The organism is Enterobacter cloacae complex sp. SHL018 (assembly GCF_049237905.1).
Taxonomy (GTDB): domain Bacteria; phylum Pseudomonadota; class Gammaproteobacteria; order Enterobacterales; family Enterobacteriaceae; genus Enterobacter; species Enterobacter hormaechei_C.
In genome coordinates, this window is sequence record NZ_JBMKJE010000001.1 from 1,022,703 (window position 1) to 1,078,062 (window position 55,360).

The window sequence follows — 55,360 nt, forward strand, 5'->3', positions numbered from 1 at the left end:
CGAGTCGTTATACATCTCGCCCATCGTTGGCGCGCGGAAGGCCTGGGCGTAAGAGCCGAACAGCATCAGCCAGTCGGCTGGACTCACGGTTAACCCGGCGCGTGATGACCACTTATCCGCATCCACGTCGTCGTAACCGTCGCTGCTGCCGCGGTAGTTGTCGTAACGCGTCCCGCCGAGAAGCGTTACCGGCAGGTCGCGCAGAGTGATCTCATCCTGCAACCAGCCGGAGCTGAAGTCGATTTTCGCGTCCGGGAAGCCGGTGGTCGCGCCGCCAGGGTGTTGCTCCTGACGATAGTATTCCCCGCCGTAGGTCAGCAGGTGCGAGGCGAAAGAGTCGCTGAACAGGCGGGTGCGGTTTTCCACTTTGCCGCCTTTGGTAGTCTGCTTACGGAACTCGCCGCTGGCGTCGATGTTCTGGGCGTTGATCCGCGCTTCGGACCAGTAAATTTTCGCATCGGCGTTCAGCCAGTCGTTTCCGGCTGGCGCAATGCGGTAGCCAAGCTGGGCATCGCGCTGAATGGTGGAACGATCGGTCATCGGGTTACTGCTGCTGGCATCCGTGGTCTGCGGATTTTTCGGCTCCTGCGCGTCGTTGTTGTAGTAGCGCAGAGAGCCGCTCAGCGTTTGCGCCGGATCGATTTTCCAGCTGCCTTTCGCCAGCATATTGTTGATGGATTCGTCGTTTGGCGCCCTCGCGCCGTCACTCTGGCGAATGTCGCCGCGATCGCGGCTGGACCAGGAGACCAGACCGTCCAGGGTATCGGTGCGGCCATAGGCGCTGGCGCCCATCCCGATGCTGTGATCGCCCGTTGCACCGGTAGCAAATACGCGATAGCCGCTGTTTTTACCTGCATCCAGCAGATCGCTGGCGTCGACGGTGTCATACGAAATTACGCCGCCCAGCGCGCCGCTGCCGTACAGCAAGGCGGAAGGACCACGTACTACTTCAATACGTTTGATCAGCGCCGGATCGAGGAACGTGCTGTTCAGGTGTCCGGTATCAGTGCCCTGGCGCACGCCATCCACCAGTATCAGCACGCCACGGCGGTCATAGCCCCGGAGGTTAACGTCCTGACCGTTGGTGCGCCCGGTGCCGTCCAGCGTCAGACCGGGCACCTTGCGCAGCAGGTCGGCGGCGGAGCTGGCGGTCTGGTTTTCCGGCGCGGTGGCGTCAATCACGCTCACCATCATGGGGGCTTCAAAGGCGCTGCGGGCATTGCCGGTGGCGGTGACGGTGATCTCGTCTGCGGCGGCAAACGTAACGCCCGGCAGGGTGCTGACAATCGCCAGCGCCAGAAGAGACGGGCGTAAAGACGCGGATTGCAGGTGTGGCATAGCAACTCTCCATAAGAATTGAAAAGCGCTGGCTGCCTGGGGATCACCTGGGTGGCTGGCGAATGTGTTGTCTGGTTTATTTAGTCAGGATCAGTTTTCCGGCATTGGTCTGGCGCAGCAGGTAGTGCTGGCCGTCATGCTCGATAATGACCCGTCCCTCCTCACCCAACAGGCTTTTGCTGTCGATTCGGCGATCGGTGGGAGCAGGGGACGGTGCTGTTTGTGTTTTTGTTGGCGTTGCCGCGCTGTTATCGGTAGGTGACATAATGTTTATAAATAACAATCAATGTAACAATGATAATCATTATCAATAAACTGCAAATTCACGGCAAGCGTTTTTGTGAAAATTGTGTGACGGGATCAAATTTGGGGGAGAGGTGCGGTCTGATGCCCTCACCCCGACCCTCTCCCACGGGGAGAGGGAGAAGGGCACGTACCGTAGGCCGGGTAAGCGTAGCGTCACCCGGCAGGATTTTAAAAGCGTGTGTCCACGGCTGAAGCCAGCATCTCCAGCAGCAGCTCGCTGTCTTCCCAGCTCAGGCACGGGTCGGTGATTGACTGGCCGTAGACCATTTGCTGTCCGGCGACGATCTTCTGCGTGCCTTCTTTGATAAAACTCTCCGCCATAATTCCTGCAATGGCGGTCGAGCCGCTGCGGATCTGCTGGCAAACTTCCTCGCAGACGTCCAGCTGGCGGCGGTGCTGTTTCTGACAGTTGCCGTGGCTGAAATCCACCACCAGATGCTCCGGCAGGTCAAATTCCGCCAGCGTTTCGCAGGCGGCGGCAATATCTTCTGCATGGTAATTCGGTTTTTTACCGCCACGCATAATGATATGTCCGAACGGGTTGCCGCTGGTCTGGTAGATGGTCATCTGGCCGTTTTTATCCGGGGAGAGGAACATATGGCTGGCGCGTGACGCGCGGATGGCATCTACGGCAATTCGGGTATTGCCGTCCGTTCCGTTTTTGAAGCCCACCGGGCAGGAGAGCGCCGACGCCATTTCACGGTGGATCTGGCTTTCGGTGGTACGTGCGCCAATCGCGCCCCAGCTAATGAGGTCGGCAATAAACTGTCCGGTCACCATATCCAGAAATTCGGTGGCAGTTGGCACGCCCAGCTCGTTAACCTGTAACAGCAGCTTGCGCGCCAGCGTAATACCGTGATTCACCCGGTAGCTACCGTTCAGATCGGGATCGGAAATCAATCCTTTCCAGCCCACGACGGTACGGGGCTTTTCAAAGTAGGTACGCATCACGATCTCCAGGCGATCCTGATACGTGCTGCGCAGCGTCTGAAGGCGTTGTGCATAATCCATTGCCGCGTCGAGGTCGTGAATGGAGCAGGGGCCAATCACCACCAGAAGACGTTTGTCTTCACCATTGAGAATTTTTTCGATGCGGCGACGGGAGGCCGTCACATGGTCCGCCACCTCGGCGGAAACGGGATGCAGCCGGGCCAGTTCAGCCGGTGTGACCAGGCTATCAATGCGCGCGGTGCGCAGTTCGTCGGTTTTATTCATGGAATGTCTCAGAAATTTTTTGCTTCATCGGCAGACTACCGGGAAGTGATGGGCATCACCTTAAACCAATCCCTGCTGATTTCAAGTTCGGGGCACGTCGCCCCGAGGATGGCGTAATAATAACTGAAACCGGAATAATGTACTAGCATATTAGTACATGCGGCGATTCAGCCCCATGATATCGAGGATTTTGGTGGCAATTTCTTCTACTGAATAGTTGGTACTGTTCAGCCAGGGAATTTGATTTTTCCGGTACAGCGCTTCGACTTCGGAGACTTCCATTCGGCACTGGCGCATCGAGGCGTAGCGGCTGTTCTCGCGACGTTCTTCGCGGATCGCTGCCAGTCGTTCCGGGTTGATGGTCAGCCCAAACAGCTTATGCTGGAGCGGCTTGAGCGCGGCGGGCAGCACCAGGTTATCCATATCATCGGCAATAAAGGGGTAGTTGGCGGCGCGAATGCCAAACTGCATGGCCAGGTAAAGGCTGGTGGGGGTTTTACCGCAGCGCGACACGCCGAGCAAAATCACCTGCGCCTGGTCGAGATTGCGCAGGGAGATCCCGTCGTCGTGCGCCAGGGTGTAGTCAATGGCGGCAATACGCGCATCGTATTTGGTCAGGTTGCCGGGGTTCAGACCGTGGGTACGGTGGGCGATCGGCGTCGGGTCGAGCTTCAGCTCGCTTTGCAAGGGAGCAACCAGCGCCTGCACGATGTCCTGACAGAAGCCCTCGCTTTGCAAAATGATGTTGCGGATCTCAGGGATCACAATGGAATAGAACACCAGCGGACGAACGCCGGTCTGCTGGTAAATGGCGTCGATCTGGTCCTTGACCGCTTTGGCCCGGCTCTCATTTTCCACGAACGGCAACGTGATGCTGTTTATCGATACCGGAAACTGCGACATCACCGCGTGTCCCAGCACCTCGGCGGTTATCGCCGTCCCATCAGAAATATAAAAAACGTGGCGATCGACAGCATTATCCATTTTATCCACCCTGAATAGCGTACGTAATTGCCTGAAAGCATAAATTAAAAAAGTTAATTTCACAGCAAAGAACTTATCTGAATTTAAAATGAAATGGTGTTTTTGATTTTACTGAAAAGTGGACTTCATTTTTCGAATAGCGGCTTTATTTCTATGGTTTTTGCCGGAATCTATAGGAATCATCGGGTTAGCGAGTGCCGGGAAACTGTCCGAAAAGTTGAAAATTTAAATTGCTTACACGATTCACCGTTTTTTTAGCGGAAATAAATATGCCAGTATAAATACGTAGTCAGGTGTTTCTTACTCCGATCAAATATCACAAAAGGATTGTTTCGATGTCCAACAATGGCTCGTCACCGCTGGTGCTTTGGTATAACCAACTCGGCATGAATGATGTAGACAGAGTTGGGGGCAAAAATGCCTCCCTGGGTGAAATGATTACAAATCTGTCCGGTATGGGTGTCTCCGTACCTAACGGGTTTGCCACAACCGCCGATGCGTTTAACCTGTTTTTAGACCAGAGCGGTGTAAACCAGCGCATTTACGACCTGCTGGATAAAACGGATATTGATGATGTCACCGAGCTTGCCAAAGCCGGCGCGCAAATCCGCCAGTGGATTATCGACACACCTTTCCAGCCGGAACTGGAAAAAGCCATTCACGACGCGTACAACCAGCTCTCCGCTGACGACGCGCAGGCCTCCTTTGCCGTGCGTTCTTCCGCCACCGCGGAAGATATGCCAGATGCCTCTTTCGCCGGTCAGCAGGAAACGTTCCTGAACGTCCAGGGTTACGAGGCGGTACTGGTGGCGGTGAAGCACGTCTTCGCCTCCCTCTTCAACGACCGCGCCATCTCCTATCGCGTCCATCAGGGCTATGACCACCGCGGCGTCGCGCTCTCCGCAGGCGTACAGCGCATGGTGCGCTCCGACGTGGGCTCTTCCGGCGTGATGTTCTCTATCGACACTGAATCCGGCTTCGACCAGGTGGTGTTTATCACCTCCGCGTGGGGTCTGGGCGAGATGGTGGTGCAGGGGGCGGTAAACCCTGACGAATTCTACGTGCACAAGCCTACGCTGGCGGCTAACCGCCCGGCAGTGGTACGTCGCACCATGGGCTCGAAAAAAATCCGCATGATCTATGCTCCGACGCAAGAGCATGGCAAACAGGTCACCATTGAGGATGTGCCGCAGGAGCAGCGGGATCGCTTCTCACTGACCGACGCCGAAGTGGAAGAGCTGGCGAAGCAGGCGGTGCAGATTGAAAAACACTATGGCCGTCCAATGGACATCGAGTGGGCGAAAGACGGACACACCGGCAAGCTGTTTATCGTGCAGGCGCGTCCGGAAACCGTACGTTCACGTGGTCAGGTCATGGAGCGCTACACCCTGCACGCGCAGGGCAAAATTGTCGCGGAAGGCCGCGCAATTGGTCACCGCATCGGTGCCGGTCCGGTGAAAGTGATCCACGACATCAGCGAAATGAACCGCATTCAGCCGGGCGACGTGCTGGTAACCGACATGACCGACCCGGACTGGGAACCGATCATGAAAAAAGCGGCTGCCATCGTCACCAACCGCGGCGGCCGTACCTGTCACGCGGCTATTATCGCCCGTGAGCTGGGGATCCCGGCGGTAGTCGGCTGCGGTGATGCCACCGAGCGCATGAAGGACGACCAGAAGGTGACGGTCTCCTGCGCTGAAGGCGATACCGGGTACGTGTATGCCGATATCCTCGACTTCAGCGTGAAAAGCTCCAGCGTGGATACCATGCCGGATCTGCCGCTGAAGATCATGATGAACGTCGGTAACCCGGACCGCGCGTTTGACTTCGCCTGCCTGCCGAACGAAGGCGTGGGCCTGGCGCGTCTGGAATTTATTATTAACCGTATGATCGGGGTGCACCCGCGTGCGCTGCTGGAGTTCGACGACCAGGACGCAAAACTGCAAAACGAAATCCGCGAGATGATGAAGGGTTACGACTCGCCGAGAGAGTTCTATGTGGGTCGTCTGACGGAAGGGATCGCCACGCTCGGCGCGGCCTTCTACCCGAAACGCGTGATCGTGCGTCTGTCGGACTTTAAGTCCAACGAATACGCCAACCTGGTGGGCGGCGAACGCTACGAGCCGGAAGAAGAGAACCCGATGCTGGGCTTCCGCGGCGCCGGACGCTACGTGTCGGAAAGCTTCCGCGACTGCTTCGCGCTGGAGTGCGAGGCGGTAAAACGCGTGCGCAATGACATGGGGCTGACCAACGTGGAAATCATGATCCCGTTCGTGCGTACCGTGGACCAGGCGAAAGCGGTGGTGGACGAGCTGGCGCGTCAGGGGCTGAAGCGCGGCGAGAACGGGCTGAAGATCATCATGATGTGCGAAATCCCGTCCAATGCCCTGCTGGCCGAGCAGTTCCTGGAGCACTTCGACGGCTTCTCCATTGGCTCGAATGACATGACGCAGCTGGCGCTCGGCCTGGACCGCGACTCCGGCGTCGTCTCTGAGCTGTTCGATGAGCGTAACGAGGCGGTGAAAGCGCTGCTCTCCATGGCCATCCGCGCGGCGAAGAAACAGGGTAAATATGTCGGGATTTGCGGCCAGGGTCCTTCTGACCATGAAGACTTTGCGGCCTGGCTGATGGATGAGGGGATTGATAGCCTCTCCCTGAACCCGGACACCGTGGTGCAGACCTGGATGAGCCTGGCAGAGCTGAACAAGTAAAACCTGCACAACCTGAAAAAGGCGAGGATATCTGTCCTCGCCTTTTTTATTTTCCTGCGAATATGCTCACCATCACAAATAAAGCAAAAAACCAAATATCATAATTTATCTGTTAATTTAGACAATTGTTAGCGGGCAGGGCGTTGCTAATACTTGAGCCTTACCGCGTACATCCGTCGGGATGATGCGCGACTGGTTGAAATACGTTTTAACCTGATAAAAAGGCAAATAACAATGACAATCTCCTCTGTATTACGTACCAAAGATAAAATAGGTTATGGCCTCGGCGATATGGCCAGCGCGCTGGTCTGGCAAACGGCAACGTTATTTCTCGCTTATTTCTATACGGACGTATTCGGTTTGCCTGCGGCCATTATGGGCACCATGTTTTTAGTGGTGCGCGTGGTCGATGCGTTTGTCGACCCGTGCATTGGCGCGCTGGTGGACCGCACTCAGACCCGCCACGGTCGTTTTCGTCCCTGGCTGCTCTGGTTTGCCATTCCGTTTGGCGTGAGCTGCCTGATTACCTTCTACGTACCGGATGCCGGGGCGACGGCAAAAATTGTCTATGCCTGCGTAACCTATGCCATCCTGAGCCTGATCTATTCCGCGATTAACGTCCCTTACTGTGCCATGCCTGGCGCGCTGACGCTCGACCCGCGCGAACGCCACTCGCTGCAATCCTGGCGCTTTGGCCTGTCGTTTATCGGCGGGTTGATTGTAACCGTCATCGCGCTGCCGCTGGTCTCATTATTAGGCCAGGGGAATGTGCAAAAAGGCTATTTCTATGCCATGAGCCTGATGGGGCTGCTGGGTATTGTTTTATTCTTCTGCTGCTTCTTTATGACCCGGGAGCGTTACTCGCCGCGCAATGACACCTCCGGCTCGATGCTGAAGGATTTAAAACTGCTGGCCGCCAATAGCCAGTGGCGAATTGTTTTTCTGTTTAATATTTTACTGTTAACCGCCGTCGTGACGCGTGGCTCTGCGACCATGTATTACGTTAACTATGTTCTGTTACGTCCGGAACTGGTTTTTGCCTTTATTGTTTCCGGCATGGTGGCCTCCTTAAGCGGCGCATTATTATCTGAACGTCTGCTGGGGAAATTTGACCGGGTGCGTGCCTATCAGTGGACCATTATTTCTTTCGTTATTTTTGGCGCGCTGATTTTCTTCATTCCGCCTTCACAGGTGTGGCTGATATTCGGTCTGAATATTGTGTTTAGTTTTATTCAGAACCTGACCACGCCGCTGCAATGGACCATGTTCTCCGATGTGGTGGACTACGAAGAACACCGTAGCGGCCGCCGCCTTGACGGGCTGGTTTTTTCTACCGCCCTGTTTGCCATCAAGTTTGGGCTGGCGCTGGGCGGGGCGGTGGTCGGTTGGGTGCTTGGCATGGTGGATTACGCGCCGGGTCAGGCAAACCAGGCGCCTCACGTTCTCGCAACCATCAATGCCCTGTTCACCCTGATCCCCTGCGTGCTGTTCCTCTGCATGGTGGCGCTCCTTGCCATCTACAAACTTAACAGCCGACTGGTGGACAGCATCGCCCGCGAGCTGGCCAGCAAACGCGATAGTCGAAACGATACGGGGCAGCTCAGCCCGGCAACCCAATCCGCACTACAGGAGTAAACCATGACTGCGATCTACAAGGACGCGGGACGTTCCGTACACGAGCGTGTCGCTGATTTACTGGCGCGTATGACGCCGGAAGAGAAATTTGCCCAGATGCACGCGTACTGGCTGATCCTCGATGAACACGGCAACCACCGCGAGCGCAGCGATCTGAGCGATGAATTCGCCGGCGTGAGTGAACAGGCGTCCCTCAGCGAAAGGCTGAAGCTGGGCGTCGGGCAGATCACCCGCCCGCTCGGCACGCACATTGTTGATGCAAAAACCGGCGTGCGTGCCGCCAACCGCCTGCAACGCATGATGATGGAGGAGACCCGGCTCGGCATTCCGGCGCTGTTTCATGAAGAGTGTCTGGTAGGGCTGCTGTGCAAAGATGCAACGCTGTTCCCGTCGTCGCTGAACTACGGTTCTACCTGGGACCCGGCGCTGGTGCAGCGCGCGGCGGAGCAGATTGGCAAAGAGGCCCGATCCGTCGGGTGCCAGCAGGGGCTGGCCCCGGTGCTGGATGTCTCGCGCGATGTGCGCTGGGGACGGACGGAAGAGACCTTTGGAGAAGATCCGTGGCTGGTAGGGGTGATGGCGACGGCGTACGTGAAGGGGTTGCAGGGCTATAAGCGCGATCTGCTGGCGACCCTGAAACATTACGTCGGCCACTCCTTCAGCGAAGGGGCGCGCAATCATGCGCCGGTCCATCTCGGTTTCAGCGAGCTAAACGATACCTTCCTGCTGCCGTTTGAGATGGCGGTAAAGCTGGCCAACGCCGGTTCGGTGATGCCAGCCTATCACGACATTGATAATCAGCCAGGGCACAGCGACCATTTTCTGCTCACCACCGTGCTGCGTGAACAGTGGGGCTTCGACGGCATTATCGTGGCGGATTACGGCGGCGTCAGCCTGCTGCACCAGCACCACGGGATTTCTCACGATCCAGCACAATCGGCGGCTCTGGCGTTTAACGCCGGGCTGGACGTGGAATTGCCGAAGGATGACTGCGCGCGTCATCTGGCGGAAGCGGTAGAGCGTGGGCTTATCTCAATGGCGAAAGTGGATGAGATTGTGGCGCGCGTGCTCAGTGAAAAATTCCGTCTTGGGCTGTTTGAAAAACCGTACGCCGACGAAGACGGTATCGATTTGCAGAATGAGGCGACCCGGCAGGTGGCGCGCGAGGTGGCAACAAAATCGATCACGCTGCTGGAAAATAACGGCATTTTGCCCCTCGGCGGAAAACCCCGTGTAGCGGTAGTGGGGCCGACGGCGGACGATCCACTGGCGTTACTGAGCGGCTACAGCTTCCCGGTTCACCTGATTATCAGCGATATGGTTGAAGAGACTTCGCAGGTGACCACCCCGCGCGCGGCGCTGGAACAGTACCTTGGCGCATCACAGGTACGTTACGCCAAAGGGTGCCACATTATCGAAAAACGGATGGCGGGCGCACCGGTGTTCCCGGGCGAAAGCGGCGGTAAACCGATGCAGCAATCGCCGGTTTCACAACGCACGGATCTGATCCCCGACGCCGTGAGCGCGGCAAAAGAGAGTGACGTGGTGGTAGCCTGCGTGGGCGACCTCGCCGGACTATTCCAGAGCGGCACCGTGGGGGAAGGTTCGGATACCGATTCGCTGGATCTGCCGGGCGTGCAGCAACAGCTGCTGGAGGCGCTGGTGGCAACCGGTAAGCCGGTGATTGTCGTCATGACGGGTGGGCGTCCTTATAACCTTCAGGGGCTGGAAGAGAAGGTGGCCGCGCTGATGATGGCCTGGGCGCCGGGGCAGGAAGGGGGCTGGGCGATTGCCGATGTCTTAACCGGCCGCGCGGAGCCGCAGGGCAGGCTGGTAGTGAGCGTGCCGAAAAACGCCGGGGCGATGCCGTACTACTATAACCACAAGCTGAAAAGCGGCGGCACGCCGTTTGCGTTCCATTTCGGCGCACTTTACCCGTTCGGTTACGGTCTCGGCTGGACGCAGTTTCGCTGGGGCGCGGCCCGCCTGGCGGAAAGCCGCGTCCCGATCGACGGAGAGGTGGCGTTAAGCGTCGATATCACCAACACCGGCGAGCGCAGCGGCAGCGAAGTGGTACAGGTGTACGTACGCGATAAGGTCGCCACGCAGGTGCGTCCGCTTCAGGAGCTGAAAGCGTTCCAGCGCGTTACGCTTTCACCGGGAGAAACCGCCACGCTGACCTTTACCCTGCCGGTGGAGATGTTTAATTTCACCCGCCGGGACGGGAAGCGGATTGTCGAGCCAGGGGAATTTGAGCTACAGGTTGGCGCGTCCTCGGCGGATATACGCGAGGTGGTGAACGTGCTGGTAACCGGGGAGACGCGGGAGCTGGCGGGGGAATGGCGCATGCTCAGCCGCTGTGACATTACACGGGCGTAAAAAGGATAAAAAAAAGCCCATCGTGGGAGATGGGCAAAGACTACACACAGCAATTCGTTGTTTCACTCAGGGGATTTCCATGCTTATAAATCAAGGTGTTGATTTATAACCGTGTCTTAATAGTAGGCATGCCAGGATTTTGAGTCGATCGGATTCGTCTCAATAGTTAAAGGCAGGTAAAGATTTCTTGAAGAGAATGACGGTTTTAGGCAGAAAAAGGCGGGTCTGACCAGTGTGCAGAGAATAAATAGTTTAGCAACGTTTAAGTATTGCTGTGGAGAGTATAGCCGGGTAAGCGTTAGCGCCACCCGGCCTACGTTCTTACTGCGCGTTCTTATCTTCCAGTTCTTCAAGTTCGCTTAAGATGACGTCAGGGTCGGTTCCCGGCGGCGGCACTTCATGCACCCAGGCGGAGAAGAGACGCCAGGTTACCGCAAGCAGCACCGGACCGATGAACAGGCCAATCATGCCGAAGGCAATTAACCCCCCGATCACCCCGGACAGGATCAGAATCAGCGGCAGGTCAGCGCCCATGCGGATGAGGAGGGGACGGATCACGTTATCCATGGTGCCCACCACGCAACTCCAGACCAGTAGCACCGTGCCCCAGGTCGTGTCCCCCGTCCAGTAAAGCCAGATAATGCAGGGAACCAGCACCAGCAGCGGACCGAGCTGAGCCAGACAGGTCATCAGCATGACGACGGTGAAAATGGTGGCATAAGGTACGCCGGAAATTGCCAGCCCGATTCCGCCAAGTACAGCCTGCACCAGCGCTGTGACCACCACGCCGAGCGCTACCGCGCGGACGGCCTGGGCTGCCAGCAGCACGGCCGCATCGCCGCGTTTACCTGCCAGTCGGGTGGCGAAATGACGTACCCCCAGCGCAACCTGCTCGCCGCGCCAGTACAGCAGGGCGCTGAAGACCAGCATCAACGTACAGTGCATCATGAAGCGACCAATGTGCGCAGCCTGCCCCACAAACCAGGTGGTGGTTGTGCCGATGTACGGACGCACTTTGGCCATCAGGGCGCTACCGCCCATCTCCAGCAGGCTGTGCCAGCCGCTGTACAGTTTTGCGCCCACAACAGGAATACTGTTCAGCCACGCGAGATCCGGCAGCGTCATATCACCGCTGGTGACCGCGCGAATAACCGGGCCGCTACTGTCAACCAGGCTGTTAACCAGCAGTGCAATGGGAATAATAAACAGCAGGAACAACAGCAGCGTCATCACCAGCACGGCCAGGCCGCGGCGACCAAACAGCAGTTTCTGCAAACGTAAGAGTAAAGGCCAGGTTGCGACGACGACGGTCGCGGCCCAGGCAAATCCGAGCACGAAAGGACGAACAATCCACAGACACGCAATAATCATAATGGCTAAGAACAGCACCGACAGCAGTATCTGCGCGACATCCCTGGGCTGACGAAGATTGACCATAAACGAAACTTTCCTTAAATGAACACCAGCAAGGCTGATGGGAATATAAACCGCATCTCTCTAATCATTAGTGATTTCAGCGATTTTTGACAGGCGGATTTTGCCCGTAATTCTACGAAGCACATAAGAAAAAAATGTGATAAAACTTTCCAGACACAACGCAAACGATTTCACACTATTCTCATTAGGGTCGACAGCAATGATCCCACAGATTTCTCAGGCACCGGGCGTCGTTCAGCTGGTGCTTAATTTTTTGCAGGCACTGGAGCAACAGGGTTTTACAGGTGACACCGCCACCGATTATGCCGACAGGCTGACGATGGCGACCGATAACAGTATTTACCAGCTTCTTCCCGATGCCGTCGTTTTCCCGCGCTCTACCGCCGATGTTGCGCTCATCGCCCGTCTGGCGTCGCAGGAGCGTTTCAGCACCCTGGTCTTTACCCCACGCGGCGGCGGGACGGGTACCAACGGGCAGGCGCTGAACCAGGGCATCATCATTGATATGTCCCGCTATATGAACCGCATCATTGAGATCAACCCGGAAGAGGGGTGGGTGCGAGTGGAAGCGGGGGTGATCAAAGATCAGCTGAATCAGTTTTTGAAACCTTACGGCTATTTTTTTGCGCCAGAGCTTTCCACCAGTAACCGCGCGACCATTGGCGGGATGATCAACACCGATGCCTCGGGGCAGGGCTCGCTGGTCTACGGCAAAACCTCCGATCACGTTATGGGTGTGCGGGCGGTGCTGCTGGGGGGCGATATCCTCGATACCCAACCGATGCCGATCGAGCTGGCCGAAACTCTGGCAAAAGAGAGCACCACCAGCGGACGGATTTATCGTACCGTGCTGGAGCGCTGCCGCGAAAATCGCGAACTGATCCTCAACAAATTCCCGAAGCTCAACCGCTTCCTGACGGGCTACGATCTGCGCCATGTCTTTAATGACGATCTGAGCCAGTTCGATCTTACCCGCGTACTGACCGGGTCAGAAGGGACGCTGGCCTTCATCACCGAGGCGCGTCTGGATATCACCCGGTTGCCAAAGGTGCGCCGTCTGGTGAACGTCAAATACAACTCCTTTGACTCCGCGCTGCGTAATGCACCGTTTATGGTGGAGGCGCGGGCGCTGTCGGTGGAAACCGTCGATTCAAAAGTTCTGAACCTGGCCCGGGAAGATATCGTCTGGCATTCGGTGAGCGAACTGATTACTGACGTGCCGGATAAAGAGATGCTCGGCCTGAACATCGTCGAGTTCGCCGGGGATGACGCAGAGCTGATTGAGAGCCAGGTGAGCACGCTCTGCCAGCGTCTGGACGAGCTGATTGCCCAGGGGGAAGGCGGCGTCATTGGCTGGCAGCTGTGTAACGATCTCTCCGGCATCGAGCGAATCTACGCGATGCGTAAAAAAGCGGTGGGGCTGCTCGGCAACGCGAAAGGGGCGGCGAAGCCGATTCCGTTTGCGGAAGATACCTGCGTGCCGCCGGAACACCTTGCTGATTATATTGTGGAGTTTCGCGCGCTGCTCGACAGCCATGGTCTGAGCTATGGCATGTTCGGGCACGTGGACGCGGGTGTGCTGCACGTGCGCCCGGCGCTGGACATGTGCGACCCGCAGCAGGAGATCCTGATGAAGGAGATCTCCGACGAGGTCGTGGCCCTCACGGCCAAATACGGCGGCTTGTTATGGGGCGAGCACGGCAAAGGATTCCGCGCCGAGTACAGCCCGGCGTTTTTTGGCGAAAAACTTTACGCCGAGCTGCGTAAGGTGAAAGCCGCTTTTGATCCCGATAACCGCCTCAACCCGGGAAAAATCTGCCCGCCGGAGGGCATTGATGCGCCGATGTTGCAGGTGGACGCCGTCAAGCGCGGCACCTATGACCGACAAATTCCGATTGCGGTACGCGCTTCCTGGCGCGGCGCGATGGAGTGCAACGGCAACGGGCTGTGCTTCAACTTCGATGTGAAAAGCCCGATGTGTCCGTCGATGAAAATCACCAGCAACCGCATTCATTCCCCGAAAGGGCGTGCCACGCTGGTGCGCGAATGGCTGCGCCTGCTGGCCGACCGCGGCGTTGACCCGCTCAAGCTGGAACAGGAGCTGCCGGAAAAACGCGCCAGCCTGCGCGGGCTTATCGAACGCACCCGCAATAGCTGGCATGCGAACAAAGGCGAATACGATTTCTCGCATGAGGTGAAAGAGGCGATGTCCGGCTGCCTGGCGTGCAAGGCGTGTTCAACCCAGTGCCCGATTAAAATTGACGTACCGGAATTCCGTTCCCGCTTCCTCCAGCTGTACCACACGCGTTATCTGCGCCCGATGCGCGATCATCTGGTGGCGACGGTGGAGAGTTACGCGCCGCTGATGGCCCGTGCGCCAAAAACCTTTAACTTCTTTATCAACCAGCCGCTGGTGCGCAAACTGTCAGAAAACCATATCGGCATGGTGGACCTGCCGCTGCTGTCGGTGCCATCACTCCAGCGTCGGCTGGTGGGGCACCGCTCGGCGAACATGACCCTGGAACAACTGGAAGCATTAAGCCCTGAGCAGAAAGCGAAGGTGGTGCTGGTAGTGCAGGATCCGTTTACCAGCTATTACGATGCCCAGGTGGTGGCCGATTTTGTCCGACTGGCCGAGAAAATCGGCTACCAGCCGGTGGTGCTGCCGTTCTCGCCGAACGGCAAGGCGCAGCACATAAAAGGTTTCCTCACCCGCTTTGCGAAAACCGCGCAGAAAACTTCAGATTTTCTGAATCGCGTGGCGCAGCTCGGTATGCCGATGGTGGGCGTCGATCCGGCGCTGGTGCTCTGTTACCGGGATGAATATAAGCAGACGCTCGGCGATAAGCGCGGTGATTTTCAGGTCTTACTGGTGCACGAGTGGCTGCCTGCGGTGCTGACGCAAACGCCCACTCAGGAGGTGAGTGGAGAAGCCTGGTATCTGTTTGGGCATTGCACTGAAGTGACGGCGCTGCCGACGGCGCCTGCCCAGTGGGCTTCTATCTTTGCCCGGTTTGGCGCGAAGCTGGAAAGCGTTAACGTGGGCTGCTGCGGTATGGCCGGAACCTACGGCCATGAAGTCAAAAACCACGCTAATTCGCTCGGCATTTACGAGCTGTCATGGCATCAGGCGATGCAGCGCCTGCCACGCAACCGCTGTCTGGCGACGGGTTACTCCTGCCGCAGCCAGGTGAAACGGGTGGAAGGTAACGGCGTCCGCCATCCATTGCAGGCTTTACTGGAGATTATCGGATGATCTGGAAACGTGCGGTCACGCTGGAGGCCTTAAATGCCATGGGCGCGGAGAACATGGTCGGTTTGCTGGATATCCAGTTCACGCGCATTGGCGACAACGAACTGGAAGCGACGATGCCGGTAGACAGCCGTACTCATCAACCGTTTGGCCTGTTGCACGGCGGCGCGTCCGTCGTGCTGGCCGAAACGCTGGGGTCGGTGGCGGGCTACCTGTGTACGGAAGGAGAGCAGAAGGTGGTGGGTCTGGAGGTCAATGCCAACCACATCCGCTCCGTTCGCAGCGGGCGCGTGCGCGGCGTCTGCCGGGCGCTGCATGCCGGAAGCCGTCATCAGGTGTGGCAGATTGATATTCTGGACGAGCAGGATCGCCTGTGTTGTTCATCCAGGCTGACGACGGCCGTTGTGTAAAGTTTCCAGATGTCTTGCTTTTGGTCAAAAATTAGCCGCCTGATTGTGATATACTGGTCACGTTTTGAACATAAGCGAGGACATCATGGATACTGAAATAACCCCAACACAGCTGGCAATTGAATATTTACGTCGCGATAAAAGCAATCTGTCTCCCGCGCAGTACCTGAAAAAGCTGAAACAGCTTGAGCTGGAATTTACGGATTTGCTGGCGCTCTCTTCAAACGAACTGAAAGAAGAGATCTACTTTGCCTGGCGGTTGGGCGTTCACGTCCATTAAGCAGTGAAGAAAAGGCCGCAAGCGCGGCCTTTTTTGTGTCTGACATTCAGTATCTGGCAGGCAGTTTGTTAATTTTAATCAGCCGGCCTTCTTCCATTTCGATGAACCCACCCGTTTTCAGATCAGCCAGGATCCGCATTACGCCACTGCGGGAAAGATGGGTTTTATCCCTGATATACCTTTCCGCCGTCACGCTGCGTCGGTAGCTGTCATCTTCCTGCATCAGCAGCACGAGCTGCTGGCGAATCATCTCGTACGCGGTTGGCGCGCCTTTCGGCATGACGTTGTGATAGAGGCGGTTATAGACAAACATCAGATGATTAGAAAGCAGCCCCCACAGCGCCTTCTCTTTGATAATTTGAGCCACCCGATCGGTCGTGAGCACACCAATCAGGCAAGGCGTTACCGTTCGGAGGTAGTCATTAAAATAAATGTCCGTCAGGTTAGCGAGGCCAAACAGGGCGGGACTGCGCGCCGTTGAAAGCATCATGTCGTCGCTTCTTCTGTATATGGCGACCGTGCCATCAAGAATTAAATAACACATGCTCTGCCCGTCAACCTGGAGATCAAGTTGCTCGCCGGGATCGGTTTTATGCGTGGCGCAGTGCGGCTGTAAATGAGAAATCAGTTCCTGAGCATAGGGAGAGCCGCGATGCGATGGTTTGTCAGAAGACATAGCGTAAACCTGGAAAGAGACTGTACTCTCTATAGTGTCGCTCTTCTTTTCCACCTTCTCCAGAGATAAATACAGCCTCAGTACTTACGGGGTAAGTGATGGATCTCAACTAGTACGCCACGCTCCATGGTGATGTATTTCCCCGTCCGCAACTCCGCGAGGATCCGCATAATGCCGCTGCGTGAAAGATAGGTGCGGCTTTTGATATAGGCTGCGGCGGTAATGTTTTGTCTTATGGCTTCCGGCTCCTGCATTAACTCAACCAGTTGAAAGCGGATAATGTCATAAGCCGACATTTGCGATATCTGGGCGCAATGTTCGTAGACGCGCGATGCGGTGTAGATCAGCAGGTTTGAGAAGTGCTCCCATAAATTCTGTTGTGCGACAACATGATTGAAACACGCCAGCGAAACGCTGGCCACCTCTGAAGTTTCCAGCGCTCTGACGTACAGGTGTTCAGACGATAACTGGCTGCTCACGCCGAGTATAAATGGCGCGGATTCAGAATTTAAGACGATACCGTCCCCGCGACGGTGTAACGCCACGCTGCCATGCAACAGTAAAAAGCATTGACGGGTATCGCCGGAGCAATAATGGATAATTTCTCCTCTGGCAATAATGCTTCTCTCCGCATGCGGCAAAACATTATCGATTATTTTTTCAATGTGCTTAAAAGGCTTAGCGCCGAGCACTGTTGACTTATCAATATCTGACTCAGGCGCGAAACGGGTATTCATGTGAAACCTCACTGACTGATGCGATCATTTTTTGATCGGCATAAAGAATTATCTTAAAAACCAGCAGATCAGGGAATGTTTGCGGCGAGTCTAATTATAGACTCGCTTTTTTTTGAGTCTTAATTAATTGAAATTGAAACCTTTTTTATTCAGGTCTAAAAGTAGACTTTGGCCATTATTCTTAAGGTGTTTCCGAGTGAATATGTTTTGTAATTGTTAAAAGAGGGTCTACAGCTAGACCTCAAAATTGATTGTATGCGGAAAAAGAGTTGTATAAATTTTGACTCGTCGGAAGGTCTTTTGTTTCTGCAACTGAATGTCGGTAATAAATAAAGTAATACGGGATATAAAATTATGAATACAAAATTGATGATGGCAATGTTAGCGGCAGGTTCTGTACTCACCATGACCAATGCATTCGCAGCGGCCGGTACCGTTAATTTTAACGGGAATATTCTGGATTCTGCCTGCGACGTTGATGTGGCATCCCAGAATCAGGTGGTGGTATTAGGCGATTATTATAAAACGGAATTCCCGACAACCGGGGCGAGAACGGCTGCGACGCAATTCAATATTATTTTGAAAAACTGTCCGGTAACGGTCACCAATGCAAAAGTCCGTTTTGACGGCACGCCGGATTTAACCAACGCCAGCCTGCTGGCGATTGATACGTCCGTGGCGGGGGCGGCCACCGGGGTGGCGATTAACCTGATGACGGCAGATAAAGCCGATCTGCCGCTGCACGGCAGCAACAGCTATATTTACCCGCTCAGCAGTACGGCTGATAATACACTGAACTTCTACGCGCAGTATATCTCCACCGCGGCATCCGTGACCGCGGGCCCGGCTAACTCGGTCGCAAACTTCTCAGTGGTATACAACTAAGTCATTGCAGTAATCAGCAGGGGGCCGCCCGGCCCCTTGTTTTATGAGGTATTAAAATGCGTTTTATCACGACAATGGGCCTGGCTATGGCGCTGTTACCGCTGACGTTAACATCCGTCAGTGCAGGAGTAATTATTGGCGGCACCCGTATTATTTTTGATGGGACTAAAAAAGAGGCGTCAATAGGTATTACTAATCCTGATAATGTTCCTTATTTAATCCAGTCGTGGATAGATGTTCAGGATGAACAATCGGGTAAAGCGCCTTTTATTATTACGCCACCACTGTATCGGCTGGACGGCGGGCAAAAGAACCTTGAGCGTATTGTCATGACCGGCTCACTGCCTCAGGGGCGGGAGAGTTTATTCTGGCTGAACATTAAAGCTATTCCTTCAGCCTCAAAGCAGATGAACTCGCTGCAAATTGCCGTCAAAACGCGCATCAAATTAATTTATCGACCAGAGACTCTTCGTGCGTCTACCCCCGAGGAGCAAGCCAATAAATTAACCTGGCGTCGTGCGGGAAATACCCTTCAGGTTAATAACCCTACGCCGTACGTTATCAATTTCAATGAAATTACGTTGGGTAATAAGAAGCTTGACGATGTCACGTACGTGATGCCTTCAGGCACAGCCCGTTTTCCGTTACCGAACGGAACCAGTGGCAATACGCTGACGTTTAAAGTCATTAACGATTATGGCAGCCCTGGCGAATTACACCGGGCCAGTTTGTGATCCTTACGCGTTAATCAGGTGTTCGTCATGACAACGGCATTGAATGCAATGCAGCCTGCGCGCCTGGCAATATTTATTGCCCTCGCGCTTGCTGGTGTCTCTCCCACACTGTATGCCAGTGAGACGTTTAATACGGAACTGGTAGAGCTGGATAATCCCGGAATGGGAAAAGCGGATTTATCTGCCTTTGAATCCGGCTCGCAGGCGCCCGGGACATACCACGTTGATATTATTCTTGACGATCGGCTGCTGGAAACGCGGGATATTCGTTTTATGGCAGTGAAGGATGCTAACGGCAGTGAAACGTTGCAGCCTTGCCTGAGTATCGGGCAGTTAAAAGCGTGGGGCGTGAAAACGGCGCTTTTCCCACAGCTTGCCGCCGGGGAAGGTGAATGCGCCGATCTCAGGGCGATCCCACAGGCCAGCGCGGATTTCCAGTTTGGCGCCCAGCGTCTGGCGATTAGCATTCCACAGGCGGCTATAGACCTGCCAGCGAGAGGTTACGTTCCGCCGGATATGTGGGATGAAGGCATTACCGCGGCCATGCTCAACTACAGCCTGAGCGGGGCAAACAGCCGGGCAAGAAGCGGGGCAGGCACCCGCAGCGACAGCCAGTATGCAAACCTGCGGCCGGGGATCAACGTCGGTCCCTGGCGGTTACGCAACTACACCACCTGGTCCCGCGATGCGTCCGGCCAGGATAAGTGGGACAACGTCTATACCTTGATGCAGCGCGCGATTATTCCCCTGCAAGCCCAGCTTACGCTCGGAGACAGTTCCGCGCCTGCCGATGTCTTTGACAGCATGCCGTTTCGCGGCGTCCAGCTGGCGTCCGACGACGATATGCTGCCGGATTCCCTGAAAGGCTATGCGCCGGTGGTGCGCGGTATTGCGCGGACTAACGCGCAGGTCGTGGTGCGTCAGAATGGCTATCAAATCTACCAAAGCTATGTGGCACCGGGCGCGTTTGAGATCGCGGATATGTATCCCACCGGCGGCGCGGGAGACCTTGATGTCACGATCGTCGAAGCTGATGGTAGTGAGCAACATTTCACCCTGCCGTACGCTTCGCTGCCGGTCCTGCAACGGGAGGGGCGCCTGAAATATGCCCTTACCGCCGGGCAGTATCGCTCGTATAACCGTAGCGTGGAGAAAACCCCCTTCGGGCAATTGACCGGAATTTACGGCCTCCCTCATGGTATTACGCTATATGGCGGCGTCCAGGGGGCAGATAAGTACCAGTCGGCGGCTCTGGGGGTGGGCAAGAATATGGGCGATCTCGGGGCTGTATCCGCAGACGTCACTCAGGGCTGGTCAACGCCGGAGCATGCCGCGAAAACAAACGGTCAGTCGTGGCGGGCCCGATACAGCAAGAATTTTATCAATACCGGGACCAACTTTTCGATTGCCGGGTATCGCTACTCGACCCGCGGCTATTACGGGATGCAGGACGTCCTCGATTCGTACGGCGACAGCAGCGCGCTTCAGGACAGGCGACGTAACCGTGCCGAGCTGACGATGAGCCAGACGCTGGGGGACAACCTGGGCGCGCTTACCCTCAGTGCGGCGCGGGAAGATTACTGGAATGACGGTAAGTCGATGGCTTCGTGGAGCGTCGGCTATAGCAACTACTGGCACAACATCAGCTATGGCCTGACATGGACTTACAGCAAAAATGTCCGCTCAGCGTCAGAAACCCGCGACAGCCAAAAAAACGCTGACCATGACCAGTTTCTGGCGTTCAACGTCAGCATTCCGCTGGATAAATTTTTGCCGCAGACATGGGCTAACTATGGCATGAACGCCAGCGGGAATAACGGGACGACGCATAACGTCGGCCTGAACGGGGTAGCGCTCGAGAACCGTGCCCTGAACTGGAACGTACAGCAGGGATACGGAACAGAGGGTGTGGGCTATACCGGCAATGTTAACGCGGACTACAAAGGCACCTATGGCGAAGTCACGGCAGGTTATGGTTATGACAAAAACAGTGAACGCCTGAATTACGGGCTGCAAGGCGGCATTCTCGCCCATGCTGATGGCATCACGCTTTCCCAGCCGCTGGGGGAGACCAGCGTCTTAATCAAAGCCCCTGGCGCCCACGACGTGGATATCCGCAATCAGCCCGGTGTACGGACAGATTTTCGCGGATATACGGTCGTGAGCAACCTTTCTGTCTACCGGAAAAACGATCTCACCCTCGACCCGGAAACGATGCCGGACGATGTCGAGCTGGAGATCAACACTCGCACGGTGACGCCGACGCGGGGAGCGGTGGTGAGAGCCGATTATCTGCCGAAGTCAGGTCGCCGGGTGCTGATGACCCTGACCGACAACGATCGCGCCGTTCCGTTTGGGGCGGTGGTCACCCTTGTGGGTGATGACAGCGGCAGTTTTATTGTCGGCGATCGCGGTCAGGTCTATTTAACCGGGATGCGCGAGCAGGGAACGTTAGTCGCCACATGGGGAAGTCAAGCCAGCCAGCAATGCCGCGCTGATTTCACGCTGCCGAATCACTCAACGTACGGTGGGATCGCTGATATGCGCGCCACCTGCCGTCAGGAACGCTAACATGAAATGTCTTAACGCGATGCTGCTGCTCTGTTTGCTCGCGGCGGGAAGTATCGCTCGGGCCGGTACCTGCACCACTATCACCCCGCAGCTTTCCACCCTGTCCGTGGGGACGATCAACGTGCAGCGCGATGCGCCTGTCGGCACGGTGGTATTTTCCGGCGCAGCGTCAGCCACTGGCTCCTATCTTACCGGGTGTACGAATCCGCTGATGCTGGGATTCAGCATGCGCTACAACAGCGCCACGTTGAGCAGTTACGGCAACCATGTTTACAACACGAACGTCAGCGGGATAGGGATACGCTTTTCCTCCAACGGCTATTTTGAAAACCCGAGCAATACGTTCTCGTACAATGCGCAGACCTCCTATGTGGACTGGTACGGCGGGAGGATTGAGCTGGTGGTGACGGGCCCGGTCTCATCGGGGGTATTAACCCCCGGGACGATCGGTGTCGTGACGCTTCAGGGAAGCGATGGCCTCTACCGTGACGGTCTGACCACGCAGCTCACCTCCGGCACCATCAATGCTCTGGCGTGCACGGTGAATACGGCCCAGCTGACGTTTCCGATAGGGGATATTCCCGCCTCGGCGTTCGGCTCCACGGTGGGCACCACGCCAGCGGGAGCACAGAACACGCAAAACCTGGGCCTGACCTGCGCCGCCGGAACCAATATTACGGTCTCGCTCAGTGGAATACAGAACCCGGACAGCGCCAATACCAGCGTGATGGCCTTAACCGGGCAGGGAAATGCCGGCACTGCGAAAGGGGTGGGGGTGCAGCTTATCTATAACGGTGCACCGCTGGTGATGAACAGCCGACTATTCTTGCGGCAGTCTGCCGGGGGGCAAGAGACGTTGCCATTAACGGCCCGGTATTACCAGACGTTAACCCGCGTGGAGTCAGGTTCAGCGAATGCCTCCGCCACCCTTAATTTGACCTACCAGTAGCAGGTAAGAAGATGAAAATAAGATGCAGGACACTGCTTTTACTTGCCTTACTCAGCGGGAAGGTATGCTCCGCTGATAGCGTCAACATCGGTGTGACGGGAAATATCGTTGCGTCGCCGTGCATATTTAATGGCGGCAGTAACAGCCTTGATGTCAACCTGGGCAATATTCAGGCAACCAATATGGCGACGCCGGGCTCAACATCGGATCCGGTGCCTTTCAGTCTGCTGTTTACCCAGTGCCCAACCGGAACGCAGAGTGTGACCGTCGCTTTCACCGGCAGCCCCGATCCCGAGGCGGGTGCGGACTATTTTATGAACAGCGGTTCGGCCACGCATGTGGCGATAGCCATGCGCGATGCCCAAACCGGCGCGCTTAAAGGAACAGGCACCAGTATGACCCAGACCATTGCCGCGGACAGAACCGCGACAATGGCTATGCTGGCCTCGGTAAAATCTATGCCGGGAGGCGCCACGCCGGGGAGCATCATTGCGGTTGTGGTGATGACGATGCAGTACAACTAAATGCCGGTGATAAGCCTTTTTTAAAGACGTTGGTGTGAACTATGTTAAATATTCTGATTCAGGAAACGGATCTGTTTTTTCAGGCTGGGCTACAGAGCTTTTTCGACGATTTTTTTAAGCATAACTTTCATCGCTCCATCACATTTCACCTGGCGCTGACCAATGAAAACGTCAGCCAGGCTGATATTATTGTTCTTTCATTATGTCAGGGGGAAACGCTGACCTGTTTTCCGGAGTTACTGGCCCGGCAAAAAGGAATTGTGATAGGTCTCGTCGACGATGAGCTGCGCTTTTCGGCGCTGCCTTCCTGCTTTCAGGACATCATTTTTCTCCCGCGCCGGGCGTCGCTTGATCGTATTAGCGGCGTTCTGTTTATCGCTTGGTTCAGGACGCAATTACCAGGTTACACGTTGAATAAAAAGACCTGTTTCGACTGCCAGCATAAAGGGTTATCCCGGCAACAGATTCGTATTATGGTCAATTTTTACCGGGGGCTGTCGGTGGTGCAGACCGCGAACGCGTTGAAGATGAGCGAAAAAACGGTCTTTACCCATAAATATATGATGATGCAGAAATTTAATCTGCGAAGCGATTACGAGCTGATCGTACTGTTGAGAAGGCTGATGGAGAAAAAGAGCCGTCCGAACCTGCTTCGCGATTACCTGGAAAATAATTATGCACAACAGATAACGTAAAACAGCAGCGGATAGCGGGCCGGGCAGCGATAGCCGCCACCCGGCAATGCATTTAAACGTTAACCGCAGCGATCAAACGCGTCTTCATGGTCTGGTACGCGGAAGCCGCAAAATCCTCCGCCCAGCGCTGGTCCTCGATCGCCTCCAGCTGCACGGCGCAATATTTCGTTTCCGGCGTTCTGGAGATCGGGTCGAGATTATCCTGCGTCAGCTCATTACAGGCGCCAATCCACCACTGGTAGGTCATATAGATTGCTCCCGCATTGATGCGCTCGCTGATGCTGGCGCGGGTGATCACTTTACCCCGGCGTGAACGCACCCAGACCAGCTGGCCTTCGGCAATCCCCCGTTCATCCGCATCCGCCGGGTTCATTTGCACCCGGCCCGGCTCGTCGGCCAGGCTTTGCAGCGCTGCGCAGTTCCCGGTCATTGAGCGACAGGAGTAGTGACCCACTTCGCGCACCGTGCACAGTACCAGCGGGTAATCCGCATCCGGTGTCTCCGCCGGGGCGCGCCAGGGGGCGGCAAATAGCTGTCCTTTGCCAGTAGGGGTGTCGAACTGATTATCCTTGTACAGGTAGGGGGTGCCGGGATGATCGAGGGATGGGCAAGGCCACTGCACATGGCCCATCTCGCCCATTTTTTCGTAGGTCACGCCGTAGAAGAGGGGGCACAGCTCGCGCATTTCGTCCCAGATCTGCTGGTTATCCTCGTAATGCATGGGATAGCCCATCTCCGTGGCCAGCAGGCTGATAATCTCCCAGTCGCGCTTCACGTTGCCGCTGGCCTCAACGGCTTTGCCGAAACGCTGGAAGCCGCGATCGGCACAGGTGAACACGCCGGCGTGCTCTCCCCATGAGGTGGCAGGGAGCAGCACGTCAGCCACCTCTGCCGTTTTGGTCATAAAGATGTCCTGAACCACCACAAAATCGAGCGCCTCAAAGCCGCGGCGGACTAGACCCAGATCGGCTTCTGTCTGAAGCGGATCTTCCCCCATGATGTAATACGCTTTGATCTTTCCTTCCAGCGCGAGATGCGGCACTTCGGTGATACGCGTCCCGACGCGATCGTCCATCCGGTTGACATTGATTTTCCACGCATCGGCAAATTTCAGTCTGACCGCCGGGTCAGTGACGTCCTGGTAGCCGGGGAACATATTGGGCAGAACGCCCATATCGCAGGCACCCTGAACGTTATTTTGCCCGCGAACCGGACCCACGCCGACGGCAGGGCGGCCCAGGTTGCCGGTCAGCAGCGCCAGGCTGGAGAGACCTTTCACCACATCGACCGCCTGACCAAACTGCGTGACGCCCATTCCCCACATCACCGTTGCTGAAGGCGCCGCTGCGAACATGCGCATTGCCTGACGAACATCCCGCGCGCGGATCCCCGTCAGATGTTCAACCTGCTCGGGGGCGTAATCTTTTACCGTCAGCCGGTACGCCTCAAGCCCTTCTGTAAAGCGGGCAACGTAGTTTTTGTCGTACAGTTCCTCTTCCAGCAGGACATAGCCAAAGGCATTGACCAGCGCCATGTTACTGCCATTTTTTAGCTGAAGATGAAGATCGGCAATGCGTGCCGTTTCAATATGACGCGGATCGCAGACGATGATTTTAGCGCCATTTTCACGTGCTTTAAGCACGCGTCGGGCGACGATGGGGTGAGAGTCGGCGCAGTTATAGCCGAATACCAGCAGGCATTTTGAGTTTTCAATATCGTTAATGGAATTGCTCATGGCGCCGTTGCCGAGGGTCTCCTGTAAACCGGCAACGGACGGACCGTGACAGACGCGGGCGCAGCAGTCGACGTTGTTAGTATTCAGCACCGCTCGGGCAAATTTTTGCATCACATAGTTGGTCTCATTGCCCGTTCCCCGTGAGGAACCCGTAGTCATAATGGACCGAGGGCCATACTGTTCTTTGATGCTTTTAAGCCTGTGAGCGGTATAGCGAATGGCCTCTTCCCAGGTAACAGGGGTAAAGGCCTCGCCTTTGCTGTAGCGGATCATGGGCTGCGTCAGACGGGGGGTAAGCAGCCGTGTGTCGTTAAGAAAGTCCCAGCCGTAGAACCCTTTCAGGCAAAGCGTGCCCTGATTGGTTACGCCATCAGCGGCTTCGGCACGGATAATCCGGTTATTTTTAACGACGAGGTTTAGTTTGCAGCCTGCACCGCAGTAGGGGCAGACGCTGGCGATTTTTTTCATCAATAACAGACCTGTTAAGAAATGAAGCAATGTTTACTGGAAAGCCCCGTCCCTTAGCGGACTAAGCAGGATCCATGCCACATTCAGCGTTCTTGATTAACAGGGCGTTAGAGGAGAGAGGGTGTGTCATCGTCAGTCTGTTCGTCAGAATTGACGATGACACGCTATCCGTAGGGATGGGGGAGGCGTTAAAGATCGTCCATGGTGTAACCGACGACAATTTCCAGCGTCTTGCGGATCACATCCGCCTTAACGACATCATCGGTGGATTCCAGCGTCTGGATTAGCCAGAGAATGATCGCTTTGTTGGTCAAATGACCTTCGGAAGCGAGAACACAACGAACCGCAGTCGAAAAAATGGCAGACTCTTCAGCAAAGCGATCGCCTGCGTGACGGAAATACTCCGACAACGCGCTATCTAAAAAGGCGGAGTGGTATTCGGGTTGAAGCTGAATATTTTGTCTCATTTGTTCTCACCGTAGCTGTAAAGTTGTAGTCAATGTATCTTTTTAGGATCGGACGGTTTTCCATTTCCAAATAACGGCACTACATTGTCTCGGTTATTTTTGAGAGATCCCTCTCTCTGTATTCGTCCTTGTGCGGTTCTGCGACCTTTAAAAGCGACCGTGCCAGAGCTGATTTCAGCTATCACTCGCGCTAATGTCTCCCGCCGCTGGGGATCCGTTTCATATGCTTGCATGTTACGCAGACGCTGAACCAATCCCTCGGTCGTCACGGGACCGCGCTCCTTCAAAAGTGAAAGAGCGGCTTCTCCAATAAGCTTGTCGATTAGTCTGTCCGCATCACTGCTGTTCATGACATTAACGTTCGAAGAGCAGGCCAAGAAGCATGTGATAATGATGTTCCTCTTCCGGGCCACTGGCCTTTTCAAGGCGACTCAACAGTTTTGTGCAGAGCGATTTGCGATTCAGATTTCGCCCGTCGCTAAGGATTTCAACAACAACCTGACCCAATGTTTCCTGTTGGGTTGGAAGCGCGGCTTTTTCGAAATACTGCGCAATCGCTGTTGCCGAGTCTGCGAGGTGTCCGTTCTGCTGCATGTTTCGCTCCTGTAAATTTTCGTAATCAGTAACGTTACATTTAAGGTATACATAATTTTCAAATCTGTACATTTAAAATGTACAATTTTTTAAATATTTTATAATATATTTTATAAAATCATTATTTATCATATGCTTATTCTTATACGATTTACTGCGGTATTCACAAGATATATTGTACAATTCGAAGCGGCGTCGCAGAGTTGTACAAGCCCGTAAATGACGCAAAAAAGCCGTGTAAATCGTTGAGATGTAAATTATTTGTTGGGCAATTAATGTGCTATAACAGAGTTTTCCCCACGTGTTTTCGTGGTCACCCCCTCAATCTTCAGGATTAGCATGCTCACAACCATCATTTACCGCAGTCACATCTGCGAGGACGTTCCAGTGAAAGCGCTGGAAGACATGGTCGCTGCTGCAAATTGTAGAAATCGCCAGTTCGATGTGACGGGGATTTTGCTGTTTAACGGCACACACTTTTTTCAGTTACTTGAAGGGCCCGCTGATAACGTTAAGGAGATCTATGAGCTCATCTGCCGTGACCCACGGCATCACAACGTGGTCGAATTGTTAAGCGATCACGGGCCTTCAAGACGTTTTGGCAACGTGGGTATGGAGCTCTTTGACCTTCGTCAGTACGATACCGACGAAGTGCTGCAACAGGTACTCGATAAAGGCACAACCCGCTATCAGCTGACCTATAACGATCGCGCCCTGCAATTTTTCCGCACCTTCGTTGAGGCCACTGAAAAAGCCAACTACTTTGAGCTGCCTCCGGCTGACGCCTGGGAGTTTGTCACCGAAAACACGCCGTTATCCTCCCAGCCGACTGTAGTGGCAAAGGGCGCGGACTGTAGTTTCGCATTTCAACCTATCGTCGATCCGTTTATGCAGCAGGTAGTTTCCTGGGAAGCCCTGATCCGCACGCCGTCCGGTGAGTCCCCGGAAAGCTATTTTGCCAACCTGTCGCGTGAGGCGCTGTACGAATCGGATCTGAAGAGTAAACAGGTGGCTTTGTCGATGGCCAGCGCGCTGGGCCTACAGACTCAAACGTTGTCCATTAATCTGCTGCCGATGACGCTGGTCAATGTTCCTGGCGCCGTCGATTTTTTACTGACGGCAATTGAGGCGAACGGTTTTGTGCCGGAGCAAATTGTGGTCGAGTTCACCGAGAGCGAGGCGATCTCGCGCTTCGAAGAGTTCACCAGCGCGGTCAGACAGCTTAAAAGCGCCGGGATCAGCGTGGCCATCGATCACTTTGGCGCGGGATTCGCCGGTCTGCAACTGCTGGCCCAGTTTCAGCCGGACAGAATCAAGATCAACCGTGATTTGATTGCCAACGTGCACAAGAGCGGCCCGCGTCAGGCGATCATTCAGTCAATTATTAAATGCTGCGCGTCCCTGGAAATTCTGTTCTGTGCGGTAGGCGTAGAGTTGGCTGAAGAGTGGATGTGGCTGGAATCAGCCGGGATTTCTCAGTTCCAGGGGCACCTTTTCGCCAGCCCGCGCCTGGGGGGCATACCGGCGATTGCCTGGCCCGAGAAAAAGTACGATTTATAAAAACCTGTACGTAACTCTTAAAAGTGACCTGTACGTACGGCTAAATTTATACAACAATACATTAACGAGTGAGTGGTTCGTTGAGCCATTCACTTGTCTCAGAACGAGGAGTTAGTTATACAAATGATTTGTACAATCTGATAAGGTTGGTTTGGTTAGGTATGGAAGTATTGTGCGTGAGGGAGTTAATGGCCTATTACAGTATCGGCGAAGTGGCCGAACGATGCGGTATCAACCCCGTTACGCTGCGTGCCTGGCAGCGCCGTTATGGATTGTTGAAGCCGCAGCGAAGCGAAGGGGGTCATCGTCAGTTTGACGATGAAGATATCCTGCGTATCGAAGAGATCAAACGCCTGATGAAAACGGGTGTTTCGGTCGGTAAAGTAAAAGCGCTTCTTGAAAATACAGAAGTAATGACTCAGGGGAACTGGGCATCTTTTCAGGAAGAGATGTTAACCGTTCTGCGCTATGCCAATCCGGCAAAACTGCGCGCCAAAATCGGCGAGTTCCGCCGTGACCATGCGATGGATGTTCTGATAGATAACATCATCACCCCTGTGCGGCAGCGAATGAACCAGGACCAGAATACGGTGCGCCACATGGCGAGCCTGCTGGACGGTGTCCTGATTGAGTTTGCCGTTGCAAGCCTGGGTGAGTCGCGAAAAAAAGCAGGTAAGGATGCGCTGCTGATTGGGTGGGAGTGCGACGACCGTACGCATTTGTGGCTGGAAGCGGCCCGTCTTGCCTACAAAGGCTGGCATATCGACGTGCTGGCTGAGCCGATTGATTCTCCACGTCCTGAACTCTTCCCCGGGCAAAAAATCTTCGTCTGGACCGGTAAAGCGCCTACGCCTCGTCAACAGGAGCAGCTCGACCACTGGCGTGAACAGGGTTTCGCCGTTTCGTTCCATCACTGATGTTAAGGGGTCCGTCAGGGCCTTTTTGTCTTTTCGAGTCAGCTTTCTTATTGGAAGATAGCTATCTCAAAAATAGGTATTTCCAATACAATTTTTCTCATTGCCCGCCAACTTACCGCCTATCTTATGAAATGCATTATTTATCAATACATTGAACAAATCTAACCATCCCATCCGCATCCCGTCACAGGGTCTATGCTTAATGAAAGTAGCCAAAAAGGGCGGTTTAGCCCAAAGCCCCTGCTCGCAGGGGGTTGAAGTGATAATCGTTATCACTAACATGGTGTTATGCCCTGGTGGCTTATCAGATGAGGTGGACCTATGGAACTGCATTCAGAAACCTTCAATCCGGCCGATTTTGCCTGGCGTGGCTTAACGCTGACGCCCGCGGCGGCGGCGCATATTCATGAGCTGGTGGCAAAAAATCCCGACATCCTCGGCGTACGCTTAGGCGTTAAGCAGACTGGCTGCGCGGGATTTGGCTACGTGCTGGATACCGTAACCGAACCTGAAAAGGACGATCTGGTCTTTGAAACCGACGGTGCAAAGTTATACGTCGCGCTACAGGCGATGCCGTTTATCGATGGAACCGAAGTCGACTACGTTCGGGAAGGTTTAAACCAGTTATTCAAATTTCATAACCCGAAAGCCCAGAACGAATGCGGCTGCGGCGAAAGCTTTGGGGTATAGGCGGTACTATGTCTCGTAATACTGAAGCAACGAGTGATGTAAACACCTGGAGCGGCGGACACCTCAACTATAAAGAGGGTTTCTTTACGCAGCTGCAAACCGATGAGCTGGCGAAAGGCATCAACGAAGAGGTCGTGCGCGCCATTTCGGCGAAACGTAACGAGCCGGAGTGGATGCTGGAGTTTCGCCTGAGCGCATTCCGCGCGTGGCTGGAGATGGAAGAACCCCACTGGCTGAAAGCGCATTACGATAAGCTGAACTATCAGGATTATAGCTACTACTCCGCGCCCTCCTGCGGCAGCTGTGATGATACCTGTGCCTCGCAACCCGGCGCGGTTCAGCAAACCGGCGCGGAGAACAGCTTCCTGAGTAAAGAGGTGGAAGAGGCGTTTAATCAGCTCGGCGTGCCCGTGCGCGAAGGCAAAGAGGTGGCGGTAGACGCCATTTTTGACTCCGTCTCGGTGGCAACCACCTACCGTGAAAAACTGGCGGAGCAGGGGATCATTTTCTGTTCCTTTGGTGAAGCCATTCACGATCACCCCGAGCTGGTGAAAAAGTATATTGGTACCGTGGTGCCGAGTAACGATAACTTCTTCGCGGCACTGAATGCGGCGGTGGCGTCAGACGGTACTTTTATCTACGTGCCGAAAGGCGTGCGCTGCCCGATGGAGCTCTCGACCTATTTCCGCATCAACGCGGAAAAAACCGGCCAGTTTGAACGCACCATCCTGGTGGCCGATGAAGGCAGCTACGTAAGCTACATCGAAGGGTGCTCCGCTCCTGTGCGCGACAGCTACCAGCTGCACGCGGCGGTGGTAGAGGTGATCATCCATAAAGATGCGGAAGTGAAGTACTCTACGGTACAGAACTGGTTCCCGGGCGACGGCAACACCGGTGGTATTCTGAACTTCGTCACCAAACGCGCGCTGTGCGAAGGCGAAAACAGCAAAATGTCCTGGACTCAGTCAGAAACCGGCTCCGCCATTACCTGGAAATACCCGAGCTGTATTCTGCGCGGCGACAACTCCATCGGTGAGTTTTACTCCGTGGCGCTGACCAGCGGTCATCAGCAGGCCGATACCGGCACCAAGATGATCCACATCGGTAAAAACACCAAATCGACCATCATCTCCAAAGGGATCTCTGCCGGTCACAGCCAGAACAGCTATCGCGGGCTGGTGAAAATCATGCCGACGGCAACCAACGCGCGTAACTTCACCCAGTGTGACTCCATGCTGATTGGCGCGGACTGCGGGGCGCATACCTTCCCGTATGTCGAATGCCGCAATAACAGCGCCCAGCTTGAGCATGAGGCAACTACGTCACGTATTGGTGAAGATCAGCTTTTCTACTGCCTGCAACGCGGGATCAGTGAAGAAGATGCGATTTCAATGATCGTTAACGGCTTCTGTAAGGACGTGTTCTCTGAACTGCCGCTGGAATTTGCCGTTGAAGCCCAGAAACTCCTCGCCATTAGTCTTGAACACAGCGTCGGTTAAGGAAAGCACATGTTAAGCATTAAAGATTTACAGGTTAGCGTGGAAGAGAAAGAGATCCTGCGTGGCCTCAATTTTGACGTCAAACCGGGTGAAGTTCACGCCATCATGGGGCCAAACGGCTCCGGGAAAAGTACGCTTTCAGCGACGCTGGCAGGACGCGAAGATTATGAAGTTACCAGCGGCTCCGTTGAGTTTAACGGCAAAGATCTGCTGGAGATGTCGCCGGAAGAGCGTGCCGGCGAGGGCATCTTTATGGCCTTCCAGTATCCGGTGGAAATTCCGGGCGTCAGCAACCAGTTCTTCCTGCAAACCGCGCTGAACGCGGTGCGCAAGTATCGCGGCCTTGAGGCGCTGGATCGCTTTGACTTCCAGGATCTGATGGAAGAGAAGATCAAGCTGCTGAAAATGCCGGAAGATCTGTTGACCCGCTCGGTAAACGTGGGTTTCTCCGGCGGTGAGAAGAAACGTAACGATATTCTGCAAATGGCGGTTCTGGAACCGGCGCTGTGCATTCTCGATGAGACCGATTCAGGGCTGGATATCGATGCCCTGAAGATCGTTGCCGACGGGGTGAACTCCCTGCGTGACGGCAACCGCTCATTTATCATCGTGACTCACTATCAGCGAATTCTGGATTACATCAAACCGGACTATGTCCACGTGCTTTACCAGGGACGCATTGTGAAATCCGGTGACTTTACGCTGGTTAAACAACTGGAGGAGCAGGGTTATGGCTGGCTTACCGAACAGCAGTAATGCACTTCAGCAGTGGCACCGGCTGTTTGAAGCGCAGGGTCGAGCGCGCTCTGAACAGGCTCAGCACCATCTCCAGCAGATGCTGCGTCTCGGTTTACCGACGCGTAAACATGAGAACTGGAAATATACCCCGCTGGATGGCCTGCTGAACGGCGAGTTTGTCACCCGTCTGGCGCAGGTCAGCCCCGATCAGCGCGACATGCTGGCGCTGAGCGTGGATGCCGTGCGTCTGGTATTTGTCGACGGTCTGTTCCGTGCGGAGCTGAGCGACAGCGTGCAGGAGAGCGGGTTCGATATCGTCATTAACGATGAACGTCAGTCGCTGAACGCGCCCGTTCAGCCTGAAGTCTTCCTGCACCTGACAGAGAGCCTGTCGCAATCTGTCACCCATATTCGCGTTAAGCGTAATCAGCGTCCGGCTAAGCCGCTGCTGCTGATGCATATCACCCAGGGCGTTGAGGGTGATGAGATTAACACCGCCCACTATCGCCACCATCTTGAGCTGGCAGAAGGGGCAGAGGCGACGGTGATCGAGCATTACGTCAGCCTTAACGACACCCGTCATTTTACCGGTTCGCGTCTGACGATGAACGTGGCGGCCAATGCTCAGCTGCACCACATCAAGCTGGCGTTTGAGAATCCGCTCAGTCACCACTTCGCCCACAACGATATTCTGCTGGGCCAGGATGCCGCGGCGTACAGCCACAGCTTCCTGCTTGGCGGCGCGGTGCTGCGCCACAATACCAGCACCCAGCTGAACGGTGAAAACACTACGCTACGTATTAACAGCCTGGCGATGCCAGTGAAGTCAGAAGTGTGCGACACGCGCACCTGGCTTGAGCATAACAAAGGCTACTGCAACAGCCGTCAGCTGCACAAAACCATCGTCAGCGACAAAGGACGTGCGGTGTTTAACGGCCTGATAAACGTGGCGCAGCACGCCATCAAAACTGACGGGCAGATGACCAACAACAACCTCTTGCTGGGACGTCTGGCAGAGGTGGACACCAAACCACAGCTGGAAATTTATGCGGACGACGTGAAATGCAGCCACGGGGCGACGGTCGGGCGTATTGACGATGAGCAGATGTTCTACCTGCGCTCGCGCGGGATAGACCAGCAGGCCGCGCAAAAGATGATTATTTACGCCTTTGCGGCTGAGCTGACGGAAGCGCTGCCCGATGGCGGACTTAAACAGCAGGTGCTGGCCCGTATCGGTCAGCGGCTGCCTGGAGGCGAAGCATGACATTTCCCGTAGAGAAAGTCCGGGCAGATTTTCCGGTACTGACCCGTGAAGTGAACGGTCTGCCGCTGGCCTATCTCGACAGTGCGGCCAGCGCGCAAAAACCAAATCAGGTGGTGGATGCGGAAGCCGAGTTTTACCGCCATGGTTATGCGGCGGTACATCGCGGGATCCACACCCTGAGCGCCGAAGCGACCCAGCGCATGGAAAACGTGCGCACGCAGGTTGCTGCCTTCCTCAACGCGCGTTCGCCGGACGAGCTGGTATTCGTGCGCGGCACCACCGAAGGGATCAACCTGGTGGCTAACAGCTGGGGCAATGCGCAGGTGCACGCGGGGGATAACATCATCATCACCCAGATGGAGCACCACGCCAACATCGTGCCCTGGCAGATGCTCTGTGAGCGTGTGGGGGCGCAACTGCGGGTGATCCCCCTGAATGAAGACGGCACGCTCCAGCTGGAAAAGCTGGACGCCCTGCTGGACGACAGAACGCGGCTGGTGGCGGTGACCCACGTTTCAAACGTGCTGGGGACGGAAAATCCGGTGGCGCTGATCGTCGACAAAGCCCATCAGGCCGGTGCGAAAGTGTTGATTGATGGCGCCCAGGCGGTGATGCACCATGCGGTTGACGTTCAGGCCCTGGACTGCGATTTCTACGTCTTCTCCGGGCACAAGCTGTATGGCCCGACGGGCATCGGCGTGTTGTATGTGAAAGAGGACATTCTCCAGGCCATGCCGCCGTGGGAAGGGGGCGGGTCAATGATCGCCACCGTCAGCCTGACGGACGGCACAACCTACGCCCGTGCGCCCTGGCGCTTCGAGGCGGGTACGCCCAACACGGGCGGGATCATCGGGCTGGGCGCGGCCATTAGCTACGTCACTGAAACGGGGCTGGCGGCGATTCAGGAGTACGAACAGCAGCTGATGCATTATGCCTTGCAGGAGCTGGCCAGCGTCCCGGAACTGACCTTATATGGCCCTGCTGACCGTCTGGGTGTGATAGCCTTCAACCTCGGCAAGCATCACGCCTATGATGTGGGCAGTTTCCTTGATAATTACGGCGTCGCCGTGCGTACCGGGCATCACTGCGCGATGCCGCTGATGGCGTATTATCAGGTACCGGCTATGTGCCGCGCATCGCTGGTGATGTACAACACAACGGAAGAGGTCGACAGACTGGTGGCGGGACTAAAACGTATTCACCAGCTGCTTGGCTAACGGAGAGGCGAGAGATGGCAGATTTGCCGGACAGAGATAAATTGCTGCGCAACTTTGGGCGTTGCGCAAACTGGGAAGAGAAATACCTTTATATCATCGAGCTGGGTCAGCGCCTGCCGCCGCTCAGCGAAGAGGCGCATAACCCGGACAACATCATTCAGGGCTGCCAGAGCCAGGTCTGGATCCTGATGCAGCAGACGGACGAAGGCGTAATCGAATTACAGGGTGACAGCGATGCCGCCATTGTGAAGGGGCTTATTGCCGTCGTATTTATTCTTTATCATCAGATGTCGGCACAGGATATTGTCGCCTTTGATGTTCGCCCGTGGTTTGAAAAAATGGCCTTAACCCAGCACCTCACCCCGTCCCGATCCCAGGGGCTGGAAGCGATGATCCGCGCCATACGCGCCAAAGCCGCAATCCTTAGCTAAACTGACAGAACAGCATTCATTCTGTTTCGCGAGGTGGTTTCCACCTCGCTGGTTTTTCAGCTTTCTGACGTTTGGTCAGTGAATAAGGAATCTCAGCATGAAGCGCGCATCTCTAATAACTCTATTACTCCTTGGTTCGCTCAGTGCTGTTAATTCAGCCTGGGCGGTTGATTATCCTTTACCGCCCGCAGGCAGCCGCCTGATTGGGCAAAACCAGACATACACCATTCAGGAAGGTGACAATAAACTTCAGTCTATCGCTCGTCGCTTTAATACCGCCGCACAGCTGATCCTTGAAACCAATAATACCATTGCTCCGGTGAACCCTGCGCCAGGAACGGTCATTACCATCCCTTCCCAGATGCTACTGCCGGACACCGAGCGCGAGGGCATTGTGGTGAATCTGGCGGAGCTGCGCCTTTACTTCTATCCGCCAGGCGAAAATATCGTGCAGGTCTATCCGCTGGGTATTGGTCAGCTTGGGCTGGAAACACCGGTCAGCACCACCCGTGTGAGTCAGAAAATCCCTAACCCTACCTGGACCCCCACAGCGGGCATCAGAGCGCGCTCACTGGCCCAGGGCATTAAACTGCCGCCTGTGGTACCCGCAGGGCCAAATAACCCGCTGGGGCGCTTTGCGCTGCGTCTGGGCATCGGGAATGGGGAATATCTTATTCACGGCACCAGCGCGCCGGACAGCGTAGGGCTGCGGGTCAGCTCGGGCTGTATGCGAATGAACGCGCCGGATATCAAAGCGTTGTTTGAGCAAGTGCGCGTCGGCACGCGGGTGCAGATCATCAATGAGCCGGTGAAGTTCTCCGTCGAGCCGGACGGCAAACGTTATATCGAGGTGCACAGGCCGCTGGCGCAGGCTGAGGGCGAAAACCCACAGACGGTGCCGTTCACGCACTCGGCGGCGTTTACCGCCTTTGCAGCGGAGTCAGGTAGCGATAAAACGCAAATCGACAAGGCCCTGGCGCGCAGAGCGGGGATCCCGGTTGCCGTGTCAGCAGGCAATGGTTCGTCAGCCAGCAATTCTGTCCTGTCGGTGCAGAACAGTCGTGTCTCAGCGGCGGTGGCGGAAGGCGAGGGAGAGAAAGCGCTTCAGTAGAGGTTTGACGAAGGTAAAAAAAATGGCGCACAATGTGCGCCATTTTATTAACAGGTACTATTACTTACGGTATTTAGTAGCCTGGTTGTCCAGACGCTGGTTAGCGCGAGCTGCGTCGTCTTTAGCAGCCTGAACGTCGGAACGCATTGCGTTCACGTCGTTGCTCAGCTGGTCAACTTTAGCGTTCAGAGTCTGAACGTCAGAAGACAGCTGATCGATTTTAGCGTTGCTGGAGCAACCTGCCAGCAGAGTAGAACCCAGGATTACCGCGCCCAGTACCAGTTTAGTACGATTCATTATTAATACCCTCTAGATTGAGTTAATCTCCATGTAGCGTTACAAGTATTACACAAAGTTTTTTGGGTTGAGAATATTTTTTTGATGGGATTACGCCTATTTTTGATCGTTCGCTCAAAGAAGCAACGAAATCGGCAATTTTGACGAAAAAGCTATGTTAAAAAAGGCATTTTTCATCGGATTCATCTTAGATAAATCGCGATTAAATAGAAAAACCCGATTTGCTTTTTGAATAGTTCTGGTTAAAGGCGGGAATAAAAAAAGCGCCCCGAAGGACGCTTTTTAACAAAACAATAATTTGTTCGTGAAATATTACAGCACGTGGACAGATGCAGTGTTGGTGGTGCCGCTTGGAACCAGCGCGCCAGAAACCATAACCACCACGTCGCCTTTCTGGGCCAGGCCACAATCAACCAGTTCCAGAGCCACTTCTTTACCCAGACGATAGAAATCATCGGTAGAGGCAATCTCTTTCACCAGGTGTGGGATCACGCCTTTGCTCAGCACCAGCTGACGCGCGGTAGTTTCGTTGGTGGTCAGCGCCAGAATGGTCGCATCCGGGAAGTATTTACGCACGGCACGCGCAGATTTACCGCCCTGGGTCGCCACGACAATCAGTGGGGCTTCCAGTTTCTCAGCGGTTTCTACCGCACCACGGCACACGGCTTCGGTGATGCGCAGTTTACGGCTGTCGTTGTTGTAATCCAGACGGCTTTTCATCACGCGGTCGGTACGCTCACAGATGGTCGCCATGATGCCGACCGCTTCCAGAGGGTATTTCCCTTTTGCAGATTCGCCAGACAGCATAACGGCATCGGTACCGTCGAGGATGGCGTTTGCTACGTCGCCTGCTTCAGCGCGGGTAGGGCGTGGGTTTTTGATCATGGAGTCCAGCATCTGCGTTGCGGTGATAACCACTTTACGCGCGCGAACACATTTCTCGATCATCATCTTCTGCGCGAAGATCACTTCTTCAACCGGGATTTCAACGCCCAGGTCGCCACGCGCTACCATGATACCGTCAGACGCTTCGAGGATTTCGTCGAAGTTGTTCAGGCCTTCCTGGTTTTCGATCTTGGAGATGATCTGAATGTTCTCGCCGCCGTGCGCTTTCAGGTGCTCACGGATCTCAACCACGTCAGAACGTTTACGGATAAAGGAGGCAGCAACGAAGTCCACGCCTTGTTCGCAGCCGAAGATCAGGTCTTGTTTGTCTTTTTCAGCCAGCGCTGGCAGAGCAATGGACACACCCGGCAGGTTAACACCTTTGTTTTCGCCCAGATCGCCGTTGTTCAGCACTTTACAGATAACCTTGTTACCTTCGATCGCGGTCACTTCCATGCCGATCAGGCCGTCATCCACCAGCACGGTGTTGCCAACGGACAGATCGCTGGTGAAGCCTTCGTAGGTCACGGCAACGATTTCGTTATTACCTACAACGGATTTGTCGGTGGTGAAGGTGAAGGTCTGGCCCGCTTTCAGGGAAACGTCGTTACCGCCTTCCAGTTTGATGGTGCGGATTTCAGGACCTTTGGTGTCGAGCAGGATTGCCGCTTTTTTCCCGGTCTTGCTCATCACGTTGCGCAAGTTCTGGATACGCTGACCGTGTTCAGCATAGTCGCCGTGGGAGAAGTTCAGACGCATCACGTTCATGCCGGCATCCAGCATTTTGCTCAGCATCTCTTCGGATTCGGTTTTCGGGCCGATAGTACAAACAATTTTCGTCTTTTTCATGACAGTCTTAGTCTTTAAGTTGGGAAGGATATGGAAATCTCGCTCCGGGGGCGCACCGCCGCGGAGTCAAACCTGTGTTGCGAAAGAGTATATGACACGCACTAAGAATAGGTGACATCAAATGAGCGTGCAGAAGAAAGTGTGCCTGAGTGCCAGCCCAACGAAGGAGAGGAGAAGTTGTACGTTGTTTTTTATATTCCAAGCGCTGAAACCATTCACCAGGGATTTGGCGCGCATTATACGCTGATTTACAGTAAAAAGGAAAATGGAAACAGCGTTTCAAAACAATCTGTGCAGATTCACATAATTTTGTTATCAAGGCGTTAAGGTCTAATGTCATCTTATGACGGCAGGCGCAACGCCCGCCGTTTTTTGCTCACTTTTCCAGCGCCTGCTGAAGGTCGGCGATCAGATCCTTCGCATCCTCAATCCCCACCGACAGGCGGATAAGCTGCGGCACAATGCCGTTTGCAAGACGCTGCGCCAGTGGTATGGAGGCGTGGGTCATGCTGTAGGGCTGGCTCACCAGACTCTCCACACCGCCCAGACTTTCCGCCAGGGTAAAGAGCGTAAGATGACGGATCACCTCTGCCGCGCGTTGCACATCGCCTTTAATCACAACGGAGATCATGCCGCCCGGCAGCGCCATTTGTCTGCGTGCCAGCGCATACTGGGGATGTGACGCCAGCCCGGGATAGAACACGCGGTCTACCTGCGGATGCTGCTCCAGCCATTGCGCAATTGCCAGTGCGTTGGCGCTGTGCTTCTCAACGCGCAGTGAGAGGGTGCGAATCCCCCGCAGCGTCAGGAAACTGCTGAACGGATCCAGAACGCCGCCAACCGCGTTTTGCAGATAGCCCAGACGCTCCGCGAGATCCTTATTTGCCCCGACAACAGCCAGCCCGGCAACCACGTCTGAATGACCGTTGAGATATTTAGTGGCGGAGTGGACCACTATATCGAACCCCGCCTCCAGCGGCCGGTGAATGACCGGGGAGGCGAAGGTATTATCCGCCACGCTGATCGCATTATGGCGCCGGGCAATGTCCGCGATGGCCTCCAGGTCGGCCAGTTTCAGCAGCGGGTTCGTTGGCGTTTCCACCCAGATCATGCGCGTGTCCGGGCGAATGGCGGCCTCAAGCCCGGCTACATCGTCCGGCTTAACCCAGCTCACCTGTAACCCGGTGCTGCGCTTGCGCACGTTTTCGATCAGGCGATACGTACCGCCATACACGTCGTCAATGGCGACGATATGGCTGTCTTTATCCAGCAGTTCGAGCACGGTGGAAATGGCTGCCAGCCCTGACGCGAAAGCGTACCCGCGCGTGCCGACTTCCAGTTTGGCGATGGCGGTCTCCAGCGCGTGGCGGGTTGGATTGCCGCTCCGGGAGTATTCGTAGCCGGTATGTTCACCCGGTGCCGGTTGCGCAAACGTCGACGTGGCGTAAATTGGCGGCATCACGGCGCCGTGCGGGTCGTGATACTCACCGCTGTGAACGCTGAGGGTGGCCAGGTTTTTCATCTTTTGCTCCTTTTATTTCGTCAGGCGGTTACGCCAGGCGGTGAGTACGTCACTGCGTGTGATCAGACCCAGAAAGCGATCTGCGTCATAAATAATCGCCACCAGGCCACGGTCAAAGATGGCGTACAGGGCGCTCTCCGGGGCCTGCTTATCCAGATATTCGACCTGACGCGTCATGGCCGCCGTCACGGGGAGAGAGAAGCGATCGGCATCTCCCCCGATGTGTCTCAGCAGGTCCCACTCGTCGATGATGCCGACGACCTTGTCGTTATCGAGCACCGGCAGCTGGGAGATGTCGTACAGGCGCATGCGGGCCAGTACGGTGGAAAGCGTGTCGTCCGGGGCGGCGGTCACCGTCGCGCCTTCATCGTGGCGCAGGGCAATATAGTCCGAGAGATCGCCTGCCTGCGGACGCGAAATCAGCCCCTGCTGGCGCATCCAGTCGTCGTTGAACATCTTCGATAGGTATTTATTGCCGCTGTCGCAGGCGAAGGTGACCACACGTTTTGGCGTAGTCTGCGCCTGGCAATATTTCAGCGCCGCCGCCAGCAGCGTGCCGGTGGAGGAGCCTGCCAGGATCCCTTCCGTTTTTAGCAGATCGCGGGCGGTGGTGAACGCCTCGCGATCGGTAATGCGCCAGGCGCGGTTAACCCCTTCGATGTGCGCCAGCGGAGGGATAAAGTCTTCGCCAATCCCCTCAACCAGCCACGATCCGGCATCGTGATGGCGTCCGGTTTCAACCTGGTCCGCCAGCACCGACCCGGCCGGATCGGCAAGCACAAATTCCGTCTGCGGCGAATGTTCTGCAAACCACGCCTGTAAGCCACCTAGCGTACCGCCGGACCCCACGCCGACGACGATGGCATCGATCTGGCCGTCAAGCTGTTCAAACAGTTCCGGTGCGGTAGTGGTGCGGTGCGCTAGCGGATTGGCCGCGTTATTGAACTGATCAATATAAAACGCGCCTGGCAGTTCGTTCGCCAGCCGCCGGGCATAATCCTGATAGTAGGCCGGATGCCCTTTATTCACATCTGAACGGGTCAGCACGACCTGCGCCCCTAACGCGCGCAGGTGGAAAATCTTCTCGCGGCTCATTTTGTCCGGCACCACCAGGATCAGCGAGTAGCCCTTCTGCGCCGCAATCAACGCCAGGCCCAGGCCGGTGTTCCCCGCCGTGGCTTCAATAATAGTGCCGCCGGGCCGTAGCTGGCCCGTACGCTCGGCTTCATTAATCATCGACAACGCGACGCGGTCTTTAATCGAGCCGCCGGGATTCTGGTTTTCCAGCTTCAGAAACAGCGAGCAGGGGCCGGTGTCCAGCTTGTGCAGCTGGATGAGCGGCGTACGGCCAATCAGTTCGGTGACGGAGTGGTAAAGCGTCATGGTCATGTCCTGTGAAGAGGTGATGACCGGATGATAGAACCATGAAATTTTCTCAATAAAGAACCTTTCACTGAGTTTTAGAACGGAAAGGAATAATCCTTGTGTTTTCAGATGGAAAGACAGCAAGACGTAAAGTTGTCCGGATGTGAGGATGGCTATATCCGCATAAAGTGCTGCAAAATTAGCCGATTTCGTCGGGTGAGTAAGACCTGATATGCAAATGGCAGATAATTATTGCTGATATTCATCTAAATGCTTTTCACCCGCCAGTTCGCTGCTTATTCCTGAGCATTATAAGAAATTCTTTTTTGGTCATTTAAAAGCTGATAACGGCTGTTTACTATCTTTTGGACATCCATACTGCTAAACCGCTATATGCGAAACGGATAACGAATAAGAATGATTGTACTCAGCAATATTTCGAAGGTTTTTGACAACGGGAAACAGGCGCTGACAGCCGTAGATAACGTCAACCTGACGATAGAGCAGGGACAGATTTACGGGATCATCGGTTACAGCGGGGCCGGGAAAAGTACGCTGATCCGTCTGCTGAACGGTCTGGAAAAGCCCAGCGCCGGCAGCGTCACCATTAACGGTCAGGATATCTCCGCCGCGAAGGGAGAAGCGCTGCGTCAGGCACGCCTGAAAATCAGCATGGTGTTCCAGCACTTTAACCTGCTCTGGTCGCGCACGGTGAAGGAAAATATCGCCTTTTCAATGCAAATTGCCGGTGTGCCAAAAGCGCAAATTCAGGCTCGCGTTGCCGAGCTGGTGGAGCTGGTCGGCCTGAAGGGGCGCGAGAATGCCTACCCATCCCAGCTGAGCGGCGGGCAAAAACAACGTGTGGGCATTGCCCGCGCGCTGGCCAATCATCCGGACGTACTGCTGTGTGACGAAGCCACCTCGGCGCTGGATCCGCAGACCACCGATCAGATCCTCGATCTGCTCCTGGACATTAACCGTCGCTTTAACCTGACCATCGTACTCATTACGCATGAGATGCACGTGGTGCGCAAAATCTGCGACCGCGTGGCGGTGATGGAAAACGGCAAGGTGGTGGAAGAGGGGGACGTGCTGAGCGTGTTTACGCATCCGCAGCAGCCGATCACCCGGCAGTTTGTCCGCCAGGTGAGCCAGTACGCGGAGGAAGAGACCTTCAATACCGAACTGGCAAACGATCTGGAAGGCACGGTGATCAGGCTGACCTTCACCGGGCACAGCACGCACAGGCCGATCGTCGGTGAACTGACCCTGCGCTACGGCCTGCCGTTTAACATCCTGCACGGCAAAATGACGCAAACCGCCCACGGTGTTTTCGGGCAGCTCTGGGTGCACGTGGTGGCATCGGACGAACAACTGAACAATATCCTCGCCGACCTGAAGCAAAGCGATATTGAAGGCGAGGTAATCAAGCATGGCTGAAGAACTCTTTCCGCACCTGAAGTGGGCTCAGCTTTGGGCTGCAACCCAGGAGACGCTTTACATGACCGCGCTTTCCGGCGTGGCGACGTTTGTCCTGGGGATCGCGCTCGGTCTGGCGCTGTTTTTAACCGCCCGCGGCGGGTTATTCCACAACCGCACGGTCTACAGCGTGATGTCGATTGTGGTGAACGTGTTCCGCTCGATTCCGTTCATCATTCTTATCGTTCTGCTGATCCCGTTCACCAAGACCGTTGTGGGGACCATTCTTGGCGCTAACGCTGCGCTGCCCGCCCTGATTGTGGGCGCGGCACCGTTCTACGCCCGTCTGGTCGAGATTGCCTTGCGAGAAGTAGACAAAGGAGTCATTGAGGCCACGCGTTCGATGGGCGCGCGGCTGAGCACGTTAGTGTTTCGGGTTTTATTGCCGGAATCTTCACCCGCACTGGTTTCAGGTATGACGGTGACGCTGATTGCGCTGGTGAGCTACAGCGCAATGGCAGGGGTGATAGGTGCCGGCGGTTTGGGAAATCTGGCTTATCTGGAAGGATTCCAGCGCAACCATGGTGACGTCACGCTGGTGGCAACGGTGACCATTCTGATCATCGTGTTCATTATCCAGTTCTGCGGCGATGCCATTACTTCACTGTTAGATAAACGCTAATAAATACACACAGGAACCACATCATGAAAAAGACACTGACACTGATCGCCGCCGCAACCCTGAGTGCCCTGAGCTTTGCCTCCTGGGCGGACACGCTCACCGTGGGGGCGTCCAACACCCCGCACGCGGAAATTCTGGAGCAGGCTAAGCCGATTCTGGCGAAGCAGGGGATCGATCTGGAGATTAAACCATTCCAGGACTACATTCTGCCAAACACGGCGCTGGCGGGGCATGACATTGACGCCAACTATTTCCAGCACATCCCTTACCTGAACAGCGTCCTGAAAGATCACGCGGGCGATAAGGATTATGATTTTGTCAGTGCGGGCGCAATCCACATTGAGCCGATCGGTATCTATTCGAAAAAATACAAATCGCTGAAGGATCTGCCCGAAGGCGGCAAAATCATCATGCGTGATGCGGTGTCCGAGGAAGGGCGTATTCTCTCCATCTTCGAAAAAGAGGGCGTGATCAAGCTGAAGCCAGGCATCGATAAAGTGACCGCGCGCATCAGCGATATCGTGGAGAACCCGAAAAAGCTGCAATTCACCCCTAACGTCGAAGCGTCTCTGCTGCCGCAGATGTACAACAACGACGAAGGTGCTGCGGTGGTGATCAACGCCAACTACGCAATTGATGCCGGTCTGGATCCGGTGCACGATCCCATTGCGGTAGAAAGCGGTGAGAATAACCCGTACGCCAACATCATTACCGTTCATCGCGGTGACGAGAAGAAGAAGGATATCGTCGCGCTGGTGAACGTGCTGCACTCCAAAGAGATTCAGGACTGGATCCGCACCAAATACAAAGGCGCAGTGATCCCGGTAAACAACTAATCTGCTGATTTTCCAGACGAAGCCCGGCGAACAACACGCCGGGCTTCTTTTTTGTATCCAGCCGACGAATGATTTAAGCTGACGGTTTAGGGCAACGGAGTGATGGCAATGGGCAATGTGACCAAAGACGAAGCGCTGTACCAGGAGATGTGTCGGGTGGTAGGCAAGGTCGTTCTCGAAATGCGTGATTTAGGGCAGGAGCCGAAACATATTGTCATTGCGGGCGTTCTGCGTACCGCGCTGGCGAACCAGCGCGTTAAGCGCAGTGAGTTGACCACCAAAGCGATGGAAACGGTGGTTAAAGCGCTGGCCGGTTAACGCGCCAGCGCTTCGCGAGCAGCTCAAGCGAGCAGCAGAGCAGGTAATAGATCACACCCGTAAAGATAAAAATGGCCGCCGGGTAAATTTGCACCCGGTTGTTAATCTGTCCCGCCACCGTGGTCAGTTCAGGAACGTTCACGATAAATGCCAGCGACGTATCCTTCAGCAGGCTGATAAAAATCCCCACCAGCGACGGCAGAATATTTCTCAGCGCCTGCGGCAGCAGCACGCGCCACAGCGTTTGCTGCGTACTGAACCCTTGAGAAAGCGCGGCCTCATTCTGGCCCAACGGCAGGGCTCTCAGTCCGGCTAACACCGAATGCATCACCGCAGCCGCGGTAAACCAGGCCAGCGCCAGCGTGACGGTCGTCGCGCCCGGGAGATCCCTGCCGGTTATCAGTGGCAGCAGATACCACATCCAGAATATCACGAAGATCAGGGGGATCCCGCGAATCAACTCTGCCCACGCAAACAGCGCACTGCGCACCACGCCGGGATAGCGCCAGGCGACGCAAGCCAGCACAATCCCGCCGGGCAGGGCAAGCGCGGCGGCGCCTGCGGCCATCAGCAGTGAGAGCAGTACGCCGCCGGGTTCTCCCGCAGCCGCACGTCCCCAAAGCAGATAATCCAGGTTTTCGACAATAACGTTAAATCCGGGGATCATGATATTTCCTCCCTGAATGGGGGCCGAGGCGCACCAGCACGCTTCCCGTCACCATCCCGGTAAGCAAGTAGAGCACCGTACCGACGGTGAAGGCTTCCAGTGCATGGGCGTTGTAACTTTCTATCTGGCGGACCTGGTAGGTCAGTTCGGCGAAGCCAATCCCGCTCGCGAGCGAGGAGAGCTTCATCAGGTTAAGGTACTGGCCGACGACGGGCTGCCACGCGTTAGCGAGCCCCTGTGGCAGAAGAATGTAGCGAAACAGACGCCATGAGGAAAATCCCTGAGCGAGCGCCGCCTCCCGTTGCCCGGCAGGTACGGAACGCAGCCCCGATTCCACTTCTTCAATTAAAAACGCCGAGGTAAAGACGCCTAACCCCCAGGCGGAGCATAAAAACTCGGGCGTAAACCACCAGACGTCACCGGGTAAAATGGACCAGCTGTGGTCTGCGTTCACCGCGTCACGCAGCCCCTGCGGCAACCCGTTCCAGGCGGCGAAATACCAGAACAGCAGCTGTACCAGCAGCGGCGTATTGCGAAACAGCGATACCCAGCAGCTGACGATCAATGTCCCGAAACGTCCCCCGGAAAGCCGCAAAAGCATAAAGAACAAGGCGAGCAGGCTGGCCAGCATAATCCCCGCCAGCGTCACCCACAGAGTGGTGAGAAATCCGGAAAGGATCCAGTGCAGGGGCTGTCCGGCCAGCACCCCCTGCCAGTCCAGAGCGGGCATTACAGTTGCTCCTGATGCAGCGGATCCAGCACTTTTTGCAGGAAACGCCTCGCACGGGGATGCGACGGTTGATTGAAAAATTGCGCCGGGGGCGCGGTTTCCAGAATTTTTCCGCCGTCGATAAAGACGATTCGATCGGCAATTTCCCGGGCGAACTGCATCTCATGGGTAACGACAATCATGGTGATCCCGCTGTGCGCGAGGGTTTTCATCACCAACAGCACTTCGCCAATCATTTCCGGGTCGAGTGCCGACGTCGGCTCGTCAAAGAGAATGATTTGCGGCGACGAGGCCAGAGCACGGGCAATCGCCACGCGCTGCTGCTGTCCGCCGGAAAGTTCAGCGGGGAAGCGGTGCGCCTTCTCCAGCATGCCGACCTTCTCCAGCAGCGCCAGCGCGCGCTCCTGGGCGGGCAGGGGTTTCCAGCCGTGAACGTGCTCCAGTGCCAGGGTGATGTTCTGACTGGCGGTAAGGTGGGCATAGAGATTGAACTGCTGGAACACAAACCCGACGCGGCTGCGTAACTGACGTAGCCTGCTGCCGGAAAGCTGTCCGGTCGGCTTGTGGTCGATCAGAATCTCCCCGCCGCTCAGGCTCTCAAGCTGGTTGATAAGCCGAATCAGGGTCGATTTTCCGGAACCCGAAGGGCCGAGAATGGCAACCACTTCACCCGGCATGATGGTGAGGTTAATGTCGGTTAAAACCGGATGGTCGCCGTAGCGTTTGTCCACATGGCGAAACTCAACGCTGGCCTGTTCCAGATGTGAAAAATCCGCGGCATTGGCCGCGGAGCGTGAAAATAAACCTGAGAGCATATTACCGGGCTTCTATTTTAAAGTTACGAGGCTGTGGAGCTGGGGTGCCTGGACCGAACCAGACGTCATAGATTTTTGCCGCCTGGCCGTTTTTCTCCAGGGTTACCAGCTCATCGTTAACGGCTTTCAGCAGCGCCGTTTCACCCTTTTTCACCCCCACGCCAATCTCTTCTTTACTGAGCAGGTCGGGCAGGATTTTGAAGTCGGCTTTATCCGGCGCCTGCGCCAGCAGACCGGCCAGAATGGTGCTGTCCTGGGTAATGGCCTGCACGTTGCCATTGCGCAGTGCCGTCAGCGCCAGCGGAATATCATCATAAGAGAGGACGCGGGACTGCGGAAAACGCTGGTGCAGCGCCTGTTCACCCGTCGTACCTTTTACGGCGCCAATGCGTGCCCGGCTATAGTCATCAAGCTTGTCCGGTGATTTTGCCGGAACCAGGAACTGCTGGCCGATGACAAAGTAAGGCGTTGAGAAATCAATGACCTGTGCGCGTTCCGGAGTGATCGTGATATCCGCCACGATGAGATCCGCTTTTCCGGACTGTAGCAGCGGAATACGGTTAGCCGGATTGGTGGCGACCAGTTCAAGCTTGACGCCGAGCGATTTCGCCAGCGCTTTGGCGAAGTCCACGTCGTAACCCACGATCTCATGCGTTTTGGCATCAATCGAGCCAAAGGGTGGATTGGCATCAAACGTGGCCACTTTCACCACGCCTGCTGCCTTGATATCCGCCAGCCGATCGGCCTGCGCCTGCGCTGAAACCACGCCCCAGGCTGCCACTAATCCCAGAACCTGCGCCCGTTTTTTAAACCCTTTCATTTTTGCAGCCATAGTCATACGCCATCCCGTTGTTTTTGTTTTACCCCGTTACGCTCCCATAAGGGAAAGCTATCGCCAAATAAGAAATCGTTCTTTGCTATGAGAAAAAAAGCATGAGTGAACAAGGTGTTAAAGAAGAGAGCAGACGGCGGGGCGCTATTTGCAGATCCTGCACATCGACAGTGGATTTTGATATTTCCCCCGGGCGCAATTTGGGTGTTTAACTGAGGACAGGTTAAGCGAGAAGGGTAATGACGATGAAAAAATGGATAAGCACGTTACGGCGGTTTTTTGCGCCCCGACCAGTGAATGCGGAGAACAGCGCGCAACGTGTTCTTGAGTCAATACTGCCTGTCGCCAGCCTGTATGGCGTGGACGTAGCCAACATCGACCCGGAGTGGTTCCATGATAAAACGTCACGCTGAACTGCGCCGGACGCGCGAAATGTACTGGAATGAGCTGTGCGTGGTGTCTGTAAAGCGAGGATGAAGGGAAAAATACCCAGGCTAAGCCTCGGTAAATGATGGCCGTTTTGTTACCACTATCTCCTTTCACAGATGGAGATAATAATGAAACGGACAGTATTAACCCCCGCGCTTTCTGCCTCCGCACTTCTGCTTACCATGCAGGCGGCACACGCTGGTCCACAGGCGCATGTTGTATGCAGTTATTCCCACACCCTCGGCGATGATGCCATTATGATGTTCGGCATGCCCAATGAGGCTATGCTGCACGATTTTTTTGGTAACGTGCACGCGGATGCTTACTCCAGCCGTGAATCTCTGCGTACCCAGGAAAAGACCACCTGCGATAACAAAGCAGACAGCTCGGCCTACTGGGCTCCGTCGCTAAAATTGCCGGACGGAACGGTGGTCAAACCCGCCTATCAAAAAACCTATTATCAGGCATCGAATGTTGACGCCTGGCCGCTTCATCCGTTTCCGCCGGGGCTGTCGCTGCTGGCGGGCGATCATCATGGCACCGCGCCAAATCCGCATATCACCTTTTTATGCGCCAATGGTAAGGGCTATACCACCAGAACGGGTGAAGTCTGCGGCTTACGCAAGGCGAAGGATGCCGTGCAGTTTAATATCGGCATTCAGTTCCCGAACTGCTGGGACGGGGTCAACCTGAAGCCCGCCCACGGCCTGGCTAACGCCACCTACGATACGAAAGGACAGTGTCCGTCCGCCTTCCCGGTGAAGATCCCGACGGTGAACATGAATATTGCGTACGTGCTCCCGACAATTAGCTCTCTGGATACCAGTAAAGTCCAGCTTTCCCTCGACCCCATCATGCATGGCAGTGAGCGTGAAGAGCGGTGGGGGAGCCTGTATACGGCGCATGCTGACTTCATGAACGGCTGGACGGAAGATGCCGCGCGATTTATGACCGACCTGTGCATGAACCGGGGAATGGATTGCGGCACCACCGTGCCGTATGGTTATTCAAAAGCGAAGGCTAACGTCTGGCTCAGCAGCATGGAACCGGCACTTTCACAGCCCGATCCCCAGGTCTTACTGGTGCAGGATAACTGGAAGAACGGTGGACGCACGAAAAACAGCGAAACATTGTCGCTGGTGAAGTTCAACATCCCTCCGCTGCCTGTCGGACAGGATCCTGCCAAGTTTAAATACCGCGTGAGAATTTATGGCGGGAAAGTGGAAACTGACGGCGCGGATCAAATCTTCTTCTATCCGGCGAGTAACGACTGGGAACCGGCCACCGTGAGCTGGCAGTCACGACCGTCCTGCAACTATCGCTCGGATGCGGTGGTGTACCTGAACCACTCCCGCGAATACCGGATGGTGGACGTGGATAAAGCGGTGCGCAAGGCGCTGGCAGAAGGGAAAACCGACATTTCGTGGTATATCGGCGGCGATCGTCAGGGAAATCACTATCAGTTTGAGACGGGGTCATCTCCCCAAAGCCTGATCCTGATGCTGACCGGGTTTAGCAAAACGCCGGAGATCTGATAGCGGGTAGCAAAAGGCATTCATAAAAAAAGCACCGGGGAGCCCGGTGCTTTTTCTTCAGATCTTGCAGGCATCGCCGCAGTCGTCATCGGCGACAATCGCCTGGGCTTTTTTATCCGCATCGTCGAGACGTTCCGCGTTGCGCTCTTCTGCTTCATCCAGCCCGTTAAAGACTAAGTTATCGAGATCAATTTCCATGTGCCACCTGCGTTATTCAGTTTTTGATACTGGCATAGTATAAGTCAAAAAAAAGCGGGCCAGGCACCCCTCAGCACATATGGATAATCCCTGCCATACTCAGTGATTTATTGCTGAGAAAAGCCGATGATTACACTCTGTAAAACCTGCGGTACCGCTTACGATGAACAGCCCAAAAACTGCCCGATTTGCGACGATGAGCGCCAGTATGTCCCGGTGACGGGCCAGACATGGACGGACTTCGACAGCCTTACGACCACGCACACCAACAAATGGCAACAGCTGGAGCCGCAGCTGTTCAGCATCAAAACTGTTCCCTCTTTTGCCATCAACCAGCGGGCGCTTCTGCTGCGTACGCCACAGGGCAATGTTCTGTGGGACTGTATCGCCAATCTTGACCCGGCGACCAGAGCGTTAGTTGACGCGCTCGGGGGGATCAGCGCGATCGCGATTTCGCACCCGCATTACTACACCACCATGCAAGAGTGGGCCGCGGCGTTTAACGCACCGATCTACCTGCACGCCAGCGATCGGCAGTGGGTGATGCGTGACAGCCCGGCGATACGCTTCTGGGAGGAGGACGCCCTGGAGATTATGCCTTTGGTGACTCTTCTGCGGCTGGGCGGGCATTTTGCAGGCGGCACGGTGCTGCACTGGCAGTCAGGCGACGGCGTGCTGCTGGCCGGTGATATTTTGCAGGTTACGCCCGGTAAAGACGCCGTGTCGTTTATGTGGAGTTATCCGAATATGCTGCCACTGCCTGTCCGCACCGTTGAGTCGGTGATTGGCCGACTGACAGGGAAAACGTACCAGCGCCTGTACGGGGCCTTTGAAGGGCAGAACATCCTGGCGAACGCGGATGAGATCGTGCAGCGGTCGGGCCAGAAATATATTGCTTGTCTCCGCTAAGGCGCGGTGGTTAAATTTTACGAGTGTGATCGCGATCATACCTAAATTAAAACAGATAAAAGAGAAATGGCTATGCAACATATCATTGAAGGTTTTCTCAGCTTTCAAAAAGAGATTTTCCCGCAACGTAAAGAGCTTTTTCGTAGTTTAGCGTCCAGTCAGAATCCCAAAGCGCTGTTCATCTCCTGCTCCGACAGCCGTCTGGTTCCGGAACTGGTTACGCAACAGGAGCCAGGACAGCTCTTTGTCATTCGAAACGCGGGCAACATTGTGCCACCGTTCGGGCCGGAGCCTGGCGGTGTCTCTGCGACCATCGAATATGCTGTTGTTGCCCTGGGCGTGACCGATATCGTTATTTGCGGCCACTCCAACTGCGGCGCAATGAAGGCGATTGCTGACAACGCCGATCTGGAGCCGATGCCGGCCGTTTCCCACTGGCTGCGCTATTCTGATGCGGCAAAAGCGGTGGTTGAGAAGAAAACCTGGGATAAGCCAATCGATAAAGTGAATGCGATGGTGCAGGAGAACGTCTTTGCGCAGCTGAGCAATATCAAGACCCATCCGTCGGTGGCGGTAGGCCTGCGCAACAACGCCATTCGCCTGCACGGCTGGGTATATGACATTGAAAGCGGCAAAATCCTTGCCCTGGACAAGAACACTAAATCGTTCGTGTCGCTGTCGGAAAACCCGGACGTCTTCTTCGAGTAACCCGACCCCGCAGGGCAGGGAAGCTCTGTTAAAATTCCATGAATGGTAACTTCCTTCGCACGCCTGTCGCAGGTTTTCCAGCCGCTTTCGCCATCGCTTTACCAATTTCAGCGCACTCAGACAAACCCTGAACAAAGGGATGATCGTGCATCAGCCAGGGGATCGCCCCAAAAGCGATGCGCCCCCGCAGTGATGCAGGCGCCAGCAACGTATAGTCTTCCCCCACGTCCGGGACGTCATCGCCGGTTTCCGCAAGCTGTTTACGCAGGGTGGGGAAGGGAATGTCCTTGTTTCTGAGTGGCTTTTGCCCGCGCGCATCAATAAACACGTCGAAGCGGTAACGTTTTTCTGCCGTGGTGATGACGGTCTGATCGCTGCCGATATCCAGGTCGTAATTATCACCGAGTGCGACCACGCTAATGATCCCTGCCTCGCGCAGCGCCAGTAACCGGCGGATAGACTGCGGTGGAATGGCGGCATAATTATCGATAAACACACGCTCCAGCCCGGATTTAAACCGCTCTCTGTCATGCTCACTGAGTGAAGGGACGATGGCCTGAACCACTTCATGCAGACGAAGCACGGTATAGCGCCAGGCAACGGTGCGTTTTTCGCGCTTGTTGCGCTCCACTTCTTTCAGATTCGCTTCGGCCCAGGTGAAAGGGCCATGCTTTTTACGATCCTCAAACCAGACATCACGAAGCGTGTCGGCATTCAGCGTACCGAGCGATATCGCCTGGCACCAGCGCGGATCGGCCAGCTCGAGCTCTTTCACCATCAGCGCAAAGATGCGGTCAAGCAGCCCGTCCGGGCCTTTGGCGATTTCACTTTCCGCCACAGACTCCGTTAACACGGACAGCGGTTCATAAGGGATAGGGCAGTAAAAGTCGGCCTCCGGCAGAACGCCCGTGCGGGACATCAGCGTGATTTTTAGCCCTTCTCTGCCTTTATTGACAACGAACTGCTCCCCGCTAAACCGGCCATGCTGCATCACAACCGCCATTGCAGCGTCCAGCCCGCTGAGGGAAGTACCCATGATCCCCACCTCACAGGCTCGGATCTCCGCGTCCATCAGCCCTGACCATGGGCTTGGGAAATATGCGCGGGTGGTTTCATCTTCATCAGGCCAGACGTGGCCGGTGGCAACAACCGCAAGATCAAACCGCCTTGAGAAAGGGGCATCGTTCACTGAAAGGGCCACGCCGTCTGCATCAGCCTTAATATCCGTGACTTCTGCGTTGGGGTGCACCTCGACATGAAAGCCAGACTTTTTCGCCTCAGCAACGACGGCAAGAAACCGATCGTGAAAATATTCACCCAACAGAATACGCGGCAGGAATTGCCGGTCGTGCAGTTTCTCACTATCGACGTTATAGCGGGCAAGATGGGCCGCACTCTGCTGTTTGAGCCAGTCGAGATAGGTAATAAAAATGGGCGGAATTTCGATACTGGCGATGTTCGCCAGCATCAGCCGGGAATTATCCTCGTCGCTGTAGGGCATCCCGACACCGGGTTGGTCTGCCTTTTCGAACACGGTGATCGAAAGCGGTGCTGCGTTGTTAAGAAGTGAGTAAAAGGTGTAAATCCCTGTTGGACCTGAGCCGATAATGGCGATTTTTTTCATCGAAAGCGTTCCTGCATTTCTGAACCATAAAATAAGCGTAGCAGGAGAAAGGTTAAATCATTCAATGAAGGAAAAAAATTAAGACGTTTTGAAGAGGGGATGTTGCGCCCCTTCCTGAACTTATGGGAAGGTCAATTCAATTGACCCTGGCTGATTAGATATGATTCTGCCTGATTTCTGAAAGGAAAGACTGTTTGGTCCCAGGTTTAACGATTATCTGTATGTGATGGGGGTTAAAAAGTACGGTAACTTCGCCGGCGGGCTTGACCTGCACAGCGTCAGTGAGGAGAACCAGCTGATTTTATCAGGAGAATTCTCCATCTTACGGTCAGTGTACTTTTTAACATGCAGGCTGATGCCGCCCGTGGAAGACAGCCCTGCTCGGGCTCAAAAGATGGCATAGCACACTGTACATCGGATGGTCGTTTTGTCTGCAATGACGGAAGTCTGAGCCAGTCGAAGCGATTCTGTTCAGGTTATGGTGCCTCCGAACTGCCCCGGCAGGTAAAACCCTCCCCCTCCGCCAGGCAAGCGCAGACGAAAAAGAAAACAGCCGTGAAAGGCCAGGAGCAGCGTGTTGTAGAAAACAATGCGCAGTTCGATACACAACCGCGGCAACCTACATGCGCCCTTCTCTATATGGCCAACAAGCCCGGATTCACCCATTTACCCGTTTGTTCAGGAAATCAGTATTAATCCGCCAGTGTAAACGTTCCTTGTCTGTTATTCGAACTGATAAGACGCGTTCAGGTGGAAACCCACCTGAACGCGCTGGGCGACCTGTTACAGCGTCTGGCATTAAAGCATGCCGTTCGCACCTTCCGGCTACATGGCGAACTTACTGCATGGCTGGCGTTTATGTTTTCTGCATGATTGATAAAAGGGAGGGAAAATTATGACCAGGGCTGAAGAGTTTTGTCGTTCCTGAAATGTGAACACTGGCAGATGGATGCGCACGCATCGCTCAAAAAACGATCTTTTTCGGGCGGATACTGAGATCAGAAAAGCATATGACCTTGAACAGTAATCACATTGACTGGAGGGATATGCTAATGAAGCGACAAGATATAAACGCATTAAAGAATTTTGATTTTCTGGCACGCAGTTTTGCCCGTATGTACGCCCTGGGCCAGCCAGTTGATGTCGATGCCGTGACCGGCAATATGAGTTATGAACAGCAGGCATGGTTCCGGGAGCGATATGACCACTACCGAAAGCAGGCTGAGCGGGCGAGAGTGATAGAACTGCGATGATGTAACGAATAACGGGCTTAACGGCCCGTTGCGTTTTTTAGGTTCCAGCTACATTTTGCAGCTCCTGAGGTTGAAATATTGTGCGGTAACCTCATATAGAAAGCGGGTAAGGAATACCTGCCCGTAAGACATGAACTTTTTGAATATTCTTTTTTACTGTTCAGGAGGTACATGATGACTCTGAGAGCTTTTCCCATGTTGAACGATCTCTCCGACTCTCTGTTTGCGGACCGTTTTAACCGTATCGATCGCCTTTTTAGCCAGCTAACCGGCAGTACGCCGTTGCCCTCCACGCCTTCTTACAATATCCGGCGGGTGGGTGATAACCGCTATGAACTGACGCTGAGCGTGCCGGGCTGGAAAGAGAGCGAACTGGAAATTGAAACCGTTGGCGGTCAGCTGAATATCAGCGGTAAACGTGAAGAAGAGAAAACCGAAAACGGCGAAGAAGGGTGGATCCATCGGGGTATCAGCCGCAGCGACTTCCGGGCCAGCTATAGTCTGCCGGAGCATGTGAAAGTAACCGGCGCTTCGCTGGAAAACGGCTTGCTGGCGATTGAATTACACCAGGATATCCCGGAAGAAGAGAAACCGCAGCGCATCGCCATCAACAACAACCCGGCGATTGAACATAAGCCGTAATCATTGATTGACGTTGTTTTCACGCCCGGCAAACGCCGGGCGTTTTGCTAACCTGATGGGGCTTATGCCATTCCGCTCTTTCGCTGCACGCGCGGGCTGGAGGTCACTTTCGATGTGCTTAAAAGGTTTGCTGCCTCTGCATGAGGCTGAACGGGAATGAAATGTGCGAGAAAACAGATTGGTGCGTCTGAATGGACTCGAACCATCGACCCCCACCATGTCAAGGTGGTGCTCTAACCAACTGAGCTACAGACGCAGAATGGTGCGTTCAATTGGACTCGAACCAACGACCCCCACCATGTCAAGGTGGTGCTCTAACCAACTGAGCTATGAACGCATTGTGTTGTCGGTGACAACGGGGACGAATATTAGCGGCACAGCCCCAAGGTGGCAAGAGGGAAAATGCATTTTTCTCTCTGATTTCACGCGATT

The 55,360-nt window shown here is 55.1% G+C and carries 54 protein-coding genes, 2 tRNA genes and 1 other RNA gene (1 of these 57 running past the window's edge); 32 read left to right on the top strand and 25 right to left on the bottom strand.

Annotated features, from left to right (window positions below; translation table 11 throughout):
* The 4 genes from ACOTY5_RS05015 to ppsR all read right to left on the bottom strand — a co-directional run.
* Positions 1-1,338, bottom strand: partial view of a TonB-dependent hemoglobin/transferrin/lactoferrin family receptor gene (locus ACOTY5_RS05015; protein ID WP_017693583.1) — the 5' portion only. Its footprint begins 645 nt before the window's first position; only the first 1,338 of its 1,983 coding nucleotides appear in the window; its start codon is at positions 1,336-1,338; its stop codon lies off the left edge, out of view.
* A gap of 76 nt (positions 1,339-1,414) precedes the next feature.
* Positions 1,415-1,603 carry a hemin uptake protein HemP gene (gene hemP / locus ACOTY5_RS05020; RefSeq protein ID WP_045141498.1) on the bottom strand — a complete coding sequence of 63 codons (189 nt, stop codon included), beginning with the start codon at positions 1,601-1,603 and terminating at the stop codon, positions 1,415-1,417.
* A gap of 209 nt (positions 1,604-1,812) precedes the next feature.
* Positions 1,813-2,859, bottom strand: coding sequence for a 3-deoxy-7-phosphoheptulonate synthase AroH (gene aroH / locus ACOTY5_RS05025; protein ID WP_045141499.1), 1,047 nt, complete (start codon positions 2,857-2,859; stop codon positions 1,813-1,815).
* A 150-nt stretch (positions 2,860-3,009) separates the two neighbouring features.
* Complete coding sequence (gene ppsR / locus ACOTY5_RS05030) at positions 3,010-3,843, bottom strand: posphoenolpyruvate synthetase regulatory kinase/phosphorylase PpsR (protein WP_017384644.1); 834 nt, start codon at positions 3,841-3,843, stop codon at positions 3,010-3,012.
* 335 nt (positions 3,844-4,178) lie between these two features.
* On the opposite strand from ppsR, the gene ppsA reads away from it, so the two are divergent.
* From ppsA to ACOTY5_RS05045, 3 genes are all read left to right on the top strand, one after another.
* The gene (gene ppsA / locus ACOTY5_RS05035; protein WP_045141501.1) at positions 4,179-6,557 is read left to right on the top strand and encodes a phosphoenolpyruvate synthase; all 2,379 of its coding nucleotides are present in this window, start codon (positions 4,179-4,181) and stop codon (positions 6,555-6,557) included.
* 234 nt (positions 6,558-6,791) lie between these two features.
* On the top strand, positions 6,792-8,192 hold the full coding sequence (locus ACOTY5_RS05040; protein WP_045141502.1) for an MFS transporter: 1,401 nt from the start codon (positions 6,792-6,794) through the stop codon (positions 8,190-8,192).
* A 3-nt stretch (positions 8,193-8,195) separates the two neighbouring features.
* The gene (locus ACOTY5_RS05045) at positions 8,196-10,571 is read left to right on the top strand and encodes a glycoside hydrolase family 3 N-terminal domain-containing protein (RefSeq protein WP_045141503.1); all 2,376 of its coding nucleotides are present in this window, start codon (positions 8,196-8,198) and stop codon (positions 10,569-10,571) included.
* 5 nt (positions 10,572-10,576) lie between these two features.
* Here ACOTY5_RS05045 and rprA read toward each other — a convergent pair.
* An RNA gene (gene rprA / locus ACOTY5_RS05050) (antisense sRNA RprA) lies at positions 10,577-10,684 on the bottom strand.
* Positions 10,685-10,892: 208 nt separating this feature from the next.
* Complete coding sequence (gene ydiK / locus ACOTY5_RS05055; protein ID WP_015570721.1) at positions 10,893-12,008, bottom strand: AI-2E family transporter YdiK; 1,116 nt, start codon at positions 12,006-12,008, stop codon at positions 10,893-10,895.
* A gap of 199 nt (positions 12,009-12,207) precedes the next feature.
* Here ydiK and ydiJ point away from each other — a divergent pair, with 199 nt between their 5' ends.
* The 3 genes from ydiJ to ACOTY5_RS05070 all read left to right on the top strand — a co-directional run bounded on the left by ydiJ (position 12,208) and on the right by ACOTY5_RS05070 (position 15,951).
* Positions 12,208-15,264 (top strand): D-2-hydroxyglutarate dehydrogenase YdiJ, encoded by a 3,057-nt coding sequence (gene ydiJ, locus ACOTY5_RS05060; RefSeq protein WP_045141504.1) that lies wholly within the window; start codon positions 12,208-12,210, stop codon positions 15,262-15,264.
* On the top strand, positions 15,261-15,671 hold the full coding sequence (menI, locus tag ACOTY5_RS05065) for a 1,4-dihydroxy-2-naphthoyl-CoA hydrolase (protein WP_015570720.1): 411 nt from the start codon (positions 15,261-15,263) through the stop codon (positions 15,669-15,671). The genes ydiJ and menI overlap by 4 nt, the downstream gene beginning before the upstream one ends.
* Before the next feature lie 85 nt (positions 15,672-15,756).
* On the top strand, positions 15,757-15,951 hold the full coding sequence (locus ACOTY5_RS05070; RefSeq protein ID WP_003857766.1) for a YdiH family protein: 195 nt from the start codon (positions 15,757-15,759) through the stop codon (positions 15,949-15,951).
* Between the two features lie 46 nt (positions 15,952-15,997).
* Here ACOTY5_RS05070 and ACOTY5_RS05075 read toward each other — a convergent pair whose 3' ends face one another.
* Both ACOTY5_RS05075 and ACOTY5_RS05080 read right to left on the bottom strand, forming a co-directional pair.
* Positions 15,998-16,627 carry a helix-turn-helix domain-containing protein gene (locus ACOTY5_RS05075; RefSeq protein ID WP_023296357.1) on the bottom strand — a complete coding sequence of 210 codons (630 nt, stop codon included), beginning with the start codon at positions 16,625-16,627 and terminating at the stop codon, positions 15,998-16,000.
* A 77-nt stretch (positions 16,628-16,704) separates the two neighbouring features.
* Complete coding sequence (locus ACOTY5_RS05080) at positions 16,705-17,364, bottom strand: winged helix-turn-helix transcriptional regulator (RefSeq protein WP_015570718.1); 660 nt, start codon at positions 17,362-17,364, stop codon at positions 16,705-16,707.
* A 354-nt stretch (positions 17,365-17,718) separates the two neighbouring features.
* On the opposite strand from ACOTY5_RS05080, the gene ACOTY5_RS05085 reads away from it, so the two are divergent.
* From ACOTY5_RS05085 to ACOTY5_RS05110, 6 genes are read left to right on the top strand one after another with little or no spacing between them, the layout of a single operon-like run.
* Positions 17,719-18,249, top strand: a complete 531-nt coding sequence (locus ACOTY5_RS05085) for a fimbrial protein (RefSeq protein ID WP_015570717.1) — start codon at positions 17,719-17,721, stop codon at positions 18,247-18,249.
* Positions 18,250-18,305: 56 nt separating this feature from the next.
* Complete coding sequence (locus tag ACOTY5_RS05090) at positions 18,306-18,983, top strand: fimbrial biogenesis chaperone (RefSeq protein ID WP_015570716.1); 678 nt, start codon at positions 18,306-18,308, stop codon at positions 18,981-18,983.
* A gap of 27 nt (positions 18,984-19,010) precedes the next feature.
* Positions 19,011-21,554 (top strand): fimbria/pilus outer membrane usher protein, encoded by a 2,544-nt coding sequence (locus ACOTY5_RS05095; protein ID WP_045141505.1) that lies wholly within the window; start codon positions 19,011-19,013, stop codon positions 21,552-21,554.
* A gap of 1 nt (position 21,555) precedes the next feature.
* Positions 21,556-22,503 (top strand): fimbrial protein, encoded by a 948-nt coding sequence (locus ACOTY5_RS05100; RefSeq protein WP_045141506.1) that lies wholly within the window; start codon positions 21,556-21,558, stop codon positions 22,501-22,503.
* Positions 22,504-22,514: 11 nt separating this feature from the next.
* Positions 22,515-23,027 (top strand): fimbrial protein, encoded by a 513-nt coding sequence (locus tag ACOTY5_RS05105; RefSeq protein ID WP_045141507.1) that lies wholly within the window; start codon positions 22,515-22,517, stop codon positions 23,025-23,027.
* 41 nt (positions 23,028-23,068) lie between these two features.
* The gene (locus tag ACOTY5_RS05110; RefSeq protein WP_015570713.1) at positions 23,069-23,722 is read left to right on the top strand and encodes a helix-turn-helix transcriptional regulator; all 654 of its coding nucleotides are present in this window, start codon (positions 23,069-23,071) and stop codon (positions 23,720-23,722) included.
* Positions 23,723-23,774: 52 nt separating this feature from the next.
* Here ACOTY5_RS05110 and fdhF read toward each other — a convergent pair whose 3' ends face one another.
* The 4 genes from fdhF to ycgZ all read right to left on the bottom strand — a co-directional run bounded on the left by fdhF (position 23,775) and on the right by ycgZ (position 26,986).
* Positions 23,775-25,925, bottom strand: coding sequence for a formate dehydrogenase subunit alpha (gene fdhF / locus ACOTY5_RS05115; protein ID WP_032648089.1), 2,151 nt, complete (start codon positions 25,923-25,925; stop codon positions 23,775-23,777).
* 188 nt (positions 25,926-26,113) lie between these two features.
* Positions 26,114-26,392 carry a biofilm/acid-resistance regulator YmgB/AriR gene (locus tag ACOTY5_RS05120; protein WP_003857748.1) on the bottom strand — a complete coding sequence of 93 codons (279 nt, stop codon included), beginning with the start codon at positions 26,390-26,392 and terminating at the stop codon, positions 26,114-26,116.
* Between the two features lie 29 nt (positions 26,393-26,421).
* Complete coding sequence (locus ACOTY5_RS05125; protein ID WP_032648090.1) at positions 26,422-26,742, bottom strand: hypothetical protein; 321 nt, start codon at positions 26,740-26,742, stop codon at positions 26,422-26,424.
* A 4-nt stretch (positions 26,743-26,746) separates the two neighbouring features.
* Entirely contained in the window at positions 26,747-26,986 is a 240-nt protein-coding gene (gene ycgZ / locus ACOTY5_RS05130) for a regulatory protein YcgZ (protein ID WP_045141508.1), read from the bottom strand.
* Between the two features lie 339 nt (positions 26,987-27,325).
* Here ycgZ and ACOTY5_RS05135 point away from each other — a divergent pair, with 339 nt between their 5' ends.
* From ACOTY5_RS05135 to ldtE, 9 genes are all read left to right on the top strand, one after another.
* Positions 27,326-28,546 (top strand): diguanylate phosphodiesterase, encoded by a 1,221-nt coding sequence (locus ACOTY5_RS05135; protein WP_015570710.1) that lies wholly within the window; start codon positions 27,326-27,328, stop codon positions 28,544-28,546.
* A gap of 188 nt (positions 28,547-28,734) precedes the next feature.
* Positions 28,735-29,463, top strand: coding sequence for a MerR family transcriptional regulator (locus ACOTY5_RS05140; protein WP_017384631.1), 729 nt, complete (start codon positions 28,735-28,737; stop codon positions 29,461-29,463).
* A 321-nt stretch (positions 29,464-29,784) separates the two neighbouring features.
* Entirely contained in the window at positions 29,785-30,153 is a 369-nt protein-coding gene (gene sufA / locus ACOTY5_RS05145; RefSeq protein WP_003857741.1) for a Fe-S cluster assembly scaffold SufA, read from the top strand.
* An 8-nt stretch (positions 30,154-30,161) separates the two neighbouring features.
* Positions 30,162-31,652 (top strand): Fe-S cluster assembly protein SufB, encoded by a 1,491-nt coding sequence (sufB, locus tag ACOTY5_RS05150; RefSeq protein WP_003857739.1) that lies wholly within the window; start codon positions 30,162-30,164, stop codon positions 31,650-31,652.
* Positions 31,653-31,661: 9 nt separating this feature from the next.
* On the top strand, positions 31,662-32,408 hold the full coding sequence (gene sufC / locus ACOTY5_RS05155) for a Fe-S cluster assembly ATPase SufC (RefSeq protein ID WP_003857736.1): 747 nt from the start codon (positions 31,662-31,664) through the stop codon (positions 32,406-32,408).
* Positions 32,383-33,654, top strand: coding sequence for a Fe-S cluster assembly protein SufD (gene sufD, locus ACOTY5_RS05160; RefSeq protein ID WP_023296367.1), 1,272 nt, complete (start codon positions 32,383-32,385; stop codon positions 33,652-33,654). Before sufC ends, sufD begins: the two co-directional genes overlap by 26 nt.
* Positions 33,651-34,871: a cysteine desulfurase SufS gene (gene sufS / locus ACOTY5_RS05165; protein ID WP_045142548.1), complete on the top strand. Its 1,221-nt coding sequence runs from the start codon at positions 33,651-33,653 to the stop codon at positions 34,869-34,871. The genes sufD and sufS overlap by 4 nt, the downstream gene beginning before the upstream one ends.
* Before the next feature lie 14 nt (positions 34,872-34,885).
* Positions 34,886-35,302 (top strand): cysteine desulfuration protein SufE, encoded by a 417-nt coding sequence (sufE, locus tag ACOTY5_RS05170; protein ID WP_017693566.1) that lies wholly within the window; start codon positions 34,886-34,888, stop codon positions 35,300-35,302.
* A 97-nt stretch (positions 35,303-35,399) separates the two neighbouring features.
* Positions 35,400-36,413, top strand: a complete 1,014-nt coding sequence (ldtE, locus tag ACOTY5_RS05175) for a L,D-transpeptidase LdtE (protein WP_045142547.1) — start codon at positions 35,400-35,402, stop codon at positions 36,411-36,413.
* A gap of 60 nt (positions 36,414-36,473) precedes the next feature.
* On the opposite strand, the gene lpp is transcribed toward ldtE, so the two are convergent.
* The 5 genes from lpp to ACOTY5_RS05200 all read right to left on the bottom strand — a co-directional run bounded on the left by lpp (position 36,474) and on the right by ACOTY5_RS05200 (position 41,349).
* Entirely contained in the window at positions 36,474-36,710 is a 237-nt protein-coding gene (lpp, locus tag ACOTY5_RS05180) for a murein lipoprotein Lpp (RefSeq protein ID WP_001082307.1), read from the bottom strand.
* A gap of 312 nt (positions 36,711-37,022) precedes the next feature.
* Positions 37,023-38,444: a pyruvate kinase PykF gene (gene pykF, locus ACOTY5_RS05185; RefSeq protein WP_015570703.1), complete on the bottom strand. Its 1,422-nt coding sequence runs from the start codon at positions 38,442-38,444 to the stop codon at positions 37,023-37,025.
* Positions 38,445-38,451: 7 nt separating this feature from the next.
* Positions 38,452-38,784, bottom strand: a complete 333-nt coding sequence (locus ACOTY5_RS05190; RefSeq protein ID WP_421631854.1) for a hypothetical protein — start codon at positions 38,782-38,784, stop codon at positions 38,452-38,454.
* A gap of 36 nt (positions 38,785-38,820) precedes the next feature.
* Positions 38,821-39,966 (bottom strand): trans-sulfuration enzyme family protein, encoded by a 1,146-nt coding sequence (locus tag ACOTY5_RS05195; protein WP_045142546.1) that lies wholly within the window; start codon positions 39,964-39,966, stop codon positions 38,821-38,823.
* A 12-nt stretch (positions 39,967-39,978) separates the two neighbouring features.
* Positions 39,979-41,349 carry a pyridoxal-phosphate dependent enzyme gene (locus ACOTY5_RS05200; protein ID WP_045142545.1) on the bottom strand — a complete coding sequence of 457 codons (1,371 nt, stop codon included), beginning with the start codon at positions 41,347-41,349 and terminating at the stop codon, positions 39,979-39,981.
* Between the two features lie 399 nt (positions 41,350-41,748).
* Between ACOTY5_RS05200 and ACOTY5_RS05205 the strand changes: the two genes are divergently transcribed.
* The 4 genes from ACOTY5_RS05205 to fumD all read left to right on the top strand — a co-directional run bounded on the left by ACOTY5_RS05205 (position 41,749) and on the right by fumD (position 44,586).
* Complete coding sequence (locus ACOTY5_RS05205; RefSeq protein WP_017384622.1) at positions 41,749-42,771, top strand: methionine ABC transporter ATP-binding protein; 1,023 nt, start codon at positions 41,749-41,751, stop codon at positions 42,769-42,771.
* The gene (locus ACOTY5_RS05210; RefSeq protein ID WP_045142544.1) at positions 42,764-43,432 is read left to right on the top strand and encodes a methionine ABC transporter permease; all 669 of its coding nucleotides are present in this window, start codon (positions 42,764-42,766) and stop codon (positions 43,430-43,432) included. Before ACOTY5_RS05205 ends, ACOTY5_RS05210 begins: the two co-directional genes overlap by 8 nt.
* Before the next feature lie 23 nt (positions 43,433-43,455).
* Positions 43,456-44,268, top strand: coding sequence for a MetQ/NlpA family ABC transporter substrate-binding protein (locus ACOTY5_RS05215; protein ID WP_003857677.1), 813 nt, complete (start codon positions 43,456-43,458; stop codon positions 44,266-44,268).
* 108 nt (positions 44,269-44,376) lie between these two features.
* Positions 44,377-44,586 (top strand): fumarate hydratase FumD, encoded by a 210-nt coding sequence (gene fumD / locus ACOTY5_RS05220; RefSeq protein ID WP_003857676.1) that lies wholly within the window; start codon positions 44,377-44,379, stop codon positions 44,584-44,586.
* Here fumD and ACOTY5_RS05225 read toward each other — a convergent pair.
* From ACOTY5_RS05225 to ACOTY5_RS05240, 4 genes are read right to left on the bottom strand one after another with little or no spacing between them, the layout of a single operon-like run.
* On the bottom strand, positions 44,567-45,253 hold the full coding sequence (locus ACOTY5_RS05225; protein ID WP_045911657.1) for an amino acid ABC transporter permease: 687 nt from the start codon (positions 45,251-45,253) through the stop codon (positions 44,567-44,569). The two genes, fumD and ACOTY5_RS05225, sit on opposite strands and share 20 nt — an antisense overlap.
* The gene (locus tag ACOTY5_RS05230) at positions 45,237-45,983 is read right to left on the bottom strand and encodes an amino acid ABC transporter permease (RefSeq protein WP_017693562.1); all 747 of its coding nucleotides are present in this window, start codon (positions 45,981-45,983) and stop codon (positions 45,237-45,239) included. The genes ACOTY5_RS05225 and ACOTY5_RS05230 overlap by 17 nt, the downstream gene beginning before the upstream one ends.
* Entirely contained in the window at positions 45,983-46,798 is an 816-nt protein-coding gene (locus ACOTY5_RS05235) for an amino acid ABC transporter ATP-binding protein (RefSeq protein WP_045142543.1), read from the bottom strand. Before ACOTY5_RS05235 ends, ACOTY5_RS05230 begins: the two co-directional genes overlap by 1 nt.
* 1 nt (position 46,799) lies before the next feature.
* Positions 46,800-47,630 carry an ABC transporter substrate-binding protein gene (locus ACOTY5_RS05240; protein WP_108720689.1) on the bottom strand — a complete coding sequence of 277 codons (831 nt, stop codon included), beginning with the start codon at positions 47,628-47,630 and terminating at the stop codon, positions 46,800-46,802.
* A gap of 245 nt (positions 47,631-47,875) precedes the next feature.
* On the opposite strand from ACOTY5_RS05240, the gene ACOTY5_RS05245 reads away from it, so the two are divergent.
* Entirely contained in the window at positions 47,876-48,043 is a 168-nt protein-coding gene (locus ACOTY5_RS05245) for a hypothetical protein (RefSeq protein ID WP_032653328.1), read from the top strand.
* A 144-nt stretch (positions 48,044-48,187) separates the two neighbouring features.
* Positions 48,188-49,594, top strand: a complete 1,407-nt coding sequence (locus ACOTY5_RS05250; RefSeq protein WP_045142542.1) for a DUF1996 domain-containing protein — start codon at positions 48,188-48,190, stop codon at positions 49,592-49,594.
* A 57-nt stretch (positions 49,595-49,651) separates the two neighbouring features.
* Here ACOTY5_RS05250 and ACOTY5_RS05255 read toward each other — a convergent pair whose 3' ends face one another.
* The gene (locus ACOTY5_RS05255; protein WP_003857665.1) at positions 49,652-49,792 is read right to left on the bottom strand and encodes a hypothetical protein; all 141 of its coding nucleotides are present in this window, start codon (positions 49,790-49,792) and stop codon (positions 49,652-49,654) included.
* 126 nt (positions 49,793-49,918) lie between these two features.
* Between ACOTY5_RS05255 and ACOTY5_RS05260 the strand changes: the two genes are divergently transcribed.
* Complete coding sequence (locus ACOTY5_RS05260; RefSeq protein WP_045142541.1) at positions 49,919-50,701, top strand: MBL fold metallo-hydrolase; 783 nt, start codon at positions 49,919-49,921, stop codon at positions 50,699-50,701.
* A gap of 72 nt (positions 50,702-50,773) precedes the next feature.
* Positions 50,774-51,409 carry a carbonic anhydrase gene (locus tag ACOTY5_RS05265; RefSeq protein ID WP_015570694.1) on the top strand — a complete coding sequence of 212 codons (636 nt, stop codon included), beginning with the start codon at positions 50,774-50,776 and terminating at the stop codon, positions 51,407-51,409.
* A gap of 28 nt (positions 51,410-51,437) precedes the next feature.
* Here the strand turns inward: ACOTY5_RS05265 and ACOTY5_RS05270 are convergent, their stop codons facing one another.
* Positions 51,438-53,033: an FAD-NAD(P)-binding protein gene (locus ACOTY5_RS05270; RefSeq protein ID WP_045142540.1), complete on the bottom strand. Its 1,596-nt coding sequence runs from the start codon at positions 53,031-53,033 to the stop codon at positions 51,438-51,440.
* A 750-nt stretch (positions 53,034-53,783) separates the two neighbouring features.
* Here ACOTY5_RS05270 and ACOTY5_RS05275 point away from each other — a divergent pair.
* From ACOTY5_RS05275 to ACOTY5_RS05285, 3 genes are all read left to right on the top strand, one after another.
* Complete coding sequence (locus ACOTY5_RS05275; protein WP_254909560.1) at positions 53,784-53,906, top strand: hypothetical protein; 123 nt, start codon at positions 53,784-53,786, stop codon at positions 53,904-53,906.
* 179 nt (positions 53,907-54,085) lie between these two features.
* Complete coding sequence (glgS, locus tag ACOTY5_RS05280; RefSeq protein WP_023303558.1) at positions 54,086-54,286, top strand: cell surface composition regulator GlgS; 201 nt, start codon at positions 54,086-54,088, stop codon at positions 54,284-54,286.
* A 171-nt stretch (positions 54,287-54,457) separates the two neighbouring features.
* Positions 54,458-54,928 carry an Hsp20 family protein gene (locus tag ACOTY5_RS05285; RefSeq protein WP_026080712.1) on the top strand — a complete coding sequence of 157 codons (471 nt, stop codon included), beginning with the start codon at positions 54,458-54,460 and terminating at the stop codon, positions 54,926-54,928.
* Between the two features lie 179 nt (positions 54,929-55,107).
* Here ACOTY5_RS05285 and ACOTY5_RS05290 read toward each other — a convergent pair.
* Both ACOTY5_RS05290 and ACOTY5_RS05295 read right to left on the bottom strand, forming a co-directional pair.
* Positions 55,108-55,184, bottom strand: a tRNA-Val gene (locus ACOTY5_RS05290).
* 4 nt (positions 55,185-55,188) lie between these two features.
* Positions 55,189-55,265 (bottom strand) — tRNA-Val (locus ACOTY5_RS05295).
* Positions 55,266-55,360 lie beyond the last annotated feature (95 nt).

What these genes read in the sequence shown, in the direction of transcription:
- hemP (WP_045141498.1), bottom strand. Translation starts at nt 1,603, where the DNA reads ATGTCACCTACCGATAACAGCGCGGCAACGCCAACAAAAACACAAACA.
- aroH (WP_045141499.1), bottom strand. Translation starts at nt 2,859, where the DNA reads ATGAATAAAACCGACGAACTGCGCACCGCGCGCATTGATAGCCTGGTC.
- ppsR (WP_017384644.1), bottom strand. Translation starts at nt 3,843, where the DNA reads ATGGATAATGCTGTCGATCGCCACGTTTTTTATATTTCTGATGGGACG.
- ppsA (WP_045141501.1), top strand. Translation starts at nt 4,179, where the DNA reads ATGTCCAACAATGGCTCGTCACCGCTGGTGCTTTGGTATAACCAACTC.
- ACOTY5_RS05040 (WP_045141502.1), top strand. Translation starts at nt 6,792, where the DNA reads ATGACAATCTCCTCTGTATTACGTACCAAAGATAAAATAGGTTATGGC.
- ACOTY5_RS05045 (WP_045141503.1), top strand. Translation starts at nt 8,196, where the DNA reads ATGACTGCGATCTACAAGGACGCGGGACGTTCCGTACACGAGCGTGTC.
- ydiK (WP_015570721.1), bottom strand. Translation starts at nt 12,008, where the DNA reads ATGGTCAATCTTCGTCAGCCCAGGGATGTCGCGCAGATACTGCTGTCG.
- ydiJ (WP_045141504.1), top strand. Translation starts at nt 12,208, where the DNA reads ATGATCCCACAGATTTCTCAGGCACCGGGCGTCGTTCAGCTGGTGCTT.
- menI (WP_015570720.1), top strand. Translation starts at nt 15,261, where the DNA reads ATGATCTGGAAACGTGCGGTCACGCTGGAGGCCTTAAATGCCATGGGC.
- ACOTY5_RS05070 (WP_003857766.1), top strand. Translation starts at nt 15,757, where the DNA reads ATGGATACTGAAATAACCCCAACACAGCTGGCAATTGAATATTTACGT.
- ACOTY5_RS05075 (WP_023296357.1), bottom strand. Translation starts at nt 16,627, where the DNA reads ATGTCTTCTGACAAACCATCGCATCGCGGCTCTCCCTATGCTCAGGAA.
- ACOTY5_RS05080 (WP_015570718.1), bottom strand. Translation starts at nt 17,364, where the DNA reads ATGAATACCCGTTTCGCGCCTGAGTCAGATATTGATAAGTCAACAGTG.
- ACOTY5_RS05085 (WP_015570717.1), top strand. Translation starts at nt 17,719, where the DNA reads ATGAATACAAAATTGATGATGGCAATGTTAGCGGCAGGTTCTGTACTC.
- ACOTY5_RS05090 (WP_015570716.1), top strand. Translation starts at nt 18,306, where the DNA reads ATGCGTTTTATCACGACAATGGGCCTGGCTATGGCGCTGTTACCGCTG.
- ACOTY5_RS05095 (WP_045141505.1), top strand. Translation starts at nt 19,011, where the DNA reads ATGACAACGGCATTGAATGCAATGCAGCCTGCGCGCCTGGCAATATTT.
- ACOTY5_RS05100 (WP_045141506.1), top strand. Translation starts at nt 21,556, where the DNA reads ATGAAATGTCTTAACGCGATGCTGCTGCTCTGTTTGCTCGCGGCGGGA.
- ACOTY5_RS05105 (WP_045141507.1), top strand. Translation starts at nt 22,515, where the DNA reads ATGAAAATAAGATGCAGGACACTGCTTTTACTTGCCTTACTCAGCGGG.
- ACOTY5_RS05110 (WP_015570713.1), top strand. Translation starts at nt 23,069, where the DNA reads ATGTTAAATATTCTGATTCAGGAAACGGATCTGTTTTTTCAGGCTGGG.
- fdhF (WP_032648089.1), bottom strand. Translation starts at nt 25,925, where the DNA reads ATGAAAAAAATCGCCAGCGTCTGCCCCTACTGCGGTGCAGGCTGCAAA.
- ACOTY5_RS05120 (WP_003857748.1), bottom strand. Translation starts at nt 26,392, where the DNA reads ATGAGACAAAATATTCAGCTTCAACCCGAATACCACTCCGCCTTTTTA.
- ACOTY5_RS05125 (WP_032648090.1), bottom strand. Translation starts at nt 26,742, where the DNA reads ATGAACAGCAGTGATGCGGACAGACTAATCGACAAGCTTATTGGAGAA.
- ycgZ (WP_045141508.1), bottom strand. Translation starts at nt 26,986, where the DNA reads ATGCAGCAGAACGGACACCTCGCAGACTCGGCAACAGCGATTGCGCAG.
- ACOTY5_RS05135 (WP_015570710.1), top strand. Translation starts at nt 27,326, where the DNA reads ATGCTCACAACCATCATTTACCGCAGTCACATCTGCGAGGACGTTCCA.
- ACOTY5_RS05140 (WP_017384631.1), top strand. Translation starts at nt 28,735, where the DNA reads ATGGCCTATTACAGTATCGGCGAAGTGGCCGAACGATGCGGTATCAAC.
- sufA (WP_003857741.1), top strand. Translation starts at nt 29,785, where the DNA reads ATGGAACTGCATTCAGAAACCTTCAATCCGGCCGATTTTGCCTGGCGT.
- sufB (WP_003857739.1), top strand. Translation starts at nt 30,162, where the DNA reads ATGTCTCGTAATACTGAAGCAACGAGTGATGTAAACACCTGGAGCGGC.
- sufC (WP_003857736.1), top strand. Translation starts at nt 31,662, where the DNA reads ATGTTAAGCATTAAAGATTTACAGGTTAGCGTGGAAGAGAAAGAGATC.
- sufD (WP_023296367.1), top strand. Translation starts at nt 32,383, where the DNA reads ATGGCTGGCTTACCGAACAGCAGTAATGCACTTCAGCAGTGGCACCGG.
- sufS (WP_045142548.1), top strand. Translation starts at nt 33,651, where the DNA reads ATGACATTTCCCGTAGAGAAAGTCCGGGCAGATTTTCCGGTACTGACC.
- sufE (WP_017693566.1), top strand. Translation starts at nt 34,886, where the DNA reads ATGGCAGATTTGCCGGACAGAGATAAATTGCTGCGCAACTTTGGGCGT.
- ldtE (WP_045142547.1), top strand. Translation starts at nt 35,400, where the DNA reads ATGAAGCGCGCATCTCTAATAACTCTATTACTCCTTGGTTCGCTCAGT.
- lpp (WP_001082307.1), bottom strand. Translation starts at nt 36,710, where the DNA reads ATGAATCGTACTAAACTGGTACTGGGCGCGGTAATCCTGGGTTCTACT.
- pykF (WP_015570703.1), bottom strand. Translation starts at nt 38,444, where the DNA reads ATGAAAAAGACGAAAATTGTTTGTACTATCGGCCCGAAAACCGAATCC.
- ACOTY5_RS05190 (WP_421631854.1), bottom strand. Translation starts at nt 38,784, where the DNA reads ATGACATTAGACCTTAACGCCTTGATAACAAAATTATGTGAATCTGCA.
- ACOTY5_RS05195 (WP_045142546.1), bottom strand. Translation starts at nt 39,966, where the DNA reads ATGAAAAACCTGGCCACCCTCAGCGTTCACAGCGGTGAGTATCACGAC.
- ACOTY5_RS05200 (WP_045142545.1), bottom strand. Translation starts at nt 41,349, where the DNA reads ATGACGCTTTACCACTCCGTCACCGAACTGATTGGCCGTACGCCGCTC.
- ACOTY5_RS05205 (WP_017384622.1), top strand. Translation starts at nt 41,749, where the DNA reads ATGATTGTACTCAGCAATATTTCGAAGGTTTTTGACAACGGGAAACAG.
- ACOTY5_RS05210 (WP_045142544.1), top strand. Translation starts at nt 42,764, where the DNA reads ATGGCTGAAGAACTCTTTCCGCACCTGAAGTGGGCTCAGCTTTGGGCT.
- ACOTY5_RS05215 (WP_003857677.1), top strand. Translation starts at nt 43,456, where the DNA reads ATGAAAAAGACACTGACACTGATCGCCGCCGCAACCCTGAGTGCCCTG.
- fumD (WP_003857676.1), top strand. Translation starts at nt 44,377, where the DNA reads ATGGGCAATGTGACCAAAGACGAAGCGCTGTACCAGGAGATGTGTCGG.
- ACOTY5_RS05225 (WP_045911657.1), bottom strand. Translation starts at nt 45,253, where the DNA reads ATGATCCCCGGATTTAACGTTATTGTCGAAAACCTGGATTATCTGCTT.
- ACOTY5_RS05230 (WP_017693562.1), bottom strand. Translation starts at nt 45,983, where the DNA reads ATGCCCGCTCTGGACTGGCAGGGGGTGCTGGCCGGACAGCCCCTGCAC.
- ACOTY5_RS05235 (WP_045142543.1), bottom strand. Translation starts at nt 46,798, where the DNA reads ATGCTCTCAGGTTTATTTTCACGCTCCGCGGCCAATGCCGCGGATTTT.
- ACOTY5_RS05240 (WP_108720689.1), bottom strand. Translation starts at nt 47,630, where the DNA reads ATGGCTGCAAAAATGAAAGGGTTTAAAAAACGGGCGCAGGTTCTGGGA.
- ACOTY5_RS05245 (WP_032653328.1), top strand. Translation starts at nt 47,876, where the DNA reads ATGAAAAAATGGATAAGCACGTTACGGCGGTTTTTTGCGCCCCGACCA.
- ACOTY5_RS05250 (WP_045142542.1), top strand. Translation starts at nt 48,188, where the DNA reads ATGAAACGGACAGTATTAACCCCCGCGCTTTCTGCCTCCGCACTTCTG.
- ACOTY5_RS05255 (WP_003857665.1), bottom strand. Translation starts at nt 49,792, where the DNA reads ATGGAAATTGATCTCGATAACTTAGTCTTTAACGGGCTGGATGAAGCA.
- ACOTY5_RS05260 (WP_045142541.1), top strand. Translation starts at nt 49,919, where the DNA reads ATGATTACACTCTGTAAAACCTGCGGTACCGCTTACGATGAACAGCCC.
- ACOTY5_RS05265 (WP_015570694.1), top strand. Translation starts at nt 50,774, where the DNA reads ATGCAACATATCATTGAAGGTTTTCTCAGCTTTCAAAAAGAGATTTTC.
- ACOTY5_RS05270 (WP_045142540.1), bottom strand. Translation starts at nt 53,033, where the DNA reads ATGAAAAAAATCGCCATTATCGGCTCAGGTCCAACAGGGATTTACACC.
- glgS (WP_023303558.1), top strand. Translation starts at nt 54,086, where the DNA reads ATGAAGCGACAAGATATAAACGCATTAAAGAATTTTGATTTTCTGGCA.
- ACOTY5_RS05285 (WP_026080712.1), top strand. Translation starts at nt 54,458, where the DNA reads ATGATGACTCTGAGAGCTTTTCCCATGTTGAACGATCTCTCCGACTCT.